General features: G+C 68.6%; 49 protein-coding genes and 3 pseudogenes (2 of these 52 running past the window's edge). 24 read left to right on the plus strand and 28 right to left on the minus strand.

Annotated elements, in window-relative coordinates; translation table 11 throughout:
• Both LXE91_RS31715 and LXE91_RS31720 read left to right on the plus strand, forming a co-directional pair.
• Nucleotides 1-471, plus strand: partial view of a c-type cytochrome gene (locus LXE91_RS31715; protein ID WP_278068146.1) — the end only. 942 nt of this gene lie to the left of the window's left edge; 471 of the gene's 1413 nt are visible here — the last part of the coding sequence; the start codon falls outside the window, past its left edge; its stop codon occupies nt 469-471.
• A gap of 209 nt (nt 472-680) precedes the next feature.
• Nucleotides 681-2399, plus strand: a complete 1719-nt coding sequence (locus tag LXE91_RS31720; protein WP_039356899.1) for a cation:proton antiporter domain-containing protein — start codon at nt 681-683, stop codon at nt 2397-2399.
• Between the two features lie 220 nt (nt 2400-2619).
• Here LXE91_RS31720 and LXE91_RS31725 read toward each other — a convergent pair whose 3' ends face one another.
• Together LXE91_RS31725 and LXE91_RS31730 are read right to left on the minus strand one after the other, a co-directional pair.
• Entirely contained in the window at nt 2620-4518 is a 1899-nt protein-coding gene (locus tag LXE91_RS31725) for a peptidoglycan D,D-transpeptidase FtsI family protein (RefSeq protein ID WP_039356892.1), read from the minus strand.
• Between the two features lie 422 nt (nt 4519-4940).
• Nucleotides 4941-5285: a DUF3564 family protein gene (locus tag LXE91_RS31730; protein WP_039356890.1), complete on the minus strand. Its 345-nt coding sequence runs from the start codon at nt 5283-5285 to the stop codon at nt 4941-4943.
• Nucleotides 5286-5938: 653 nt separating this feature from the next.
• Between LXE91_RS31730 and LXE91_RS31735 the strand changes: the two genes are divergently transcribed.
• Nucleotides 5939-7150 (plus strand): SDR family oxidoreductase, encoded by a 1212-nt coding sequence (locus tag LXE91_RS31735; protein ID WP_039356889.1) that lies wholly within the window; start codon nt 5939-5941, stop codon nt 7148-7150.
• 55 nt (nt 7151-7205) lie between these two features.
• On the opposite strand, the gene hpaR is transcribed toward LXE91_RS31735, so the two are convergent.
• The gene (hpaR, locus tag LXE91_RS31740) at nt 7206-7646 is read right to left on the minus strand and encodes a homoprotocatechuate degradation operon regulator HpaR (RefSeq protein ID WP_039356885.1); all 441 of its coding nucleotides are present in this window, start codon (nt 7644-7646) and stop codon (nt 7206-7208) included.
• A gap of 152 nt (nt 7647-7798) precedes the next feature.
• Here hpaR and LXE91_RS31745 point away from each other — a divergent pair, with 152 nt between their 5' ends.
• The 7 genes from LXE91_RS31745 to hpaI all read left to right on the plus strand — a co-directional run bounded on the left by LXE91_RS31745 (nt 7799) and on the right by hpaI (nt 13813).
• Entirely contained in the window at nt 7799-8488 is a 690-nt protein-coding gene (locus LXE91_RS31745; protein WP_039356879.1) for a fumarylacetoacetate hydrolase family protein, read from the plus strand.
• The gene (locus LXE91_RS31750; protein WP_039356878.1) at nt 8485-9249 is read left to right on the plus strand and encodes a fumarylacetoacetate hydrolase family protein; all 765 of its coding nucleotides are present in this window, start codon (nt 8485-8487) and stop codon (nt 9247-9249) included. The genes LXE91_RS31745 and LXE91_RS31750 overlap by 4 nt, the downstream gene beginning before the upstream one ends.
• 22 nt (nt 9250-9271) lie before the next feature.
• Nucleotides 9272-10735: a 5-carboxymethyl-2-hydroxymuconate semialdehyde dehydrogenase gene (gene hpaE, locus LXE91_RS31755; RefSeq protein WP_039356875.1), complete on the plus strand. Its 1464-nt coding sequence runs from the start codon at nt 9272-9274 to the stop codon at nt 10733-10735.
• 160 nt (nt 10736-10895) lie between these two features.
• Complete coding sequence (hpaD, locus tag LXE91_RS31760; RefSeq protein ID WP_039356872.1) at nt 10896-11744, plus strand: 3,4-dihydroxyphenylacetate 2,3-dioxygenase; 849 nt, start codon at nt 10896-10898, stop codon at nt 11742-11744.
• Nucleotides 11745-11777: 33 nt separating this feature from the next.
• Nucleotides 11778-12170, plus strand: a complete 393-nt coding sequence (locus tag LXE91_RS31765) for a 5-carboxymethyl-2-hydroxymuconate Delta-isomerase (RefSeq protein ID WP_039356869.1) — start codon at nt 11778-11780, stop codon at nt 12168-12170.
• A gap of 20 nt (nt 12171-12190) precedes the next feature.
• Nucleotides 12191-12994: a 2-oxo-hept-4-ene-1,7-dioate hydratase gene (gene hpaH / locus LXE91_RS31770; RefSeq protein WP_039356866.1), complete on the plus strand. Its 804-nt coding sequence runs from the start codon at nt 12191-12193 to the stop codon at nt 12992-12994.
• A 12-nt stretch (nt 12995-13006) separates the two neighbouring features.
• On the plus strand, nt 13007-13813 hold the full coding sequence (hpaI, locus tag LXE91_RS31775; protein ID WP_039356863.1) for a 4-hydroxy-2-oxoheptanedioate aldolase: 807 nt from the start codon (nt 13007-13009) through the stop codon (nt 13811-13813).
• An 81-nt stretch (nt 13814-13894) separates the two neighbouring features.
• Here hpaI and LXE91_RS31780 read toward each other — a convergent pair whose 3' ends face one another.
• Nucleotides 13895-14686 (minus strand): AraC family transcriptional regulator, encoded by a 792-nt coding sequence (locus LXE91_RS31780; RefSeq protein WP_039356859.1) that lies wholly within the window; start codon nt 14684-14686, stop codon nt 13895-13897.
• A 95-nt stretch (nt 14687-14781) separates the two neighbouring features.
• Here LXE91_RS31780 and LXE91_RS31785 point away from each other — a divergent pair, with 95 nt between their 5' ends.
• Both LXE91_RS31785 and LXE91_RS31790 read left to right on the plus strand, forming a co-directional pair.
• Nucleotides 14782-15033, plus strand: a complete 252-nt coding sequence (locus tag LXE91_RS31785; protein WP_039356856.1) for a hypothetical protein — start codon at nt 14782-14784, stop codon at nt 15031-15033.
• A 46-nt stretch (nt 15034-15079) separates the two neighbouring features.
• On the plus strand, nt 15080-16045 hold the full coding sequence (locus LXE91_RS31790) for a quinone oxidoreductase family protein (RefSeq protein ID WP_039356853.1): 966 nt from the start codon (nt 15080-15082) through the stop codon (nt 16043-16045).
• 180 nt (nt 16046-16225) lie between these two features.
• Here LXE91_RS31790 and LXE91_RS31795 read toward each other — a convergent pair whose 3' ends face one another.
• The 5 genes from LXE91_RS31795 to pdxR (LXE91_RS31815) all read right to left on the minus strand — a co-directional run bounded on the left by LXE91_RS31795 (nt 16226) and on the right by pdxR (LXE91_RS31815) (nt 23242).
• A complete protein-coding gene (locus tag LXE91_RS31795) occupies nt 16226-17317 on the minus strand; it encodes a porin (RefSeq protein ID WP_039356851.1) in 1092 nt (363 codons plus the stop codon).
• A gap of 157 nt (nt 17318-17474) precedes the next feature.
• Entirely contained in the window at nt 17475-18542 is a 1068-nt protein-coding gene (locus LXE91_RS31800; RefSeq protein ID WP_039356848.1) for an ABC transporter ATP-binding protein, read from the minus strand.
• The gene (locus LXE91_RS31805) at nt 18535-20307 is read right to left on the minus strand and encodes an ABC transporter permease (protein ID WP_039356845.1); all 1773 of its coding nucleotides are present in this window, start codon (nt 20305-20307) and stop codon (nt 18535-18537) included. Before LXE91_RS31805 ends, LXE91_RS31800 begins: the two co-directional genes overlap by 8 nt.
• A 128-nt stretch (nt 20308-20435) precedes the next feature.
• Nucleotides 20436-21536, minus strand: coding sequence for an ABC transporter substrate-binding protein (locus tag LXE91_RS31810; RefSeq protein ID WP_039356843.1), 1101 nt, complete (start codon nt 21534-21536; stop codon nt 20436-20438).
• Between the two features lie 215 nt (nt 21537-21751).
• Complete coding sequence (gene pdxR, locus LXE91_RS31815) at nt 21752-23242, minus strand: MocR-like pyridoxine biosynthesis transcription factor PdxR (protein WP_039356840.1); 1491 nt, start codon at nt 23240-23242, stop codon at nt 21752-21754.
• A 102-nt stretch (nt 23243-23344) separates the two neighbouring features.
• On the opposite strand from pdxR (LXE91_RS31815), the gene LXE91_RS31820 reads away from it, so the two are divergent.
• The 3 genes from LXE91_RS31820 (at nt 23345) to LXE91_RS31830 (ending at nt 26989) form a co-directional block, all read left to right on the plus strand.
• A complete protein-coding gene (locus tag LXE91_RS31820; protein WP_039356837.1) occupies nt 23345-24583 on the plus strand; it encodes a multidrug effflux MFS transporter in 1239 nt (412 codons plus the stop codon).
• Between the two features lie 125 nt (nt 24584-24708).
• A complete protein-coding gene (locus LXE91_RS31825) occupies nt 24709-25389 on the plus strand; it encodes a response regulator (RefSeq protein WP_039356833.1) in 681 nt (226 codons plus the stop codon).
• A gap of 181 nt (nt 25390-25570) precedes the next feature.
• A complete protein-coding gene (locus LXE91_RS31830) occupies nt 25571-26989 on the plus strand; it encodes a sensor histidine kinase (RefSeq protein ID WP_039356830.1) in 1419 nt (472 codons plus the stop codon).
• An 84-nt stretch (nt 26990-27073) separates the two neighbouring features.
• Here the strand turns inward: LXE91_RS31830 and LXE91_RS31835 are convergent, their stop codons facing one another.
• From LXE91_RS31835 to LXE91_RS31870, 8 genes and pseudogenes are all read right to left on the minus strand, one after another.
• Nucleotides 27074-27940, minus strand: a complete 867-nt coding sequence (locus LXE91_RS31835) for an MOSC domain-containing protein (protein WP_039356828.1) — start codon at nt 27938-27940, stop codon at nt 27074-27076.
• An 88-nt stretch (nt 27941-28028) separates the two neighbouring features.
• Nucleotides 28029-28982 (minus strand): ABC transporter substrate-binding protein, encoded by a 954-nt coding sequence (locus tag LXE91_RS31840; protein WP_039356826.1) that lies wholly within the window; start codon nt 28980-28982, stop codon nt 28029-28031.
• A 37-nt stretch (nt 28983-29019) separates the two neighbouring features.
• Nucleotides 29020-30203 (minus strand): annotated as a pseudogene (locus LXE91_RS31845) (c-type cytochrome).
• Nucleotides 30204-30253: 50 nt separating this feature from the next.
• Nucleotides 30254-31081: an ABC transporter ATP-binding protein gene (locus LXE91_RS31850; RefSeq protein ID WP_039356822.1), complete on the minus strand. Its 828-nt coding sequence runs from the start codon at nt 31079-31081 to the stop codon at nt 30254-30256.
• Nucleotides 31075-32173: pseudogene (locus LXE91_RS31855) on the minus strand (ABC transporter permease). Before LXE91_RS31855 ends, LXE91_RS31850 begins: the two are co-directional and overlap by 7 nt.
• A 4-nt stretch (nt 32174-32177) precedes the next feature.
• Nucleotides 32178-33212, minus strand: a complete 1035-nt coding sequence (locus LXE91_RS31860) for an ABC transporter substrate-binding protein (protein ID WP_039356819.1) — start codon at nt 33210-33212, stop codon at nt 32178-32180.
• 32 nt (nt 33213-33244) lie between these two features.
• Nucleotides 33245-34084, minus strand: a complete 840-nt coding sequence (locus tag LXE91_RS31865) for a class II aldolase/adducin family protein (protein WP_039356816.1) — start codon at nt 34082-34084, stop codon at nt 33245-33247.
• Nucleotides 34085-34116: 32 nt separating this feature from the next.
• Nucleotides 34117-35202, minus strand: a complete 1086-nt coding sequence (locus tag LXE91_RS31870; protein WP_039356814.1) for an LLM class flavin-dependent oxidoreductase — start codon at nt 35200-35202, stop codon at nt 34117-34119.
• A 308-nt stretch (nt 35203-35510) separates the two neighbouring features.
• Between LXE91_RS31870 and LXE91_RS31875 the strand changes: the two genes are divergently transcribed.
• Nucleotides 35511-36863: an acyl-CoA dehydrogenase family protein gene (locus tag LXE91_RS31875; protein WP_039356811.1), complete on the plus strand. Its 1353-nt coding sequence runs from the start codon at nt 35511-35513 to the stop codon at nt 36861-36863.
• On the opposite strand, the gene LXE91_RS31880 is transcribed toward LXE91_RS31875, so the two are convergent.
• Entirely contained in the window at nt 36829-37905 is a 1077-nt protein-coding gene (locus LXE91_RS31880; RefSeq protein WP_278068147.1) for a LysR family transcriptional regulator, read from the minus strand. The two genes, LXE91_RS31875 and LXE91_RS31880, sit on opposite strands and share 35 nt — an antisense overlap.
• Before the next feature lie 17 nt (nt 37906-37922).
• On the opposite strand from LXE91_RS31880, the gene LXE91_RS31885 reads away from it, so the two are divergent.
• Together LXE91_RS31885 and LXE91_RS31890 are read left to right on the plus strand one after the other, a co-directional pair.
• Complete coding sequence (locus LXE91_RS31885) at nt 37923-38489, plus strand: cysteine dioxygenase family protein (protein ID WP_039356805.1); 567 nt, start codon at nt 37923-37925, stop codon at nt 38487-38489.
• A 116-nt stretch (nt 38490-38605) separates the two neighbouring features.
• Nucleotides 38606-40234: a rhodanese-related sulfurtransferase gene (locus tag LXE91_RS31890; RefSeq protein WP_039357344.1), complete on the plus strand. Its 1629-nt coding sequence runs from the start codon at nt 38606-38608 to the stop codon at nt 40232-40234.
• 57 nt (nt 40235-40291) lie between these two features.
• On the opposite strand, the gene LXE91_RS31895 is transcribed toward LXE91_RS31890, so the two are convergent.
• Nucleotides 40292-41434 carry a glycerophosphodiester phosphodiesterase gene (locus LXE91_RS31895; protein WP_039356802.1) on the minus strand — a complete coding sequence of 381 codons (1143 nt, stop codon included), beginning with the start codon at nt 41432-41434 and terminating at the stop codon, nt 40292-40294.
• Nucleotides 41435-41809: 375 nt separating this feature from the next.
• Between LXE91_RS31895 and LXE91_RS31900 the strand changes: the two genes are divergently transcribed.
• Both LXE91_RS31900 and LXE91_RS31905 read left to right on the plus strand, forming a co-directional pair.
• Nucleotides 41810-42874: a phytoene/squalene synthase family protein gene (locus LXE91_RS31900; RefSeq protein WP_039356799.1), complete on the plus strand. Its 1065-nt coding sequence runs from the start codon at nt 41810-41812 to the stop codon at nt 42872-42874.
• Nucleotides 42875-43365: 491 nt separating this feature from the next.
• Nucleotides 43366-44580, plus strand: coding sequence for a porin (locus LXE91_RS31905; protein ID WP_039356795.1), 1215 nt, complete (start codon nt 43366-43368; stop codon nt 44578-44580).
• Between the two features lie 224 nt (nt 44581-44804).
• Here LXE91_RS31905 and LXE91_RS31910 read toward each other — a convergent pair whose 3' ends face one another.
• The 5 genes from LXE91_RS31910 to LXE91_RS31930 are packed head-to-tail and all read right to left on the minus strand — an operon-like array spanning nt 44805 to nt 50073.
• Nucleotides 44805-46295: an efflux transporter outer membrane subunit gene (locus LXE91_RS31910; protein ID WP_039356793.1), complete on the minus strand. Its 1491-nt coding sequence runs from the start codon at nt 46293-46295 to the stop codon at nt 44805-44807.
• 10 nt (nt 46296-46305) lie between these two features.
• Complete coding sequence (locus tag LXE91_RS31915) at nt 46306-47460, minus strand: ABC transporter permease (RefSeq protein WP_039356791.1); 1155 nt, start codon at nt 47458-47460, stop codon at nt 46306-46308.
• Complete coding sequence (locus LXE91_RS31920; RefSeq protein ID WP_039356789.1) at nt 47457-48416, minus strand: ABC transporter ATP-binding protein; 960 nt, start codon at nt 48414-48416, stop codon at nt 47457-47459. Before LXE91_RS31920 ends, LXE91_RS31915 begins: the two co-directional genes overlap by 4 nt.
• Nucleotides 48413-49378: an HlyD family secretion protein gene (locus tag LXE91_RS31925; protein WP_278068148.1), complete on the minus strand. Its 966-nt coding sequence runs from the start codon at nt 49376-49378 to the stop codon at nt 48413-48415. The genes LXE91_RS31920 and LXE91_RS31925 overlap by 4 nt, the downstream gene beginning before the upstream one ends.
• On the minus strand, nt 49375-50073 hold the full coding sequence (locus LXE91_RS31930; protein ID WP_039356784.1) for a TetR/AcrR family transcriptional regulator: 699 nt from the start codon (nt 50071-50073) through the stop codon (nt 49375-49377). Before LXE91_RS31930 ends, LXE91_RS31925 begins: the two co-directional genes overlap by 4 nt.
• Here LXE91_RS31930 and LXE91_RS31935 point away from each other — a divergent pair.
• Entirely contained in the window at nt 50072-50215 is a 144-nt protein-coding gene (locus LXE91_RS31935) for a hypothetical protein (protein WP_157644939.1), read from the plus strand. The two genes, LXE91_RS31930 and LXE91_RS31935, sit on opposite strands and share 2 nt — an antisense overlap.
• 50 nt (nt 50216-50265) lie before the next feature.
• Here LXE91_RS31935 and LXE91_RS31940 read toward each other — a convergent pair whose 3' ends face one another.
• On the minus strand, nt 50266-51336 hold the full coding sequence (locus tag LXE91_RS31940) for a helix-turn-helix domain-containing protein (RefSeq protein ID WP_052760187.1): 1071 nt from the start codon (nt 51334-51336) through the stop codon (nt 50266-50268).
• A 281-nt stretch (nt 51337-51617) separates the two neighbouring features.
• On the opposite strand from LXE91_RS31940, the gene LXE91_RS31945 reads away from it, so the two are divergent.
• Nucleotides 51618-52364, plus strand: a complete 747-nt coding sequence (locus LXE91_RS31945; RefSeq protein WP_046196509.1) for a hypothetical protein — start codon at nt 51618-51620, stop codon at nt 52362-52364.
• A gap of 70 nt (nt 52365-52434) precedes the next feature.
• Here the strand turns inward: LXE91_RS31945 and LXE91_RS31950 are convergent, their stop codons facing one another.
• From LXE91_RS31950 to pdxR (LXE91_RS31960), 3 genes are all read right to left on the minus strand, one after another.
• Nucleotides 52435-52857 carry a cupin domain-containing protein gene (locus LXE91_RS31950; protein ID WP_039356779.1) on the minus strand — a complete coding sequence of 141 codons (423 nt, stop codon included), beginning with the start codon at nt 52855-52857 and terminating at the stop codon, nt 52435-52437.
• Nucleotides 52858-52867: 10 nt separating this feature from the next.
• On the minus strand, nt 52868-53305 hold the full coding sequence (locus LXE91_RS31955) for a carboxymuconolactone decarboxylase family protein (RefSeq protein ID WP_006479143.1): 438 nt from the start codon (nt 53303-53305) through the stop codon (nt 52868-52870).
• A 94-nt stretch (nt 53306-53399) separates the two neighbouring features.
• A complete protein-coding gene (pdxR, locus tag LXE91_RS31960; protein WP_039357339.1) occupies nt 53400-54884 on the minus strand; it encodes a MocR-like pyridoxine biosynthesis transcription factor PdxR in 1485 nt (494 codons plus the stop codon).
• Between the two features lie 232 nt (nt 54885-55116).
• On the opposite strand from pdxR (LXE91_RS31960), the gene LXE91_RS31965 reads away from it, so the two are divergent.
• A complete protein-coding gene (locus tag LXE91_RS31965; protein ID WP_039356768.1) occupies nt 55117-56034 on the plus strand; it encodes a LysR family transcriptional regulator in 918 nt (305 codons plus the stop codon).
• Nucleotides 56035-56191: 157 nt separating this feature from the next.
• A pseudogene (locus LXE91_RS31970) lies at nt 56192-56679 on the plus strand (SDR family oxidoreductase); it runs 261 nt beyond the window's last position.

A 56679-nucleotide genomic window follows, 5' to 3' on the forward strand; every position in this document is an offset into this window, starting at 1 on the left:
TACCTGAAGACGCTGCCGCCGCGCGTGCAGGGCGAACAGCCGCACGTGTACGACGCGGCCGCCGCGAAGGCGTTGCAGATCGGCGACGCGAGCAAGCCGGGCGCGGCCGTCTATCGCGACAACTGCATGGCCTGCCACCGCAGCGACGGCCACGGCTACACGCGCGTGTTCCCGGCGCTTGCCGGCAACCCGGTCGTGCAGGGCGACGATCCGACCTCGCTGATCCACGTGGTGCTGGAAGGCAGCGCGCTGCAGGGCACGCGCACCGCGCCGTCGACGTTCACGATGCCGCCGTTCGGCTGGCGCCTGTCGGACCAGGAAGTCGCGGACGTGTCGAACTTCGTGCGCACGAGCTGGGGCAACACGGGGGCTGCCGTGACGGCCGCGCAGGTCGCGAAGGTGCGCAAGAGCGTGCCGTCGACCCGGCCCGAACCGCCGCCGGGTGCGCGGTTCCCGCAAGCGTCGCGCTGACGGGGCGGCGGGGCGCCAGTCCCGCCTGTCCGATGTACATCAAGGCGCCGCCGCATCCGCGCGGCGCCCTTTCAATTCACCGGGGTTGCACCCCGCAAAGGCGCGCCACCGCGTGAATTTTTCGCGGCGGCGCGCCATTTTTCCGCCTCATCCCTTATCCTTTCGTTCTTGAACCTTACTAAATAGTTACAAGAACTTCGGGAGGGGGGATGCCTCATGACGTCAGCCTGATTGCGTTGCTCGCGGCCGGTTTCGGTCTCGCGATGGTTTTCGGTTATTTCGCGTCGCTGTTGAAAATGCCGCCGCTCGTCGGCTATCTGCTCGCCGGGATCGTGATCGGCCCCGGCACGCCCGGCTTCGTCGGCGACCTGTCGCTCGCGCAGCAGCTCGCCGAAGTCGGCGTGATGCTGCTGATGTTCGGCGTCGGCCTGCATTTCTCGCTCGGCGATCTCCTCGCGGTGCGCAAGATCGCGCTGCCGGGCGCGATCGTCCAGATTACGGTGGCCACGCTGCTCGGCGGCGGGCTCGCGCTCACCTGGGGCTGGAGCGTCGGGGCGGCGCTCGTGTTCGGGCTCGCGCTGTCGGTCGCGAGCACGGTCGTGCTGCTGCGCGCGCTCGAAGGGCGCGGGCTCGTCGAGACGGTCAACGGGCGCATCGCGGTCGGCTGGCTCGTCGTCGAGGATCTCGTGATGGTGCTCGTGCTGGTGCTGCTGCCGCCCGTCGCGGGGCTGCTCGGCGGCACTCCGCCCGGCGACGCGCATGCGGCCGGCGGCAGCGTGTGGGGCACGCTCGGCGTCACGATGCTGAAGGTCGCGGCGTTCATCGCATTGATGCTGGTGGTCGGCAAGCGCGTGTTTCCGCGCATTCTGTGGCTCGTCGCGCGCACGGGCTCGCGCGAGCTGTTCACGCTGTGCATGATCGCGGCCGCGGTCGGTATCGCGTTCGGCGCGGCAAAGCTGTTCGACGTGTCGTTCGCGCTCGGCGCGTTCTTCGCCGGGATGATGATGCGCGAGTCGGAATTCAGCCGGCGCGCGGCCGACGAGACGCTGCCGCTGCGCGATGCGTTCTCGGTGCTGTTCTTCATTTCGGTCGGGATGCTCTTCGACCCGAAGATCCTGCTCGCGGAGCCGCTGCACGTGATCGAGGTCGCGGCGATCGTGGTGATCGGCAAGACGCTCGCGGCAGTCGCGCTCGTGATCGCGTTCCGCTATCCGCTGAATACCGCGCTGACGGTGGGTGCGGGTCTCGCGCAGATCGGCGAGTTCTCGTTCATCCTCGCCGGCCTCGGCCGTGCGCTTGGGCTGCTGTCGGCCGAGGGGCAGAGCCTGATTCTGGCCGTCGCGCTGATCTCGATCGCGATGAACACGCTGCTGTTCGCGATGATCGATCCGGCGCTCGCGTGGATCCGCAAGCATTCGGCGTTCGCGCGCAAGCTCGAGGCCCGCGACGATCCGCTCGCCGCGCTGCCGATGTCGACGCCGCAGACGCACCTGACCGGGCAGGTCGTGATCGTCGGCTACGGCAAGGTCGGTACGCGAATCGCGCACGCGCTGGACGAGCGCGGCATCGCGTATGTCGTCGTCGAGCAGAATCGCGAGCTCGTCGAGAAACTGCGTGCGGAAGGTGTCGCGGCCGTGTCGGGCGATGCGATCGAGCCGATCGTGCTCGTGCAGGCGCATATCGCCCGCGCCGGGATGCTGGTCGTCACGCTGCCCGACGTGTTCGACGTGCGGCAGATCGTCGAGATCTCTCGCACCTTGAACCCGGCGCTCGAGGTCGTGCTGTGCACGAACAGCGGCGACGAGGCCGCGCTATTGTCGAGCGAGGGTATCGGCACCGTGTTCATGGGCGAGTCCGAACTGGCGCGCGGAATGACCGAGCACGTGCTCGGCAGGATGACGAAGCCGGCTGCGACGGCTGCGCATTGACGGCGCGCGGCATCGCGCCGCGCGCCGGGCAGGGCGCGGCGGCTCGGGCGGGCCGCCGCGCGAAAAATGGCAGGAGGCGGCGGCGGGAACGCTCAAATGATGCGCGGCGTTCCTGAGAAGAGTGACGGTGCCCGATGACGGGGAAGTCTGAGGCGGCGACGAGGCCGTTGGAGCGTGACGCGCGCGCCGGGACGGCGGCGCGTCGCGCGGGCTGAGCCGATCACCCCGCCGCCGTGTTTGCCTGCGCCGTCGCTCTTGACGGCGCGGCAGTCTTCAGCGGTACAGTGCTTTTCGGCGCAGCGGCCGTTTTTGCCGGCGTCGCCGCCGCTTTCGGTGCAGCCACCGTCCTTTGCGGCGCAACGGCCTTTGCCGGCGGTGTCTTCTCGGGCTCGACCGGCGCGTCGGGCGGCACGCCGAGCAACTGCAGCGAGCCGCTGGTGACCGACGCGAATACCGGGCCGGCCACGGTGCCGCCGTAATAGCCCTTGCCGCGCGGCTCGTCGATCATCACCGCGACGATCAGGCGCGGGTTGCTCATCGGCGCCATCCCGGCGAACAGCGCGCGGTACTTGCCCTTCGCGTAGGTCGCGCCGACCTGCTTGCGCGCGGTACCCGTCTTGCCGCCGATCCGGTAGCCGTCGACGCGCGCGCGGCGCCCCGTGCCGCCTTCGCCGACCGCCATCTCGAGCATCGAGCGGATCGCCGCGGCCGTTTGCGGCGACGTCACGCGGTGGCCGCGATGCGCGTCGATCGTCTGCTGGTCGGTGCCGTTCTTCAGCAGCGACACCGGGTGCAGCGTGCCGTCGCCGGCATAGGCCGTGTAGGTCTGCGCGATCTGCAGCAGCGACATCGACAGGCCGTAGCCGTACGCCATCGTCGCCTGCTCGATCGGCCGCCAGCGCTTGTAGCCGCGCAGCCGGCCCGACGCGACGCCCGGGAACGTCAGTTCCGGCGCACGGCCGATCCCGTATTCCTGGTATTTGTTCCAGATCGTTTCGGCGGGCAGGTTCAAGGCGAGCTTCGCGAGCGCGACGTTGCTCGACTTCTGCAGCGCCTGCGACACCGTCAGCGACCCGTGATTCGACGTGTCGTGGATCACGGCCGGGCCGATCTTGTAGGTGCCCGGCGACGTGTTGATGATCGTGTTCGGCGTGACCTTGCGCTCGTCGATCGACAGCGCGACGACGAGCGGCTTGATCGTCGAGCCCGGCTCGAACGTGTCGATCACCGCGCGGTTGCGCAACTGCTGGCCGGTGAGGCGCGCGCGGTCGTTCGGGTCGAAGGTCGGGTAGTTCGCGAGCGCGAGGATCTCGCCGTTCTGCGCGTCGAGCACCACGACGCTGCCGGCCACCGCGTTGTTCTCGACCACGGCCGCCTTGAGCTGGCTGAACGCGAGCTGCTGGATGCGGCGGTCGATCGTCAGTTCGATCGTCGCGCCGTGCTGCGCCGGGACGAGCGGGCGCGTGTCCGACACGATGCGGCCGAGCCGGTCGCGGATCACCTCGCGCTGCCCGGACGTGCCCACCAGGCGCGCATTCGCCGCGAGCTCGACGCCTTCCTGCCCCTTGTCCTCGACGTTCGTGAATCCGACCACGTGCGCGGCCGATTCGCCTTCCGGGTAGAAACGCTTCGAATCGGCGATCTGCGTGATGCCGTCGATCGCGAGCTTGTCGAGCTTGCCCGCGGTGTCCGCGTCGACCTGCCGCTTGAGCAGCACGAACGTCTTGTCGTTGCCGAGGCGCCGCTTGACCTCGGCGAGCGGCATGTCGAGCAGCTTCGAGATCTGCGGGTAGTCGGTGTCGGCGACCTGTTTCGGGTTCGCCCAGATTTCATAGGTCGACAGGCTGACGGCAAGCATCGCGCCGTTACGATCGACGATGCGCCCGCGCGTCGCGTCGAGCTCGATCGTGCGCTGGTAGCGCTTCTGGCCCTGGCCGACGTAGAACTCCTTGTTCGCGACCTGCACCCAGAAGGCGCGGCCGATCAGCGCGGCGAACGCGAGGAACACGAGGATCACGATCAGCTTCGAGCGCCACATCGGCAGGCGCGATGCAAGCATCGGATTCTTGGTCGCGGCCGCGTACGGATCGGCGGGGTGGGTCTTCTTTTTCACGCTCATGCAATGGCCGGGTCGGGCCGCCCGAGGGCGGTGAGTCAGTCTGGATAATGCGATTGTAATAAATGAGTAAACGCCGTGTGGGGAAAGTATGTTCCGGCCCCGAGAAAAAGCGGGTATCGGCGCGCTGACACGGGGTGGAAAACGGGAAGGGAATGGTGCGGCGGAAGCGACATTTCGCCGAAGCAGCAGACGATGAGACTCGGGGATTCGTGACGTGCAGATCGGGGGGGCGCACGATTTCAGGTACGGATCGATACTGATCCTTCCCGGTGTGCGATCAATTGACCGGCACGCGATTATTTCTTTAAACCGGAAAATGAAAAACGCCCCGCATTGGGGCGTCGTTAATGCTGAATATCGAAATGAATATCATTGAAACCGGAATAAACCCGAAAACCGCAGACGAATTACATCGGTAATTTCTATCGGGCGACGGAAATGAATTCCCGGTATTCCGGCTCGCTCGTGCAGCGATCGACAGCCTGCAGTCGCCACGCGCCGGGGTGATTGCCGGCGAGCACCGCAGGGCCCTGTTCGCGCTGGGTCGCACCGAACGACAGACCCTTCAACTGGCACACGGCATTCCCGCCGTCGGCCGCGCAGAGCGCCATTGCGCCCTCGACGTCGCGGACCTTGCCCCAGGTCGGAAGATCCAGGCCTTGATGTGCCTCGCGCGACCACAGGCCCTCGTCGGTATCGACCCACAGTACCGCGAAGGCTTGCCGGGTTGCCGACTCGCTGCCATTAATCCGAATGGTGAGGCGCATTGTGATCGTCTCCTAAAAAAATGACACATTCGACCGTTTTGACTTGATCAGTCTAGATAGACTGGTGTGAAACGCAAGTGATAATCCGCAATAAATCCGAATTGAGTTCATTGCGGTTTCAGATGGAACGACGTCTGACGATTCATGGTCATGCCGACGGAGCACCCGCAAACACGCGCGCAGCGGCGATCGCGGTGCCGATGAGAGGAGGGCCGATCATCGAGACATGGGACGACATGGCCGCGAGGCGCGTCGATCTGTCGCGCATGACCCACCGGGGGAAACCGGGGCGACCGGGGCGGGACCGCACCGTCGGAACGCGGGCCGACCGGATGCTGCGGCATGTTGACGGTGCGCCCGGTACGACACACTCCGACAATCCCATACAAATCGGCACACTTTCACGAAACTTTCGGGACAGACTTGCCTGCGGTCGGGCCCCACACTGGGATCTTCCCGATCCAGTGCCGCGGACGCCCGTCCTCGGCGGCTGCCGCCGCCTCGTGCCAGAGACGCGATCGACGCGATCGCGGGCCGCACGCCCGATCGGGACTGCCGGGGCGCGCGTCAGGCCCCGGCCCGGCCGGTGAGCCGTGCGCAGCCCGCAACCGCGGGCGTCGCGCCGCCCGGCCGACTCTTCGAAGGAGACTATCGTGCTGATCTGGAAAACCGCGTTGTCGCTCAACTGGCGGACGAGCCTCGTGTCGCCGGCCAGCGCACCGGTCGCGGCGGCGAACGTCGGGCGGCTGGTGCTGACCGGCGCAACCGGCTTCATCGGCAGTACCGTACTGACGGCGCTCGTCAATGCGGGGCTGCTCGACCGCATCGTCTGTGTCGTGCGCGCGCAGGATCGCGGCCACGCCGTCGCGCGGCTGCGCGAAGCGGCGCTGCGCGCGGGGCTGGCGCCGTACTGGGCATCGCGCCTGACCGATGCGAACGTGATCGTCGGTGCGCTCGGCGACGTGTGGCAGGGCGCCGACGCGCCGCGCCTCGCCGCCGCGACGCACGTGATTCATTGCGCAGGCCATGCGTCGCCGGCCGACGGCGCGCACCTGCGGGCCGACATCGCCGATGCGGTGCGCTTCGCCGAACGATTCGCCCGGGCGCCGCGCCTGCAACGCTTCGTGTACGTCGGCACGGCCTATGCGCATGCAGGCCGCGGCGGGATCGTGCAGGAGCAAGCCGCGGCCGACGCGGCGAACGACGTCGCGCGCGACGACGAAGGCTTGCCGGGTGCGGTGCTCGCGGCGGACTACCTGCATGCGAAGGCCGAGACCGAGCAGCGGCTGCGGGCGCTCGGGTTGCCGCTCGTCGTGGTGCGGCCGTCGCATGTGGTCGGCCACACGGTGCTCGGCACGCGGCCCGCGCCGAATTCGTTCTGGATGTTCCGGCTCGCGCATGCCGCGCGCCGCTTCACCGCGCGGCCGATGACGCGCATCGACATCGTGTCGGTGGACGACGTGGCGCGTGCGACGATGCTGCTGGCCGTCAAGCCGACGCTCGCGCACGACCTGTATCACGTGTCGGCCGGCGACGAGGCGCCGCAGGTCGCGCAGATCGTGCGGGCGATGGACGAGGCGGCGGGGATGACGGGCGCGCCGCGCTACGCCGCGTGTGCGCCGGCCGAGTTGCCGCTCGTGGTGCGCGATGTGCTCGGGCGGACCGATCCGGCACTCGAACGCGTGATCGGCCGGGCACTGCAGCGCTGCGGGGAATTCGCGACGGTCGATCGCGTGTTCGACAACCGCCGCGTGCGCGACGAAATCGATTTCGAGCCGTTGCCGTTCATCGATTACGTGGAGGAGTGCATGCGCACGTCGCGTGGCGTGGCCGTGACCGAACTGATGCGCGGCGCGGTGCACTGATCGCCCGCACTGCACCGGCGCCCGTTCCCGCAGCTGGCAGGAATGGGCGCCGTTTTCACGTGTTGCCGCCGAGCTCGATGAGCCGGTCGAGCGCGCGATAGATGTCTTCGAGGCCGTCCTGGCCGAATCGCGATTCGAGCTGCCGGTACTGCTCGTCGATCCGCGGACCGATTTCCGTGACCAGTTTCCTGCTTTGCGGCGTCAGGCTGACCAACAGCCGGCGCTGATCTTCCTGCGCGCGCGTGCGCGTGATCAGGCCGTCGCGCTCCATCCGTTCCAGCACACCCGTGAGGCTCGGGCTCAGGATGCAGCAGCGCCGTGCGATCTGTCCCGCCTCGAGCGCCTGCGCCGGTTCGCCGTCGAGCACGCGGATGATCCGCCATTGCTGTTCGGTCAGCGCGAATTCCTTGAGAATGGGACGAAACAGACCCATCAGCGTTTCGCGGGCCTCGAGCAGCAGCATGGCCAGGTTGCGGTGGTCGAGCGTACGGTTCATCGGGGAGAGCAGAGGACGGGGACGCATCAATCTTAACAGCCGCGGGTAGTGAATTTCGCCTATCAGGGTAATCGAGGTTGCCAGCGTTCGATTGTTTACTTAAGATATTAACTATTGACGATGCGCCGCGACGCGCGGCAGGGGAATGACGCATGGAGCTGTCTTGCACGACCGCCGCGGCGCCGCCGTTGCCGGTCGCCATCGGCACCGTCTACGGTGCGCTGCTCAACGAGCGCGCGGCGCTCGACGCGCTCGGCGATGCCGTGAACGCACCGCCTTACGGCCGCCCGCCGCAGGCGCCGATCCTGTACATCAAGCCCGCCAACACGCACGCGAGCGACGGCGCGGCCGTCGTCGTGCCGGCCGGCGTCGACGCGCTGGAGATCGGCGCGTCGGTGGCCGTCGTGTTCGCCCGCCGCGCGACGCGCGTACCGGCCGAACGGGCGCTCGACCATGTGCACGGCTTCACGCTCGCAAGCGATGTGTCGGTACCGCATCCCGACTACTACCGCCCGGCCGTGCGCTTCAAGTGCCGCGACGGTTTCTGCCCGTTGGGCCCGGCCATCGTGCCGGTTGCCGCGCTCGACGACGTCGACGCGATCGGCCTGACCGTGCGGATCGACGGCGAGGTGGCCGTGTCCGCTTCGACGGCCACGCTGATTCGCCCGGTGCGCGAGCTGATCGCCGACGTGACGGCCTTCATGTCGTTCGACGCGGGCGATGTCCTGCTGCTCGGCGTTGCCGGCGGCGCGCCGCGCGCCCGCGCGGGCAGCACGATCGAGATCGCCGCGGCGGGCATCGGCACGCTGCGGCACACGCTGATGGCGGAGGAGGCACGATGAAGACGGCGCGCGTGATCTACAACGGCGCATTGCATGCGGCCGAACCGGCCGGCGACGGTGCGATCCGCCTCGATACGGGGCGCGTCGTCGCGGAAGAGGGCGTCGAATGGCTGCCGCCCGTCGCGCCGCGCACGACGTTCGCGCTCGGGCTCAACTACGCCGACCACGCGAAGGAACTCGCGTTCAAGGCACCGAGCGAGCCGCTGATCTTCCTGAAGGGGCCGAACACGTTCATCGGCCACCGGTCGCGCACGGTGCGCCCGGCGGATGCCACCCACATGCATTACGAGTGCGAGCTGGCCGTCGTGATCGGCCGGCCCGCGCGCAACGTGAGCCGCGCGCAGGCGCTCGACTACGTGGCCGGCTATACGGTCGCGAACGACTACGCGATCCGCGACTATCTCGAGAACTACTACCGCCCGAACCTGCGCGTGAAGAACCGCGACACCTGCACGCCGCTCGGGCCGTGGTTCGTGAGCCGCGACGAGATCGGCGATGCGGGCGACCTGACACTGCGCACGACGGTGAACGGCCAGGAGACGCAGCGCGGCAGCACGCGCGACATGATCTTCGACGTGCCGGCGTTGATCGAACACATCAGCGGCTTCATGACGCTCTCGCCGGGCGACCTGATCCTGACCGGCACGCCCGAGGGGCTGGCGGACACGAAGCCGGGCGACGAGGTCGTGACCGAGATCGAAGGGATTGGCCGGCTCGTGAACACGATCGTCGGCGAAGCAGACTACTATCGCGCCGGCTGAGCCCGTCGCCCAAGGAGAGAGCATGACCATCAAGCACTGGATCGACGGCCGGGAAGTCGAGAGCCGCGAGAGGTTCACGACGCTGAATCCCGCGACGGGCGAAGTCATCACCGACGTCGCATCGGGCGGCGAGGCCGAAGTCGATGCGGCCGTGCGCGCCGCGAAGGAAGCGTTCCCGAAATGGGCGGGCACGCCCGCCAAGGAGCGCGCGAAGCTGATGCGCAAGCTCGGCGAGCTGATCGAGAAGAACGTGCCGATGCTCGCGGCGCTGGAGACGCAGGACACCGGTCTGCCGATCGCGCAGACGAGCAAGCAGCTGATTCCGCGCGCGTCCGAGAACTTCAACTTCTTCGCGGAAGTGTGCGTGCAGATGAACGGCCGCACCTATCCGGTCGACGACCAGATGCTGAACTACACGCTGTACCAGCCGGTTGGCGTGTGTGCGCTGGTGTCGCCGTGGAACGTGCCGTTCATGACCGCGACCTGGAAGACGGCGCCGTGTCTCGCGCTCGGCAACACGGCCGTGCTGAAGATGTCGGAACTGTCGCCGCTGACGGCCGACCAGCTCGGCCGCCTCGCGCTCGAAGCCGGCATTCCGCCGGGCGTGCTCAACGTGGTGCAGGGCTATGGCGCGACGGCCGGCGATGCCCTCGTGCGCCATCCGGACGTGCGTGCGGTGTCGTTCACGGGCGGCACGGTGACCGGCAAGCGGATCATGGAGCGTGCCGGTCTCAAGAAGTATTCGATGGAGCTTGGCGGCAAGTCGCCGGTGCTGATCTTCGACGATGCCGATTTCGACCGCGCGCTCGATGCGTCGCTGTTCACGATTTTCTCGATCAACGGCGAACGCTGCACGGCCGGCTCGCGGATCTTCGTGCAGCGCACGATCTACGACCGTTTCGTGCAGGAATTCGCGCGCCGCGCGAACAATCTGGTGGTCGGCGATCCGTCCGATCCGGCCACGAACCTCGGCGCGATGATCACGCGCCAGCACTGGGAGAAGGTGACGGGCTATATCCGCATCGGCGAGCAGGAAGGCGCGCGCGTGGTCGCGGGCGGCGCGGACAAGCCGGCGGGCCTGCCCGACCATCTGCGCAACGGCAACTTCGTGCGGCCGACCGTGCTGGCCGACGTCGACAACCGGATGCGCGTCGCGCAGGAAGAGATCTTCGGGCCGGTCGCGTGCCTGATTCCGTTCGAAGACGAGGAAGAAGGGCTGCGGCTCGCGAACGACACGTCGTACGGGCTGGCTTCGTACATCTGGACGCAGGATGTCGGCAAGGTGCATCGTCTCGCGCGCGGCATCGAGGCCGGGATGGTGTTCGTGAACAGCCAGAACGTGCGCGACCTGCGCCAGCCGTTCGGCGGCGTGAAGGAATCGGGTACCGGGCGCGAGGGCGGCGAGTACAGTTTCGAGGTGTTCGCGGAGATCAAGAACGTGTGCATCTCGATGGGTTCGCACCACATTCCGCGCTGGGGCGTGTGACGGGCGCGGGGCGTCCGGCAGCGCGAATGATTCTTTGGCCGGCACGCCGGCCGAGCATGGGGTTGGAGTAAGCGCTAAAGCGCTAACTCCAACCGACCGCGAAGCATGGGGTTGGAGTAAGCGCTAAAGCGCTAACTCCAACCGACAGGAGACTTGAACGATGGGCAAACTGTCCCTCGCCGCGAAGATCACGCACGTGCCGTCGATGTACCTGTCGGAATTGCCCGGCAGGCATCACGGCTGCCGCGAAGCGGCGATCCGCGGCCATCGACTGATCGGCGAGCGCTGCCGCGCGCTCGGCGTCGACACGATCGTCGTGTCGGACGTGCACTGGCTCGTCAACGCCGGCTATCACGTGAACTGCAATGCGCAATTCTCGGGCACGTATACGAGCAACGAGCTGCCGCATTTCATCCGCGACATGCAGTACGCCTATCCGGGCAACCCGGCGCTCGGCCGGCTGATCGCCGAGACGGCCACCGAGCGCGGGATCGCGACCCGCGCGCACGAGATCGACAGCCTCGAACTCGAATACGGCACGCTCGTGCCGATGCGCTACATGAACGCCGACCAGCACTTCAAGGTCGTGTCGATCGCCGGCTGGTGCATGTGGCATCAGCTCGACGAAAGCCGGCGCTTCGGCGAGGCGCTGCTCGAAGCGATCGAGAAGAGCGATTCGAACGTCGCGTTTCTCGCGAGCGGTTCGTTGTCGCATCGTTTCAACGACAACGGCAGCCCCGAGGAATCGATTCACGAGATCAGCCGCGAATTCTTCCGGCAGGTCGACCTGCGCGTGGTCGAGCTGTGGAAGCAGGGCGATTTCAAGACCTTCTGCGCGATGCTGCCCGAGTACAACACGCATTGCCACGGCGAAGGCGGGATGCACGACACGGCGATGCTGCTCGGCTTGCTCGGCTGGGATCGCTACGACAAGCCTGTCGAGATCGTCACCGACTACTTTGCAAGTTCGGGCACCGGGCAGATCAATGCGATCTTTCCGTTGTCCTGAACGCTGCGCCACGCCTTCGACAGGAGACCAGCCATGCCCCATATCGTCGTCGAGTACACCGCGAACATTCGCGACGACGCGCGCATTCCCGCGCTGCTGCGCACGATCAATGCCACGCTGATCGCGCAGGGCGGCGTGTTCCCGACGGGCGGCATCCGCTCGCGCGCGATCGAGCTGCAGGACTATTGCGTGGCCGACGGCACGGAGGACGACGCGTTCGTCCACGTGACGCTCAAGATCGGCTCGGGCCGTACCGACGAGCAGAAAAAGGCCGCGTGCGACGCACTGTTCGACGCAATCAAGGCGCATTTCGCGGCACTTTATGCGAAACGCTACCTGGCGCTGTCGATGGAACTGACCGAGTTCAGCGAAAGCGGCTCGTACAAGCACAACAACATCCATGCCCGCTACAAGCGGGCAGGCTGAACCCCATTCCCGATCCGACCATGCTCGAACCCGCCATCATCGACCAGCTTGCGCGGCGTCTGCACGACGCCGAGCGCGAGCGCACGCAGATCCGCCAGATCTCGCTCGACCACCCCGACATCACGATCGACGACGCGTATGCGATCCAGCGCACGTGGGTCGCCCTCAAGCTCGCGGAAGGCCGCACGCTGAAGGGCCACAAGATCGGCCTGACGTCGAAGGCGATGCAGAACACGTCGCAGATCGACGAGCCCGACTACGGCGCACTGCTCGACGACATGTTCTTCGCCGACGGCGGCACGATTCCCACCGGCCGCTTCATCGTGCCGCGCGTCGAGGTTGAGCTCGCGTTCGTGCTCGGCAAGCGGTTGACCGGCCCGGACTGCACGATCTTCGACGTGTACGACGCGGTCGACTACGTGGTGCCGGCGCTCGAGATCATCGACGCGCGCAGCCAGTCGATCGACCCCGACACGAAACGGCCGCGCAAGGTGTTCGACACGATCGCCGACAATGCGGCGAACGCGGGCGTCGTGATCGGCGGGCGGCCCGTGAAGCCGCAGGACGTCGACCTGCGCTGGGTCGCGGCGATCATGTCGCGCAACGGCGTGGTCGAGGAAACGGGCGTCGCGGCCGGTGTGTTGAACCATCCGGCGAACGGCGTCGCGTGGCTCGCGAACCGGCTGGCGCGCTTCGATGTCGCACTGGAGCCCGGGCAGATCGTGCTCGGCGGCTCGTTCACGCGGCCGTGCGCGGCACGCCCGGGCGATACGTTCAGCGTCGACTACGGCCCGCTCGGGACGATCCAGTGCTACTTCGAATGAGGTAAGCGAACGATGCAGATTCCTTCGAATGTCTTCAAGACCGCGCTCGCGCGTGGCGACGCGCAGGTCGGGCTGTGGCTCGGGCTCGCGAATCCGTACAGCGCAGAGGTGGTCGCGGGCGCCGGTTTCGACTGGCTGCTGATCGACGGCGAGCATGCGCCGAACACGGTGCCGACGATCCTCGCGCAACTGCAGGCGATCGCGCCGTATCCGTCGCATCCGGTCGTGCGCGTGCCGTGGAACGATCCGGTGATCGTCAAGCAGGTGCTCGACCTCGGCGCGCAGACGTTGCTGGTGCCGATGGTGCAGAGCGCCGACGAGGCGCGCGCGGCGGTGGCGGCGACGCGTTATCCGCCGCATGGGATTCGTGGCGTGGGCAGTGCGCTCGCGCGTGCGTCGCGGTGGAATCGCGTCGGTGACTACCTGCATCGTGCGAACGACGAAATGGCCGTGCTCGTGCAGGTCGAGACGCGGGCGGGGCTCGAGGCGATCGATGCGATTGCGCGGGTCGAAGGGGTGGACGGCGTGTTCATCGGGCCGGCGGATCTCGCTGCTGATCTCGGGCATCTCGGCAATCCGGGGCATCCGGACGTGCAGGCCGCGATCGACGGCGCGATTCGGTCGATCAAGGCGGCCGGCAAGGCGCCGGGCATTCTGAGCGCAGACGAGGCGGCCGCGCGTCGCTATCTGGAAGCGGGGGCGTTGTTCGTCGCGGTCGGTGTCGATACGACGCTGCTGGCGAGGAGTGCGGAGCGGTTGGCCGCGCAGTTCAAGGGGAACGGTGGCACGGCCTTGAAGAAGGGCGACGGGACGTATTGACCCAATGGCGGCGGCTGGCGTTTTCCGTCTACCGGGCGCCAGCCTTCCGCACGACGGTTTCACCTCTGCAGGTCGCCTCGCTTATTCTTCTCCACGGCGCCCTGTTTCCATATACCTCCCCGGCGTCGTCCCCAACGCGCGCCGGAACATGTCGATGAACGCGCTCACGTTGTCGTACCCGAGATCGAGCGCGATCGTCGTCACCGGCACGCCGTCGGCAATGCGCTCCAGGGCGCGCAGCAGCCTGGCCTGCTGACGCCACTGCGCGAACGTCAGCCCCGTTTCCGCGACGAAGCGGCGGCTCATCGTCCGCGCGCTGATGCCCGCCCATTCGGCCCATTCCTCCAGCCGCCGGTTGTCCGCGAGGTCCGCGGCAAGTGCATCGGTAATCCTCATCAGCCGCGGGTCCTGCGGCCGTACCAGCCCAAGCGCCTCGACTTCCGACGACGCAATTTCATCGAGAATCACATCGGCGATCCGCGCCTGCGCGGCATCCAGTGCCGCACCATCCCAACTCGCCGCGCGCTGCACGGCCTCGCGCAGCAGCGGCGTCGTGCGGATCGCACGCGGCGTATCCGGCAGCGCCGCGCAGCGTGCTTCGGCGACGAACGCCGACCAGCCGGAAATCGGCCCGAACGAGTGCAGCGAATGCCGGCAATGCGGCGGAATCCAGATCGCGTGGATCGCCGGCACGACCCAGTCCTGGTCGTCGAGACCGATCGTCAGCAGCCCGCTCAGCGCGCCGACGAGCTGGCCACGCGCATGCGAGTGGGGTGGCGTCACGCGTGGGTCGCGTTGCGACAGGACGGCTGCGACGACGAACGGGCCGTCGTCGGACGTGACGAATCGGGCGGGCAGGAGCGGATCGGACATGGCCGGATATCGGTATCGAATGGCTGTTATACCGGAGATCGGCCGGATTCGCATGCCTACACTGCGTCCATCGATGACAACCGGAGTACGACACGATGCGAGCCGAACAGATGCTTCCCGACCATGCCGACCGGATCGAAACCGACGGAACGACGATCCGCAAGGGGACCGTCGGCGCGTTCCTGGTCAATGCGCGGGTGCTGACCGACCCGAACGCCGCGCCCGCCGACCGGGCGCGCGCGGAAGCCGACACGATCGATGCATTGCCCGCGTTGCGTGCCCTAGGCCTGTTCGACGTGCTGGACGTACGCGATCCCGCGCTGCGTGCATGGCTCGATGCGCGATGACGCGCGTCGCGATCGTCGACCGAGACCCCCGATTCAAGGAGTCACCATGAAAGCAGCAGTCGTGACGGGCGCCGGCGCGCGTCCCGTCCATATGGAATTCGACGCGCCGCGCGCGATGCCGGGCCACCGCCTGATCGACGTGACGGCGTCCGCGCTGAGCCGGATCGCGCAGGGGCGGGCGTCCGGCACGCATTACTCGTCGGACGGGCGTTATCCGTTCGTCGTCGGCGTCGACGGCGTCGGCCGCTTCGACGACGGGCAGCGCGTCTATTTCTTCGGCGCACCCGCACCGTTCGGTGCGATGGCCGAGCGCACGATCGTGCCCGATACGCGGTGCGTGCCGCTGCCCGACGGGCTCGACGACGTGACGGCCGCGGCGATCGCGATTCCCGGGATGTCGTCGTGGGCCGCGCTGACGGAGCGTGCGCGGCTCGTCGCGGGCGAGACGGTGCTCGTCAACGGCGCGACGGGTACGTCGGGGCGGCTGGCGGTTCGGATCGCGAAGCATCTCGGTGCCGCGATAGTGATCGCGACGGGCCGCAACGCGGCGGCGCTGCAGGCGCTGCTGAGCGCGGGCGCGGATGCCGTCGTGTCGTTGCAGCAGGACGATGTGCATCTGGCGCGTGCGCTCGAGCCGCATTTCCGCGCCGGCGTGGATGTCGTGCTCGACTATCTGTGGGGGAGCAGCGCGCAGACGCTACTGGTTGCCGCCGCGAAGGCGACCCCCGATGGCCGGCGGCTGCGTTTCGTGCAGATCGGCTCGATCGGCGGTGCGGACGTGCTGCTGCCGGGCGCGGTGTTGCGGGCGACCGCGATCGAGCTGATGGGTAGCGGCCTCGGCAGTGTGTCGATGCCGCGCCTGCTGGCCTCGGTGCGAGGCGTATTCGACGCGGCCGGGGAGGCTGGCCTCACGATCGACACGCGCACGGTGCCGCTGTCGGCGGTCGGTGAACATTGGGGCGATGCGAACAGCGTCGTGCGGTTGGTGTTCACGATGGGCGAGGGCAGATGAGGAAGCGGCGGCGCACCGCGTGGCCGAACGCACGGCGGGCACCGTTTGCGCAAGCGTTTCTCTTCAGGATTCCGATGGGCCGGCGAGCACGCTTCGTGCAACAACCCAGTGCAGGGCGGCCCGTCGCGAGCGAGCCGGAGACGCGGCACGCAACGCGTGCGCCGCCGCCCTTCGTCAGCCTCAGAACCGCTGCTGAATCCCCGCCGTCACCCCGACCTGCGTGGTGCCGTATCCATTGACGTCGCGCGACACACCGACCTTCTGCCCATGCTTTCCGATCGCGAATGCGCCGGCTGCGTACAGCACCGTGCGCTTCGACAGCGCGTATTGCGCGCGCATCGACACGAGCGTCGGATCGGCATCCGTGCCGCCCTTGATGTTCTGGTGATACACGGCGCCGATCAACGAGAACGTCGGCGTGAACTGGTATGAGCCGCCGACCCAATACATGTCGCTCAACTGGTTCGCGGCGCTCGTACGATGCGTGCGCTTGTAGTTGCGGTAGCCGGCCATCGTCTTCAGGTTGCCGAAGTCGTAGCTCAGGCCGGCATGGATGCCCTGGATATAGTTGACGGTATCGGCCGGCGTGACGCTGTCGGCGGCGCCGTTCTGCCGGTCGAACGTGACGACGGCGGCGAACGGGCCGGTTTCGTAGCCGAGCGCGAAATCATACTTGGAACTGGTCTTCACGCTGCCGGGCACGTTGCCGAAGCCGTACAGCGCGCCGAACTTGAAGCCGCTGAATTCGCCGTCGTAGCGTACGGCGTTGGATGAACGCGAGAAGATGCCGTCCTTGCGCCCGCCGGTCGCCATCGACGACGATGCCCATGAATAGTTTTGCGAATAACCCATCGGGTCGAACGGCATCATGTAGTCGTACGTGACGGTGAAGTTGCGGCCGAGCGTCACTTCGCCCCATTTGCCTTTCAGGCCGACCGTCGCGCGGCGCGCGAAGATCGAGTCCGGGCCGTCGTCGGACGCGCCGTTCGCGAGGTCGATCCCGCTTTCGAGCCGGAACACGGCCTTCAGCCCGCCGCCGAGATCCTCGACGCCGCGCAAGCCCCAGCGCGACGTGTTCTTGTTGCCCGACTTGAGCTTGACGGAATTGCCGCCCTCCGGCGCCGCATGGTTCGCGAATTCGATGCCGGCGTCCATGATCCCGTAGATCGTGACCGACGACTGCGCGTGTGCGACAGGCGCGGCGAGGCAGGCGGCCGCAGCCGAACCGGTGAGGACTACTGTTCGAATGGAACGTTCTGCGCGTGACTTCATTTTGACGGTGTCTCCGTGGTTGTTTTAGGCGGGGTGAAGCAGAAAACGTGTATGTGGCGCGCCATCGGCGGGCGCCATGAAGCGTCCGCCGATGCGAGTTGCAAACGGATGCGCGCCTGACTGCCTGCGCGGCGGCGCGCGAGCCGCCGCGATCGGGTCAGCCCGCTTTCGCGAACGCCCAGCAGTCGTTGGCCGGGAATTCGATCCAGTGCTTGCCGGCCGTGCGCGGCACATGGCCGAACGCGCGCAGGCGCATTTCGCCGCAATGGAACAGGTATTCCCAGCGGTCGCCGAGATACATCGACGTGACGAGATCGGCCTGCAGCCGGTTCGCGCCCGGGCCGTCGGCGACCTGCACGCGCTCGAGGCGGATCACGGCCTGCGCGTCCTGGCCCGGCGCGAAGGTGTCGCGGGCGAGCGCCTGCAGTTCCCAGCCGTCGCCGGCGAGCGTGACGCGCTCGCCGTGTACGGCTGCGACGCGAGCATCGATCCGGTTGTTGCTGCCCATGAATTCGGCCGTGTACAGCGAGCGCGGCGCGCCGTACAGTTCGGCCGGCGTGCCTTCCTGTTCGATGCGGCCGTTGCGCAGCAGCAGGATGCGGTCGGACATCGCCATCGCCTCGGTCTGGTCGTGCGTCACGCACAGGGCCGACAGCCCGAGCGACACGATCAGCTCGCGCAGCCATGCCCGCGCTTCCTCGCGCAGCTTCGCGTCGAGGTTCGACAGCGGCTCGTCGAGCAGGATCACCGGCGGGTTGTAGACGAGCGCGCGCGCAATCGCGACGCGCTGCTGCTGGCCGCCCGACAGCTGGTGCGGAAAGCGCTCCGCGAGATGGCCGAGGCCGAGCTGGTCGAGCGCACTCTGCACGCGGCGCTTCTGCTCGGCCGGTGCGACGCGGCGCAGCTTCAGCCCGTAACCGACGTTGTCGGCGACGGTGCGGTGCGGCCACAGCGCGTACGACTGGAACACGAGCCCGAGCGAGCGCTGCTCGACGGGCAGGTCGACGCGGTTCGCGCCGTCGAAGAACACGCGGTCGTCGAGCTGGATGCGGCCGTCGGACGGCTGTTCGAGTCCGGCCACCGCGCGCAGCAGCGTGGTCTTGCCGCTGCCCGACGCACCGAGCAGGCACACGACTTCGCCGGCCTTCAGTTCGAACGACACGCCCTTGAGGATCGGATTGGCGCCGTAGCTGAGGTGCAGATCGTCGACGATGAGCTTATCCATGAAGTTTCACTCCGAAGCGCAGGGCCACGCCGAGACCGGCGCCGACCATCGCGATGTTGATGACAGAAAGCGCGGCAACCTGGTCGACGGCGCCGGTCGCCCACAGCGACACGAGCAGCGCGCCGATCACTTCGGTGCCGGGCGACAGCAGGTAGACGGCCGTCGAGTATTCGCGCTCGAAGATCATGAAGATCAGCAGCCACGCGGCAAGCAGGCCGAAGCGCACGAGCGGCAGCGTCACGTCGAGCGACACGCGGCTGCGCGTGGCGCCGACGCTGCGGCCGGCTTCCTCGAGCTCGGGGCCGACCTGCAGCAGCGCGCTCTGGATGAGCCGCATCCCGTATGCGAGCCACACGACCGTGTACGCGATCCAGATGCTCCACATCGAGTTCTTCAACTCGCGCAGGCCCGGGACGAACAGGAAGATCCACAGGAACGCGAGGCCGGCGAGCAGGCCGGGCACCGCGCGCGGCAGCAGCACGAGGTAGTCGAGCAGCTTCGTCGCCCAGTCGGGGCGGCGGTGGCCGGCGAACGCGACGAGCGAGTAGAAGCCGATCGCGAGCGCGCCGCCGATCACGCCGATGCCGAGCGTGTTGACGATCGCGCGCACCAGGTTGTCCTGCTCGAACAGCTCGATGAAGTTCGCCAGCGTCAGCACTTCGGCGAGCGCGACGCCTTCGCCCCAGTTGGTCACGAACGCGCGCAGCACGATGCCGGAGATCGGCACGATCACGGTCAGCATCAGCCACAGTGCGACGATCGCGAGCGCCACCCAGCGCCACACGCCGAGCGGCAGCACCGTCGCGCGGCCGGCCTTGCCCTTCACGGTGACGAAGCGGTTGGCCGTCTTCAGCAGGCGGCGCTGCAGCAGCACGAGCGGGAACGTGATCGCGACGATGCACACGGCGACCGCGGCCATCAAGTGATACGACGGCACGCCGAGCTTGTTCGTCAGCTTGTACAGGTAGGTCGCGAGCACGAGGTGGCCTTCCGGGTCGCCGAGCACGAGCGGCAGCCCGAACACCTCGAAGCCGAGGAAGAACACCAGCACGCCGGCGAACAGCAGCGCGGGCATGGTCATCGGCAGGCTCACGTCGAGCGCGACGCGGAACGGGCGGGCGCCCGTCACGCGCGCGGCTTCCTCGACGTCCGAGCCGAGGTTGCGCAGCGCGGCCGACGAGTACAGGTACACGTGCGGCACGTGCGTGAGGCCGACGATCACCGTGATCGCGAAGACCGAGTACACGTTCCATGGTACGTTCTGCACCCCGAACAGTTCCCTGAACCACACCGAGTAGAAGCCGACCGGGCCGGCCGCGACCACGTAGCCGAACGCGAGCACCATCGGCGACACGAACACCGGCGTGAGCAGCAGCGGTTCGAGCCAGCGGCGGCCGGGCAGGTCGGTGCGCACCATCAGGAACGCGAGGATGCCGCCGAGCGGGATCGAGATGAACAGCATCCCGCCGGCGATGATGAACGAGTTCTTCACGGCCGACCAGAAATCGGGATCGCTGAAGACGAAACGGAAGCCCTCGATGCCGAGCGTCTTGTTCGCATCGAAGAACGGCGCGGACAGCAGGCTCTGGAACAGGATGAAGCCGAGCGGCAGCGCGACCGCGATGGTCAGTACCGCGACGACGATCCAGCGCAGCATGCCGGCGAGCGGCTGCAGGCTGCTGACCGGCAGCGCGGGAATCGCGCCGCGCGGGCCGGTGGCGGGCGGAACGGCCGGTGCCGTGCCGCGTGTGCTGGTTGAAAGCATGAGTTCGCCCCTGCGGCCATCCGGATGGCCGCCTCTAGGAAGTCGGTATGGGGAAGGGGCCGCCCGCGCGACGTGGCGGGCGGCCATTGGCCGGCCGAAGCCGATCAGCGGATCAGCGATTCAGCGAATCAGCCCTTGATCGCCTGCTGCCATTGCTTCAGGAACGCGAGCCGCTTCGACTGGTCCAGATAGACGAGCAGGCCGGTGCCGATCTGGATCGGCTTCAGCGAATCTCCGAGTTCCTTCGTGAGGCCCGCAGCCGACGTTTCGCCGGTCACGTCCGTGCGGATCGCATACAGGTTGGCCTGGTTCGCGATCAGCGTCTGGCCGCGTTTCGACAGCAGGTAGTCGACCCACAGCTTCGCGGCATTCGGATTCTTCGCCTTCTTCGAGATGGTGGCGAGGCGGCTCACGACCTGCGTGTAGTCCCTCGGAAACACGTAGCCGATCGACTTGTCCTTCTTGGCCTTCGCGTACGCGTACGATCCGAAGATGTTGTAGCCGATCAGGTTCTCGCCCGACGAGATGCGCTCCATCATCGCGCCCGTGCTCGACTGCAGCTTCGGGCCGGTCGCGCCGATCGCCTTCACGAGTTCCCACGTGACCTTCTCGTTCAGGTGCGCGTCCTGCGTCAGCGCGTTGAAGCCGACGCCGGATTTCTCGACGTCGTACGTCGTGAGCTTGCCCTTGAACTTGTCCGGTTGCGACGCGAGCAGCTTGATCAGCTCGGCGCGCGTCTTCGGCACTTCGTTCTCGGGGATCAGGCGCTTGTTGTAGACGATCGCGAGCGGCTCGAACGTCGTGCCGTACGCCTGCTTCTGGTATTGCGCCCATTGCGGCAGGTTCGCGCTTTCGGGGGAATCGTACGACGCCATCAGGCCGTCGTTGACGAGCTTGACCTGCAGGTCCATCGCCGAGCTCCACAGCACGTCGGCGCTGGTGCTGCTCGCCGCGTTCTCGCTGATGTAGCGGTTGTACAGCTCGGTGCTGTTCATGTCGTTGTACTCGACCTTCACGCCGTACAGGCTTTCGAAGTCCTTGATCAGCGGGCGCACGAGGCCCGTGTCGGTCGTCGAGTAGACGATCAGCTTGCCTTCCTTCTTCGCGGCGTCGATCACGCCCTGGTAGCTCCCCGGATACCCGGCCGGAACCTGCGCGGCGGCGCTGCCGGCGGCAGTGCCCAGAACGACCGCCAGCGCGGCGGCGAGGTGCTTCGGTGCAAACGGCATGTCTTCCTCCAGTTACGTCTAGGTGTTGTTCGAGTGGAGCGGATGTTAATTGCGGGGAACTTTCAACCCGCTTTCATTTGTGTTCACAATCGTGTCGTTCGTGTCATGGATTTCCCGAGGTCGAAGCGGCGGCCGCGCGCTTTGCAGCGCTCGGCGCGATCCGGAAAGGGCGGGAAGCGGGGTTGCCGGCGGGCGCGGCAAGCGTGCGGGGGCGGTCAGGCGGGTTGCGCGAGCAGCTTGCCGAGCAGCCGGCCGCCGAGGCGCGCGTGCGCGGCCGTCAGCGCCGAATACCCGACGACGACACCCGCTTCGCACCGGGCGCTTCGACAGAATCCGCGGATCGGCTGCAATTCGATACCGTCCGCCCGGGCCCTCGCGACATAAGTCGCGTCGTCCATCCCGGGCGGCAGCCACAGCACGAAATGAAAGCCCGCGTGCTCACCGGACACCGTGTACCGTCCGCCCGCGTGTTTCGCCAACTGATCGAGCACGATGTCGCGCCGCTGGCGGTACGCGTGACGCGCGGCGCGCAGGTGCTTCGCGAAATCGCCGTGGCCGATGAAGCGGGCCAGCGCCAGCTGGGGCGCCACGCCGACCGAGCGCGCGGTCGCATGCCACACGGCCGACAGCGCCGGCCGCAATTCCGCCGGCACGACCATGAAGCCGATGCGCAGCCCCGAGAACAGCGTCTTGTTGAACGAGCCGCAGTAGATCACGCGGTCGCACGCATCGAGCGATTTCAGCGCGGGCAGCGGGGCGGTCTGGTAGCTGAATTCGCCGTCGTAGTCGTCCTCGATGATCCATGCGCCGGTGCGCTGCGCCCAGTCGAGCAGTTCGAGCCGTCGCGACACCGACATCGTCACACCCAGCGGCGCCTGATGGGCCGGCGTCACGTAGGCCGCGCGTGCATCGGGATGCGGCTCCAGCGACGCCGTGTCGATGCCTTCGCGATCGACCGGCACGTCGAGCACGGTCGCGCCCGCGATCGTGAAGATCTGCCATGCCGACACATAGCCGGGATCCTCCATCAGCACCGTCGAGCCGGGCGTGAGCAGCGTGCGCGCGACGAGATCGATCGAATGCCGGATGCCGGTCGTGATGAAGATGTCGCCGGCGTCGCACGGGATGCCGCGGTATTCCCGCAGGTACGCGGCGATTTCATTGCGCAGGCTCTCGACGCCTTGCGCCGGCGTGGCCCCGAGGTCGTTCGCGGTCGCGGCCAGCAGGCTGGCTCCGAGCGCCTTCTTCCATTGCTGCATCGGCAGCAGGCCGGGATCGGCAAGCCGCGCGACGAACGGGACGCCCGGACGCACGCCCTGTTCCGGCACGGCGTCGTCGGTCGGGCGTACCGGCGCGGGGCGTGCGCCGGAAGGGGGAAGGCCGTTGGTGTCGCGCGATTGCGTGGCCGCGCGCAGATAGCTGTCCGGCACCACCGCGCATACCCTCGATCCGGACCCTTGCGTGCGGGCGATGTAGCCCTCGGAGCACAGCCGGTCGTACGCCGCTTCGACGGTCCCCCGGGCGACGCCCCAGCGCGCGGCGAGCGTGCGGCTGGACGGCAACGGGCTGTCGCCGGGCAGCAGGCGCTTCAGGATCGCGTCGCGCAGCGCGTCGGCGATGCACTCCTGTTTCGATTGCGGACTGCCCATGGACAGCCCCGCCGGGCACGGCAGGTCAAGCGGAATCGCGGTTTTGCCTCGCGGCATAGTGGTCTAGTCGATTATGGATTTAATGGCGCTTCAGCTTATATCACTTTGATCCTAGATTGCTGTCGACCACATCAATCCGACCGGAGACGGGCTCACCGCATGAAAACGCGTTCATTACCCCAGTGGGGCTGGCTGTTCCTGTTGATGCTCGTCGTGTGCCTGCCGCGCGTCACGATCGATGCGTACCTGCCGTCGCTGCCGGCGATGGCGGACGCGCTGCACGGCACCGACGCCCAGTTGCAACTCACGCTGACGCTCTACATGGTCGGCTACGCGCTGTCGATGCTGGTGTCGGGGCCGTTGTCCGACCGTTACGGCCGCCGTCCCGTCCTGCTCGGCGGCCTGTGCCTCTACGTGGTCGCGAGCGTTGCGTGCGCGTGGTCGACCAGCGTGACGGCGATCGTCGCCGCGCGCATCTTCCAGGCGTTGGGCGGCTGCAGCGGAACGGTGATCGGGCGGGTAATCGTGCGCGAGCGTTTCCCGACCGCGATGCAGGCCACGATGCTCGGCCGGATCTCGGCCGGCATGGCGCTGTCGCCGGTGCTTGCGCCGCTGGCCGGCAGCGCGGTGGCCGAGGGGCTCGGCTGGCGCGGCGTGTTCGGTTTGCTGGCGGCGGGAGGTCTGGTCGCCACGGCGATGGTGCTGCGCTACCTGCCGGAGACCCGCGAACGCGACGCACGGCCGGCGCGGGGCAGGGGCCTCCTGCGTACGTACGCTGGCCTGCTGCGCGAACGCAGTTTCCTGCGCTACTCGCTCGCCATCAGTTTCGCGTACTGCACGTATTACCCGTTCATCGCGGAATCGTCGACGCTGTTCCAGCGGCAACGCGGTGTATCGGGCCCGGTGTATGCGGCCATCTTCGGCCTGACCGTGCTCGGCTACCTGATCGGCTCGAACCTGTTCGCACGGACGGGCACCCGCTGGAAGGCCGATTCGGTCATCGCTGCGGCGGCGGGCGTCAATCTGGCCAGCGCCATCGTGTTGTGGATCGGCGGCGCGATCGCGCCGACGTCGGTGGCGGCGCTGGTCGTCCCGATGTTCTTCGTGATGATCGCCGTCGGGATCGCCATTCCGGCCTGCCAGTTCGCGGTGATGCAGCCGTACACGACGATCGCCGGGACGGCGTCCGGGCTGTTCTTCTTTATCCAGATGGCGATCACGGCCGCGTGCGGCGGCGTGCTGGCGTGGCTGTCGGACGGCACTGCGCGCCCGATGATCGTCGTCACGGCCGGTGCGAGCGTCGCGTTCCTGGTGGTGGCGGTCGGCCTGCGCGAGCGGCGGCGCACAGGCGACGGTTCGCGCTTCGCGACGCCGAACCGGCCTGCCGCCGAGCGTTGAGCGATCGGTCGACGGCCCGGCCGACGCGCGCCTGCGCGGGCGGCGCAACCCGTGTTTCCGCGAGGCGTCGCGATGGAAAGGATCATGTAATGTAGCGGCCTGTCGCTGACCTTACCGGAATCCCCATGCGTGTGCTGCTCGTCGAAGACAATCCGAACCTCGCCCAGTCGCTGAACGACGCGCTGAGCGCGGCGCGCTTCGCGGTCGATCACATGGCGGACGGTGAGGCGGCCGATCACGTGCTGCGCACACAGGATTACGCGCTGGTGATCCTCGATCTCGGGCTGCCGAAGCTCGACGGCCTGGAGGTGCTGCGGCGGCTGCGCGCGCGCCGCAATCCGGTGCCGGTGCTGATCCTGACCGCGCACGGATCGGTCGATGATCGCGTGAAAGGGCTCGATCTCGGCGCCGACGACTATCTGGCGAAGCCGTTCGAACTGACCGAACTGGAGGCGCGCGCCCGCGCGCTGATCCGCCGCAGCCTCGGCCACGAGCATTCGCGGGTCGAGTGCGGGCCGCTTTCGTACGACAGTATCGACCGCAGCTTCCATCTCGCGGGCGAGCCGCTGTCGCTCACGCCGCGTGAGCGCTCGGTGCTCGAGGTGCTGATCCTGCGCAACGGCCGCGCGATCAACAAGGAAACGCTGTCGGAGAAGATCTTCGGGCTCGACGAGTCGGTCAATGCCGATGCGATCGAGATCTACGTGTACCGGCTGCGCAAGAAGCTCGAGAACACGGGCGTCGCGATCGTCACGCTGCGCGGGCTCGGTTATCTGCTGGAAGCGAAGGCGGAGACGGCGGAATGAGCCGCCGCTGCGCTCACGAGCTCTGCACGGAACCGGTGTACGCGTTGACGCGCTACGCTGGATCGACACGGTCGCGGCCCGCCGACGACACGCATGCCGTTCACGGCCGACCGCGCGGGCGCGGAGAGGCGCGCGGTGCATGCGCCGCGGTGTCCCGTCGGGCGGCCTGGCGGGGGGCCGAGTGACCCGCCCGAACCTGCGCGCCCAGGTCGCGTTGTGGCTGCTGCTGCCGCTGCTCGGCCTGCTGGCGCTCGACTCGTGGCTCACGTACCAGCGCGCGATGAGCGCCGCGCACGTCGCGTTCGACCGCACGCTGTCGTCGTCGCTGAAGTCGATCCGCGAAGGCGTGCGGCTCAACGACGGCGAGATCGAGGTCGACCTGCCGTATCTCGCGCTCGAAATGCTCGAGTCGAGCGACGGCGGCAAGATCTACTACCTGATCCGCGAGGACAACGCCCACACGATCACCGGCTACCCGGACCTGCCGCTGCCGCAAGGGCGCGACGCGGGCGACGGCGCGCTGTTCGTCACGCGTTACTACGACGTCGTCTATCGCGGCGAGCAGTTGCGGATGGCCGCGCTGCGCATCCCGGTGCACGACGTGCCGACCGCGCAGTCGCGCATCGTGTGGGTGATGGTCGGCGAGACGATCGAGGCGCGCCAGGCGCTCGCGCGCGAGATCCTGGTGGGCTCGCTGCTGCAGGAAGGATTGCTCGTCGTGCTGGCGCTCGGCATCGTGTGGCTCGGCGTCGGGCGCGGGCTGCGGCCGCTGAGCCGGCTGTCGGCGACGGTCGCTGCGCGCAGCGAGGACGATACGACGCCGCTCGATACCGGCGCGGTGCCGAGCGAACTCGCGCCGCTCGTCGAGTCGATCAACCAGTACATCGGCCGCACGCAGCGGATGCAGGTCGCGCGGCGCCGCTTCTTCGCCGATGCGGCCCATCAACTGAAGACGCCGCTCGCGGCCGTGCAGGCCGGCGTCGAGCTCGCGTTGCGGCCCGACGAGCAGCCACGCGCGAACGGGCACCTGCGGCGTGCGAACGGTGCGGTGCGGCAGGCTGCGAAGATCGTCCAACAACTGCTGTCGCTGTCGCGGCTCGATTCGGACAGCGGCCATGCGGTCGCGCACAAGCCGGTCGCGCTGCATCGTCTCGCGCGCAGCGTGACGCTCGACTGGTCGCCGGTCGCCCGCGCGCGCGACATCGATCTCGGTTTCGAGCATGAGGCCGATATCGACGTGCACGGGCAGTCCGACCTGCTCGGCGAGATGATCGGCAACCTGATCGACAACGCGATCCGTTATGCGGGCGATCGCGCGGTGATTACCGTGCGCGTGTCGCGCGATGGCGAGCACGCGCGGCTCGACGTCATCGACAACGGGCCGGGCATTCCGGCGGACGAACGGGATGCGGTGTTCGAGCGCTTCCATCGCGGCAGCAAGACGCAGACGGTCGAAGGGACCGGGCTCGGGCTGTCGATCGTGCGCGAGATCGCGCGCGTGCATCAGGGCAGCGTGACGCTTTCGGATGCGGCCGGTGGCGGGCTGGTCGTGACGATCCGGCTGTCGGCGGCGAACGACGCAGCGCCGCGCGCCGCGTGATGGCAATCAGCGATGCGGGAAGCGGCTGGCCGTGAGTAGCGGCTTCCCGCGAGTGAAGGGGGAGAGCGGTTCCGCGCGCCCGGCTCAATCGCCGAACCCGATCTCCGCTTCCAGCCACTGGCCGACTTCGAGCCACGTGCCCGCGCCTTCGACAACGATCGCATTGATGCCGAACGTCAGCGCACCGCCGTAGTTCGGGTTCGCGCGATAGGTCTGCATCGTGTCGGTCGGCTCGTGCGGCCATTGCGGATTCGGCGCGCCGCTCACCTGGTCGATCGTCGGCATCGGGCAGCGCGTGCACAGCTTCACGAGGCGCAGCCGCACCGGCGTCTCACCGCGGGCGTCGAGGTGCTCGACGAAATCCTCTTCGTACGCGTCGAGATCCGACACGACGATGTTCGGCCGGAAGCGGTTCATCGGAATCGCCGGCGCGCCTTTCGCCGTGAGCCGCACGTTCAGGTCGTCGAGCGACGCCTGGCCGATCACGAGCAGCGGATACGCATCCGCGAACTGCGTATGCGTATCGATGTCGCTGGTCCAATCGCGGTCGCAGCCGCGGCGGGCGTCGGCGCCGAAGCGCGCGAGCTTCGTCGGCAAGCCGAGGAATTCGGTGAACCATGCGGCCGTTTCAGCGCCCGTGTCGATCGCGTCGACGGTGTCGCGCCATACGGTCGCGGCCATCTTCGGGTTGGCGGGCGTCGCATCGCCGTCGAGCGGCGTGCGGATTTCCGGCATGCCCGGCGCGTTCAGCACGAGCGCATCGTGCTCGAGCGTCGGGCGGATCAGCGCGAGACGCGGATGCGTGCGCTGCGTGAGCATCTGTCCTTGCGGATCCGTGATCAGCCAGTGGCGGTCGTACGCGAGGCCCGTTTCGAGCAGTTGCGCGCGCGACAGCGCGATGCCGGCACAGGATTTGATCGGATAGACGAAGAGTTCGGCGATGGCTGGCATGACGCTGGCTGAAGGCGAATGGCGAGACTGCGATTGTGCCAGATCATGCCGAAACCGTTTGGGCGGCTGCGCGCCGTCGCGCGGCCGGTCAGGCGAGCGGGAAGCCGGAGTCGAACGTTGTGCGCACGTCGAGCGGCTGGCGCAACAGTCCCGCTTTCAGATAGAAATCGGCCGTGCGCTGTTGTTCGGCGATGACCGTCGCGTCGATCGGCAGCCAGCGCGTGTTGCGGCGCTCGAACTGCAGCTTCGCGGCCGCCGGCGGAATGCCGATGATGCGCGCGAGCGCAGCGGAATACGCATCGGCATGCTGGTACGACCATGCCTGAGCACGCACGACACGCCGCAGGAAATCGTGCAGGACGTCGCGCTTGGACGCGATTGCCGCGTCGGTTGCCGCGAGGTAGCTGAGGCCCGACCACAGCCCGCGGCCATTGACGAGCACGCGCGCGCGGCCGCTCGTTTCGGCGAGCGCGGTATAGGGTTCCCAGGTCGCCCACGCGTCGATCGAACCGGTTGCGAGCGCAAGCATCGTGTCGGCCGGCGGCAGGAAGCGGAACGACACGGCGTCGGGCGGCAGGCCGGCCGCATCGAGCGCCTTCAGCGTGACGAAATGGCCGATCGAGCCGCGCGTGGTGCCGATGCGCTTGCCCTTCAGGTCGGTCGCGCTCTTCAGCACCGCATCGGGCCGCACGAGCACGGCCGTGCCGTACGGGTCGGAACGGTTCACGCCGATCACCTTGATGCGTGCGCCCGATGCGAGCGCGAAGATCACCGGTGCATCGCCGATCGGCCCGCAGTCGACGGCGGCCGCGTTCAGCGCTTCGGCGAGCGGCGCGGCGGCCGGGAACTCGGTCCACGCGATGTCGTACGCAAGGCCGTTCAGCTCACCGGCCGCTTCGAGCAGCGCGCGCAGGCCGCCTTTCTGGTCGCCGGCGCGCAGCAGCGGCCGCGTGCCCGATTGCGCGCGCAGGGCAGCCGGGGCCGTGGCGATCGTGGCGAGGGCGCTCGCTTGTGCGAGGAAATGGCGTCGGGTCGGATTCATCGTGAAGCTCGGTTGGAAGAGAAGTTCAGGGATTCATTCAATGCGCAAGCCCGGCCTGCACATCGCGCACGGGTTCGGTGTCGACCCGCAGCAGCAGCGCGGTCAGCGGATCGCCGGTCGCTGCCGGTGCGGCCGGTCGTGCGGTGGTGTCCGAGCGGCACAGCAGGTCGGCCTCCGACCACCCGCCGCTGCCCGGCAACGCGCGCGCCCGCAGCCAGCCGCGCCGATCGGCGAGGAGCTGCGTGCCGCCGAGCGCGTCGGGCGCCACGCCCGCGATCGTCGCGAATGCGCGCCACGCATCGGGCGTCGATGCGACGCAATCGGCTCGCGCGGTGCCGGCAAGCTGTGCAACAGGCGCGCCGCGTGCCGTGACGAGCAAGGTTTGCCAGCGCGGATCCTCCGGCGGCGGCGTCGCGCCCGGCGCGAGTGCGACGATGCGCACACGCTGGCCTTCGCGCCAGCGCTCGAGCGGCTCGGGCGCGGCTGCGCCGCAGCGCACGTCGAGCGCCGGCAGCGGGACGGGCACGGGCCACGCGCCTTCCGCCTGCGCGCCGCTGCCCGCGGCGAGCGCTTTCAGGTAGTCGAGCACGGCCCATGTGTCCCGGGGCCGAGTGCTGCGGCGAAGCCGGGCATCGTCGGCGCGCCGTGTTCGTCGCGCGTGCCGTGGCGCACGCGCCAGAACAGTTCGCCGTCGAGACGTCGGGCGAGCAGCGCGCCGGCGAAGGTCGGCGGCCAGCGCGGTAGTGTGGCCGCGAGCGGCCCTTCGCCGCGTCCGTCCGCGCCGTGGCACGCCGCGCAGTGTTGCGCATACAGGTGTGCGCCGCGCATCACGTTCGACACCGAAAACGGCGCGGGGTCGCGCTGGAAACTCGTCGGCACGGCGGGCGAGAGCCACAGCGAAGACGGTGGCCACGGTGCGAACCACGCAACGGCCAGCGCGGCGAGCGCGGATGCGACACGCCATTTGCGCGAAGCGAGCGCGACGCACGCGAGCACGACGGCCAGCGCCGTCGCCGCCACGGCGAACGCGAGCTGCCGCGTGAGTGCCGCGTCGATGCGCAGCGTTTCGAGCGCGATGCGATGCGCCCACGGCCACGCGGCTTGACCATCGGCGTCGCCCGTCAGCCCGATCGCATGCAGCACGCGCGCCAGCGCGATTTGCGCGCGGTACAGCCCCTGCAGAAACACGAGTGCCCAGTCGGCGAACGTCGGCGCGTTCATCGGTTATGTTCCGGCCGCCTGGCGGCCGTTCGTCGAACGGCACCGCGCATCTACCAGCTCGCATCGAGCCCGAGGTGCCGCAACGCGTCGTGACGCAGTTCGGCGAGGCGCGGGTCGCCGCGATGGCGCGGGTAGGGCAGGTCGACGTGCAATTCGGCGATGATCCGTGCGGGGCGCGGCCCGAACACGATCACGCGCTGCGCGAGGAACAGCGCTTCCTCGACATCGTGCGTGACGAGCAGCGCGGAGAAGCCATCGCGTTGCCACAGTGCGGTGAGCTCGGCCTGCATCGTGAGCCGCGTGAGCGAATCGAGCTTGCCGAGCGGCTCGTCGAGAATCAGCAGGCGCGGATCGTTGACGAGCGCGCGGGCGAGCGCGACACGCTGCGCCATCCCGCCGGACAACTGATGCGGGAACACGTTCGCGAATTCCTGCAGCCCGACGCGCGCGAGCGCATCGTCGACGCGATGCTGCGCGGTGCGCGCCACGCCGCACGCCTCGAGGCCGAGCGCGACGTTCGCACGCACGCGTCGCCACGGGTACAGCGTCGGGTCCTGGAACACGACGATGCGCGACGGATCCGGTTGCTCGATCGGCACGCCGTCCTGCGCGATCGTGCCGTGCCGCGCGGCGTCGAGGCCCGCGACGAGGCGCAGCAGCGTCGACTTCCCGCAGCCGCTCGGGCCGAGCAGCGCGACGAATTCGCCGGCCGCGACCGACAGCGTGACGTCGTCGAGCACCGGCAGCGCGCCGCCGGGGCCGTCGAACGCATGGCTCACGCGGCGGATGTCGATGCGCGCGCCGCGCGGCGCCGTGACGGCGGGCGCAGCGGCAACGGACGATGCAACGGACGATTCGAGTACGGCGGCGCTCACCATTTGACGGTTCCTTTCTGCCAGGCGAGCACGCGGTCGCGCACCGCGAACAGCAGCGCGATCAGCCCGGAAAACAGCAGCGCCATCACGATCAGCGCCGCATACATGTTCACGTACGATGCCCAGCCCTGCGCCCAGCTCAGGTACCAGCCGAGCCCCGACTTGACGCCCATCATCTCGGCGACGACCAGCACCGTGAACGATGCGCTCAGCCCCATGAAGATGCCGACGAACACGTGCGGCAGCGCGGCCGGAATCGCGACGCGCAGCACGAGGAAGCGCGCGTTCGCGCCGAGCGTGCGCGCGACGTCGTAATACTGCTTGTTGACGCTCGCGACGCCCGACCACGTGAGCACCGCGACCGGGAAGCCGGTAGCGAGCGCGATCAGGAACGCGGCCGCCGAATAGCTCGACGGGAAGAAGTAGAACGTGAGCGGCAGCAGCGCGGTGGCGGGCACGGGGCCGAGCACGCGCAGCACCGGATGCACCCAGTAGCCGATCCGGCGCGACCAGCCGATCGACACGCCGACCGCGAAACCGACCGCGACGCCGTACGCAAAGCCGAGCGCGAGCAGCTTCAGCGTGTTGCCGGCGCTGCCGAGCAAGCGCGGCCAGTCGTCGACGTAGACCTCGATCAGCGCCTGCGGCGGCGCGAAGAACGGGGTCGGCAGCCAGCCGGTTTTCGCGGTGACGATTTCCCACGCGGCGAGCACGAGCGGCAGCGCGACGAGCCACGGGCCGGCCGGGCGCACGCGCGCGAGCCGCTTACGCGTCGCGGGAGCGAGATGGCCGAGCGTCGCGGCGACGAGCAACAGCGCGGCGATCGTCCACGCGCCGACGGCGAATTCGCCGGTGTACGCCCAGTCGCTGAAGCCGACGACGCGGTTCGGCCACAGTTGCGTGAGGGCGCCGAGCGCGCCCCAGGCGAGCGCGGCGGCGATGCCGATCGGCGGTGCGTGCGCGGCGGGCTTCGGCGGCCAACGTGGCCTCGCAGGCGACGCACGCGACGCGCGACGCGGGCGCGGATGCGGCGGCACTGCCGCCGGAAGGGGCGGACGCGGAGCGTGCGGCGGGCGCGTGTTCGATCGTCGACATCACGTCACCCCAGCACGTTCGCATAGACCTGCTGCGCGAAGCGCTGCGGGTCGGTGCTCTTCTTCAGCACGCTGATGCGGCGGAAGTCGTCCGCGTAGAACGCGATTTCCTGCTGCAGGTCGACGTTGGTCGGGTGGTGGTTGTAGGTGAGCGTCGCGTAAAGCTTGCGCAGGTCCTCGGGGTTGATCTTCGGCGAATACTTCGCGAACACCTTCGCGGCTTCGTTCGGGTTGTCGTGCGTGAACTCGGTGGCCTGCACGATCGAGCGCGCGAGTGCGGCGGCCGACGGCCGGTCGTTGCGCACGAGGTCGCCGCGTGCGCCGATCACGCAGCACACCTTGCGCGCGTATTCGCCGGACAGGTTCGTCGCCAGTTCGGTGTACGCACCGTTGCTGCGTTTTTCGAGCAGATAGAGATTCGGGTCGCCGTCGGCAATCGCGTGGATCTCGCCCTTGTCGACCGCCACGCCGAGCAGGTCGGCCGGATACTGCCGCCATGTGATGTCGCGCTCGGGATCGATCCCGTTCTTCGCGAGCAAGATCGAGAAGAAATGCTTGCCGGGCGCGGCCAGGTCGCTGACGCCGACCGTCTTGCCCTTCAGCGCCTGCAACGTCGTCACGCCGGCCGCCTTCGCGCCGACGAGCCGCACGCAGCCGCCATGCGAGCTGCCGATGATCTTTACGTCGAAGCCGGCTTCGAGCGGCTTCAGCCAGCGGTGGATCATCCCGACCGCCGCATCGGCCTTGCCGGTCGCGATCGATTCGAGCAACTGGTCGGTCGAGCCGCTGTAGTTGATCAGATCGACCTTCAGGCCGTTCTTCTCGAAGAAGCCGCGCTCCTGTGCGACGACGATCGGCGTCAGGCAGAACGCGTTCTGGTTCCACGCGAACGTGAGCTTCTTCAGCGGCGGCGCGGACCAGGCCTTGCGGCCCAGCGTGATCGCGGGCGCGGCGAGCGCAACGGCGCCGGCGGCGCGCAGCAGCTTGCGGCGTTTTTTGTCGTGCGCGTCAGTGGGCGCGGGTGCGGTGGTTAGGGTCATGGGGGCTGGTCTCCGGTCGTGCGGAAAGGCGCTCAGTCGAGCAGGTCGGGTTCGTCGGCGACGACGCGTGCGAACAGGCTGTCGAATGCGTGCAACGCGCCCTCGGGGCCGCCGATCTGGCCGTGCGTGTGGCGTGCGGTCGCGTGATCGATCGGTTGCGGCGTGCCGGCCGCCTCGGCCAGCAACTGCGTGTGCGCGGCGTTGTCTAGCGCGATGTACCACCATGCGGCGGCTTCGACCGTCGGGCCGGCGCTCAGGATTCCGTGGTTCTTCAGGATCGCGCCCTTGTGCGTGGTGCCGTCCGGCTTCGCGAGCGCCTCCGCGATCCGCGCGCCTTCGCTCGTGTCGACGACCATCCCCGTGAAGTCGTCGAACAGCGCGTGGTCTTCGTAGAACACGCAGGCGTCCTGCGTGAGCGGATCGAGCAGGCGGCCGAGCGTCGACCACGCCTTGCCGTACGTCGAATGCGTATGCGCGGCGGCGACGATGTGCGGATGCGCTTCGTGGATCGCCGCGTGGATCGCGAACGCGGCCTTGTTCAGCGGCCGCGTGCCGATCGCGGTCTCGCCGCGCGCGTTGACGAGCAGCAGGTCGGACACCTTGATCTGCGAGAAATGCACGCCGAGCGGATTCACCCAGAAGTGGTCGGGCAGCTCGGGGTCGCGTGCGGTGATGTGGCCGGCGAGCCCCTGCGAGAAGCCGAAGCGGGCGAACAGGCGGAATGCGCCCGCGAGCCGTTCCTGACGGTGACGGCGCTCGGCGGCGACGTCGGTGCGCGGTGCCGGCGGATCGAACCAGAAATGCTGGCGCGGCGCTTCGGCGAGTTCGAGGCCCGATGCGGTAGGGACGGGCGAAGCAAGGACGGCGGACATGATGGTGGATGACTCCGTTAGGTCCGTTGGGCTCAGGCCGCGCGGCGGGCCGCGTCGCGGGCGGCGACGGCGCTGCGCACGCGCGGAATCAGTTCGCGGCCGTAGTCGATCGCGTCTTCCAGCGGATCGAAGCCGCGGATCAGGAACGTCGTGACGCCGAGGTCGTAGTAGTCGAGCAGTGCGTCGGCGACCTGTTCGGGCGTGCCGACGAGCGCCGTCGAATTCGAGCGCGCGCCGGTGAGCTTCGCGATCTCGGTCCACAGCCGCTTGTCGACCCGCGAGCCGCGTTCGGCCGCGGCGAGCAGGCGGCGCGCGCCTTCGCTCTGCTGCGGGCCGCCGGCGCCGAGGCCGGCCGCTTCGCGCAGCCGGCGCGTTTCGTCGAGGATGCGATGCGCGCGCGCCCACGCTTCGTCCTCGGTCGCGGCGAGGATCGGGCGGAACGACACGGAGAAGCGCACCTGGCGGCCGTGCTTCGCGGCTTCGGCGCGCACGCGTGTCGTCAGGTCGCGTACCTGGTCGAGCGATTCGCCCCACAGCGCGTAGACGTCCGCGTGCTTGCCGGCCACTTCGAGCGCCGCTTCCGATGCGCCGCCGAAATAGATCGGCACATGCGGCTGCTGGAACGGCTTCACTTCCGAAAAGCCCTGCTTGAACCGGTAGTGCGTGCCGTCGTGATCGAACGGCTGCGCTTCGGTCCAGATCCGTCGCAGGATGCCGAGGTATTCGTCGGTGCGCGCATAGCGCGCGTCGTGGTCGAGGAAGTCGCCGTCGCGCTGCTGTTCGCTGTCCGAGCCGCCGGAGATGAAGTGCACGGCGAGCCGGCCGCGGCTGAACTGGTCGAGCGTCGCGATCTGCCGCGCGGCGAGCGTCGGCGCGGTGAAGCCCGGGCGATGCGCGAGCATGAAATGGATGCGCTCGGTCGCGGCGGCCGCGAACGCGATCGTCAGCGTCGCCGACGGGCCGGTCGAGTGATGCGGCACGAGAATCCGGTCGAAGCCGGCCGTCTCGTGGGCGCGCGCAAAGTCGCGCACGTAGTCGGGATCGACCACGGGGCCGGATGCCGGATGGATCTCCGACTGCTTCTGGCTCTGGATCATGCCGATGAATTCGACGCTCATCTTGGTCTCCGGTGGCAGGGGCGACCCGGCGCGTGGCCGGGGCAGGAATGGAGCGCAGGTTAACGCCGGGATCATGCGAAACGGAAATAATCAATCCCGAATTGAATATCAGATTTGCATGGTTTGGGCGGGGGTGCGCTGCGCATACGCTGTGGGCTCACGAAAGATCGGGCGCGCGGGCGCCAGCGAATCCGGCGCCGTGCGTTCCGGATCGCCGGCTTCATCGGAAACCGCGCCGCGTGGCGATCGATTGCCGCTATTGCCGCCTGTCCGTATTACTTTGCGTATTGCCCAGGGAATCCGTCTCGATGTCCGCCAGCCTTGCCGCTACCTCGCCGTCGGCGCAGCCGCGTTCGCTGCGTCTCCTGTCCACCGACGATGCCGACGCCGACGGCGCCCGCATTGCCGCGCTGCTCGACCGCCTCGCGCCGGAGCTGGCCGCCGATGCGGCCCGCAACGACGTTGACGGCCGCTTTCCTCACGAGAACTTCGCGCGGCTGCATCGTGCCGGGCTGATCGCGCAGGTCGTGCCGCGCGAGCATGGCGGCGCCGGTGCGACGCTTGCGCAGGCAAGCCGGATCGTGGCCGCCGTCGCACGGGCCGATCCGGCGACCGCGCTGGTGCTGACGATGACGTACCTGCAACATCGCGCGCTCGGCCGCGCCGACAACCGCTGGCCGGCGCAGGTCCGGCGGGCGGTGTTCGACAGCGCGGTTACCCAAGGCGCGCTGATCAACGCGCTGCGCGTCGAGCCCGCGCTCGGTTCGCCGTCGCGCGGCGGCCTGCCGGAAACCATTGCACGGCGCGACGGCGACGGCTGGCGATTGTCCGGCCACAAGCTGTACAGCACCGGGATTCCGGCGCTGCGCTGGCTGGCCGTGTGGGCGCGCACCGATGAGCCGGCGCCGCGGGTCGGCGTGTTTCTCGTGCCGCGCGACCGCGATGCGGACGGCGATCGCATCCGCGTGATCGAAAGCTGGAATCACCTCGGCCTGCGTGCGTCAGGCAGCCATGAGGTCGTGTTCGACGACGTGCGGCTGCCGGCCGATCACGCGGTCGACGTGCGCGCGCCGGACGCATGGGCGGTGTCGGCGGCGACCCATGCGGATGCAGACGCGCAGGCCGACCAGCAGGCGTGGATGGTCGCGCTGCTCGGCAGCCTGTACGACGCGGTGGCGCGTGCGTCGCGCGACTGGCTGGTCGGGTTCGCCACGACGCGTGCGCCGAGCGGGCTGGGCGCGCCGCTTGCGACGCTGCCGCGCGTGCAGGAAGCGGTCGGCGAAATCGAGGGCTGGCTGCATGCGAACCGTGTGCTGCTCGACGATCACATCGCGCGCACCGACGCGGGCCATGCCCCGACGGTCACGACGAGCGGCCTCGTCAAGCGGACCGTGACCGAGCACGCGATCCGCGTGGTCGAACAGGCGTTGAAGCTGTCGGGCAATCACGGGCTGAGTCGCGCCAATCCGCTCGAACGCCACTATCGCGACGTGCTGTGCAGCCGCGTGCATACGCCGCAGGACGATGCGATCGCGGTGGCGGCGGGGCGTGCGGCACTGGAAGCGGCGAACCGGAGCGAGACGAAGCGCGCACCGGCGGGCGAGACGGAGACGAGCGGGGCGCCGGTCAACGAGACCGAACGCGGCCGCGGCGATGCGTGACGGGAGCAGGGCGGGCGCGGTCGCCGATCGGGCGGCGGGATGCCGGCGCCGCCCGATGGCCCGGTCGGGCAGCCGCCTTGCCGTGCGCCTGCTCCGGCAACGCGAACGCCGTGCGCGCATGCGCGGCAACGGCGGCGAGCGGCGCGTCGAAACGGGCCGCATCGTGCCGGCGCAGCAGCCACAGATCGATCTGCGGCTTGAAATCGGCGAGCGGCACGATGTCGAGCGCATCGCGCAGCGGGCTGCCTTCGACGAGCGGCAGCGGCATCAGCCCGATGCCGAAGCCGTTCGCGACGCTCTGCAACTGCAGGTCGCGGCCGTAGGTGTCGAGCGTGACCGGCATCGGCAGGCCCTGCGCGTCGAGCGCGCGCCGCAAGCCCGCGCGAAAACCACAGCCGTCCGGATTGAGCACCCAGCCATGCGCGTGGCAATCGGCGAGCCGGTAGCTGCGGCGCGGCCAGTCACCCTTGCGGCCGACCGCGACGAGCCGCGTGGCCAGCAGCCGTTCGCCTTCGACCTGCGCCGGCAGCACCATTTCGCGTGCGAGGAACACGAGCGCCGCATCGAGTTCGCGGCGGGCGACGCGCTCGACGAGCATGCCGCCCCACGCGGTCGTGACCTGCGTCGCGAGCGCGGGCCACTGCGCGGCGAGTTCGGCGATCAGCGCGGGCAGCATCAGCTCGCCGAGGCCCTGCGTGAGCCCGATCCGGAATTCGCCGGCAGGCGGCTGCTCGCCGGCCGTCAGCTCGCGCAGCGCATCGACTTCGCGCAGGATCGCGCGGCACTGCTCGAACACCCGCCGGCCGATATCGGTGGGGCGCGGCGGCTTGGTGTTGCGATCGAGCAGGGTCACGCCGAGCGCTTCCTCGAGATTCTGGACGCGCCGCGTGATCGCGGGCTGCGTCATCCCGAGCTCGGCCGCGGCCTGGCTCAGGGTCTGGCAGCGGACGACCGCTGCAAAAGCGTCGATATCGCTAATTTTCATGTTTGTTCTGCATGGTCTTTCGGGTGCATCATGACGATCCATCATATTCGGCATCATATTCGAGGAGTCAGCCGATGAGTACGCTTTCGTTGCATCAGACGCCGCTGCGGCCGTTCGTCGATGGCCTGGGTGCATTGCTCGCGTCCGGCGCGAACGAGGCGCGCATCCTCGACGAGGGCGGTGCGCTGCTCGCCGCGCTCGTCGAACACGACGACTGGTTGCCCGACGCGTTCGCGCAGCCCGACCCCGCGCGCTATCGGCAGTACCTGCTGCATCTCGACCCGGACGAGCGGTTCTCGGTCGTCAGCTTCGTGTGGGGGCCGGGCCAGACGACGCCGATCCACAACCACACGGTGTGGGGGCTGATCGGGATGCTGCGCGGCGGCGAGTTCTCGCAGCCGTACGGGTTCGACGCAGCGGGCAGGCCGGTGCCGTCTGGAGAAGCCGTGCGGCTGCAGCCCGGCGAAATCGAGGCGGTGTCGCCGCGCATCGGCGACGTCCATCGCGTGACCAACGCGTTCGACGATCAGGTATCGATCAGCATCCACGTGTACGGCGCGAACATCGGCAAGGTGGAGCGCGCGGTGTTCCTCGACGACGGTACCGTGAAGCCGTTCGTGTCGGGTTATTCGAATGCCTGATGCCTGATGCAACGCCCGCAGGCGCGGCCGGTCGCCGGCACGCGCCGGCAGGCCCACGATTCATCCGTTCCGCTTTCTTCACCGACTTCAACGCATTCAATCAACACAGAGACACCGTGACGCAATCCGCCGAATCCACTTCCCGCTTTCCCGTCGCGTCGTACCAGGACGTGCGCGCCCGCCTGCTTGCCCGCGACGAGATCGCGCTGATCGACGTACGCGAGGAAGATCCGTACGCGCAGGGCCACCCGCTGTGGGCCGCCAATTTTCCGCTGTCCAAACTCGAACTCGACGCGTGGACGCGCATTCCGCGCCGCGACACGCCGATCGTCGTGTTCGGCGAAGCGGGCGGCGAGGATCTCGCGCCGCGCGCGGCCGCCAGGCTCGCGCAGCTCGGCTACACCGATGTGCGGCTGCTCGACGGCGGCCTGGCGGGCTGGCTCGCCGCGGGCGGCGAACTGTTCATCGACGTGAACGTGCCGAGCAAGTCGTTCGGCGAATGGGTCGAGGCCGAGCGGCATACGCCGTCGCTGTCCGCGCAGGAAGTGCAGGCGCTGATCGATGCGAAGGCCGATGTCGTGATCGTCGACGCGCGCCGTTTCGACGAATACCAGACGATGAACATCCCGACGTCGACGAGCGTGCCGGGCGCGGAGCTCGTGCTGCGCGTCCGCGCGCTCGCGCCGAACCCGGCGACGCAGGTGATCGTCAACTGCGCGGGCCGCACGCGCAGCATCATCGGCACGCAGTCGCTCGTCAACGCGGGGCTGCCGAATCCGGTTGCCGCGCTGCGCAACGGCACGATCGGCTGGACGCTCGCGGGCCAGACGCTCGAACGCGGCGCCGCGCGGAGCTTTCCGGACGACATCGACGCGACGCAGCGTGCCGACGCACGCCGGGCGGCGCGCGCGGTGGCCGAGCGTGCGGGCGTGCCGCGCATCGCGCTCGCGGACGTCGCGGCGCTCGACGAGCCGGGCCGCACGCTGTACCGCTTCGACGTGCGCACGCCGGAGGAGTACGAAGCCGGCCACTTGCCGGGTTTTTTGAGCACGCCGGGTGGCCAGCTCGTGCAGGAGACCGACCATCACGTGGCCGTGCGCGGCGCGCGGATCGTGCTCGCCGACGATGACGGCGTGCGCGCCGACATGACCGCGTCGTGGCTCGCGCAGATGGGCTGGGACGTGCGGGTGGTCGAGCCGGAGGACGGCACGGCGCGGTTCGACGAGCGCGGCCAGCCGCCGCGCGACGTACCGGCGACCCCGAGCGTGACGGACATCTCGCCCGCGACGCTCGCAGGCTGGCTGAAGGAGGCCGCGCCCGGCGAGCTGGCGATCGTCGACGTGACGGCCAGCGCGAACTACGTGAAACGGCATATCCCGGGTGCGTGGTTCGCCGTGCGTGCGCAGCTGCGTGATGCGCTCGCGGCGATTCCGCCCGCCAAGCGCTATGTGTTCACGTGCGGGTCGAGCCTGCTGGCGCGGTTCGCGGCGGACGACGCCCGCGCGCTGCTGCCGGCTCCGGCCGACATCTCGGTGCTCACCGGCGGCACGGCCGCGTGGATCGACGCCGGGCTGCCGCTCGAAAGCGGCGAGACGCATCTGGCCTCACCGCGCGTCGACCGCTACCGCCGCCCATACGAAGGCACCGACAACGCGGCGGCCGCGATGCAGGCGTATCTCGACTGGGAGTACGGACTGGTCGATCAGTTGAAGCGGGACGGCACGCATCACTTCAACGTGATCTGACCGATACGGTGCAACCGGGCGCGTCGCGTCGTGCGTCGCGCCCGGTCAGCGCGCCTGTCAGCGCTTGAACGTATCGACGGCCGTGCGGCCGACGGCCGGATCGTCCGTGAAGAAGCCGTCGATGCCCGCGCGCAGGTACGCCTGGATCTCGCGCACCGAGCCGGCCGTGTTGCGCGTGGCCGGCGTGCCGCCATCCTTCAGCGACGCGGGCAGGAAGTTGTTTTCCGGGCGGAACGTGTACGGATGCACGACGAGGCCGGCCTCGTGCGCATAGCGCACGTACGGCGTCGGCTGCTGCAGCGTGCCGTCCGCGGCGACCGCGATGATCGACGTCTTGTACGGGCCGACGCCGTTCGCATAGGTCGCGATCTCGCGCATGCCGTCGCGCGTCGACAGGTCGCCGTAGGTGCGCTTGTCGTTCGCCTTCACGAAGTCGTACGGGCGCTGGCCGGCTTCGTCCATCAGCTGCACGAGCTTCCAGTTCGGCTGGCTCGACTTGATCCGGTTGCGGATCGTCTTCAGGTTCGCGACCTCGAACGACTGGATGTAGACGGTCGCCGTGCGCGCCGTGTACGCGTCCTTCAGCAGCGCATCGACGAGACGGTCCTCGAGCGGCAGGCCGATCGACTGGAAGTAGGTCGGATGCTTGGTTTCCGGATACAGGTGGATCGTGCGGCCGGTCTGCGCGGACATCTGCTTCGCGAGCGCGACGATCTCGTCGAACGTCGGGATCTCGAACTGGTCGTTGTACGCGGTGTTCGCGGGGCGCACCTGCGGAATGCGCTCGCGGGCGCGCAGCGTCTTCAGCTCGGCGAGCGTGAAATCCTCGGTGAACCAGCCCGTCAGCTCCGCGCCGTCGATCGTCTTGGTCGCCTTGCGGCTCGCGAACTGCGGCAGCGTCGACACGTTCGTGGTGCCCGAGATCTCGTTCTCGTGACGCGCGACGAGCACGCCATCGCGGGTCGACACGAGGTCGGGCTCGATCACGTCCGCGCCGTCCTCGACCGCCTTGCGATACGACGCGAGCGTGTGTTCGGGGCGCAGTGCGCTCGCGCCGCGATGGCCGACCACCTGGACCTTCGCGGAAATCGGCTGGGTGGGATCGGACGCGACGTCGTCGCCGCCGCACGCGGCGAGCAGGAACGCGGCGGCACAGGCGAACGGTACGCAGCGCAGGGAGGTCGGGCGCTTGAAGAGCATGTCGATGAACCTTCGAAACGAGAGTCGGAAAGGGGCGATCGATCCGGCGGCGCGGCTGTCGTGGCGTGTCGCACGGAGTCGAATGGGACGCGATCGTCGCATCGAATAATTACATATGTATTACTTACACCTTTCCGTTCAATATTTTTAGGGCGCAATGGGTGTGGCAGGGCGGTTGAATGCGGCCTGACGGAACGCGCCTTCCAGCCGTCTCGGGCAGGCCGGCCGCCGGATGCACTAAACTTGCGGGAATTTTGCATCGCCGCGCCGGGGCCGACGCCCGTCTGGCGCGACGATGCGGCGACTCGCGGGCCGGCGCGGGTGCCCGGTGCCCGTGTGCGTCCGGGGCCCGCGCCGGCCGATTTTTCCCGACCCATGACGACTCGAACCGATTCCGCTTTCCTGCTCGGCGACCTGCTGAAGAACGTTTCCCGCTCCTTCTACCTGACGCTGCGCGTGCTGCCCGACGGCATGCGCGACCCGGTCGGCCTCGCGTACCTGCTCGCGCGCGCGGCCGACACGATCGCCGACACGGCGCTCGTCGCACCGGATCGCCGGGCGGCGTTGCTGACCGACCTGCGCGACGAGGTCGAGCGGCTCGGCGACGGCGTTGCGCTGTCGCGGGCGCTCGAGGACGTGACGCGGATGCAGGCCGATTCGCACGAGCACGTGCTGCTCGGCTCGATGGAGCCGATGCTCGCGCTGCTGCGCACGCAGCCGGAAGCCGACCGCGCGTCGATCCGCAAGGTCGTCGCGACGCTGACGGCGGGGATGGTATTCGACCTGCGCACGTTCCCCGACGAACAGTCGGGGCGCGTCGTGTCGTTGCCGACGCGCGGCGAACTCGACCGCTACACGTATCTCGTGGCCGGCTGCGTGGGCGAGTTCTGGACCGACATGACGGGCATGCACACGCCGGCCGCGCGCGGCTGGAACCTGCCGGACATGTGCGAGAAGGGCATCCGTTTCGGCAAGGCGCTGCAGATGACCAACATCCTGCGCGACTGCGGGAAGGACCTGCGCATCGGCCGATGCTATCTGCCGGACGACGTGCTGGGCGCGCATGGGCTCGGTGTTGCCGACCTGATGGCGCCCGATGCGTCGGCGCGCGCGCGCGGCGTGCTCGTCGACCTGCTGCGCGTGACGCTCGACCAGTATCGCGACGCGGGCCTGTATACGCTTGCGATCCCGCGCCGCTTCGTGCGGCTGCGGCTCGCGTGCCTGTGGCCGATCATGATCGGCCTCGAAACGCTCGAGCTGCTGGCCGGCCATGCGGCGTGGCTCGATCCGGCGAAGCCGGCCAAGGTGCCGAGAAAGCGCGTCTACCGGATCATGGCGTCGTCGCTCGCGCTGGTCGGGTCGAACGCCGCGATTCGCGCGCGCCTGACCGCGCTCGCCGATGCCGTGAACGCGCATCTCGTGCAGCCGGCCACGCGCTGACTCGTACTGCACGATGCCGGCGCGACAGGTGCCGGCATCGCCCTTCGGCCCGCGTTCGCCGGGCCATCATCGTCCGCCTCTTCACGCGTCGACTAAAAACGTTTTCATTTTTTCGTGTCGCGAAACGTGGGTGTCATGAACGTCAGCGATCCTTCGCGGCGGCGTGAGTCGTGGCGTCAGCTACGGCCGCGTTTTTTGTAAGACGATATTTCGCCGAAGGCATCTGACAACATCCGACGGAAGCGTTGCACCCGTAAAAATGTAAAGCTAGGGTTTTCACCGGGAAATGCCGGAAAGGCCCACCGCGTAAGCGTTTTCAGGTGTTATGTAACCGCTTGGTGAACCCGTGCGTTGCGTCGATCATACGACGACCGACTGCGCGTGTTGGGAAATATTCGGTAATCCGTCAGAATCGCGTCGGCATGTACTCGCACATGTGTCAGTCACAAAACCACACCAGAAAAGAAACATTCTTTGAGGACGGAGAATCAATGAAAAAGCGCGTCGCTTTCGCCATGACGGCAGTTGGCCTTGCAGCCGCTACCGCCGCCCACGCTCAAAGCAGCGTGACCCTGTACGGTATCGTCGACAACGGTCTGGCTTGGCAGAACAACTCGTCGGCAGTCGGTGCTACCACGGGTGGTCACTCGAAGGTGCAAATGTCCACCGGCGTGTGGGCAGGCAGCCGCTTCGGCCTGAAGGGCAGCGAAGATCTCGGCGGCGGCACGAAGGCGATTTTCCAGTTGGAAGCCGGCGTCAACACGGCTAACGGCTCGTCGCAGTGGACCAACGGCATCTTCACGCGTCAGGCGTGGGTTGGCCTGACCAACAGCACGTACGGTACGCTGACGGCTGGCCGCCAGTACACCGCGTACTACACGCTGCTGTCGCCGTACAGCCCGACGACCTGGCTGACCGGCTACTACGGCGCGCACCCGGGCGATATCGACTCGCTGGATACGAGCTACCGTGCGAATAACTCGCTCGTCTACATGTCGCCGAAGTTCTACGGCTTCACGGTCGGCGGTTCGTACTCGTTCGGCGGCGTCGCAGGCGCGACGAACCGTGGCTCGACGTGGAGCGCGGCGATCCAGTACCTGAACGGCCCGGCAGGCATCGCCGTCGGCTACCAGAAGGTCAACAACGCGACGCTCGGCGGCGGCGTGTGGGGCGCGAACTCGACGGTCCAGAACGGCCTGACGGCAACGGGCGACGGCAACCAGCCGGCCGTTTCGTCGATCAACAACGGCTATGCCACGGCGCAATCGCAACAGCGTATCGCTGTGACGGCGGGCTACCAGTTCACGCCGGCATGGGACATTTCGGCATCGTACTCGAACGTCCAGTACACGCCGGGCACGGGTTCGGCGTTCCGCAACACGGCCATCTTCAACACGGCAGGCGCCGTGCTGCACTGGAAGGCAGCCGCTCAGTGGGACTTCGCAGCGGGCTACTCGTACACGGCAGCCACGCAATCGAACGGCATCACCAGCTCGGCCAAGTACCACCAGGTCACGCTGTCGCAGTACTACAGCCTGTCGAAGCGTACGGGCCTGTACGCAGTTGAGGCTTACCAGCACGCCAGCGGCAACACGCTCGGCAAGAGCGGCATCATCGCCGCAACGACGTCGATCGGCGACGGCGTGGGCGCAGGTTCGAAGCAGAACCAGATCGGCGTCGGCGTCGGCCTGATCCACCGCTTCTAAATGTCGCGCGGCGCGCGAGCGCCGCTTGTGGCATGCGGTTGAAGAACCGGCCTTCGGGCCGGTTTTTTCATGTGCGGTACGTATTGCGCATACTCCGGTTCCGTTACCGGCCGGCATCGACCGGATGCGGAGGGCGACGAAAGCCGCGCCTGACAAGCGCATCGCTCACGCGGCGCCGGCCTGCAGACGGCAGCATCCGGCCCGTGCGAATGTCGTCCAGCCGATCACTCCGTCGCGCCATCCGTCCAGCTTCCCGCCAGCGCCTGAAACAGCGCCGCCGTATCGGCGAGTCGATCTGCCTGCGCGCGCGTACGATCGAGCGCCGTCTGCAACGTCTGCCGCTGCGCGTCGAGCAGGTCGAACGTGCTGATCCCGCCCGCCGCGTAACGGTCGCCGGCAATCCGGTTGCTGGCTGCCGCTTCCTCGGCGGCGGTGTCTCTCGCCTGCAGTGCAGCCGCATCGTGCTCGACGGCACGCATGGCATCGGCCACCTGTTGCAGCGCCTCGAGCACGGTTTCCCGGTAGCTCGCGAACGCTGCGTCGTATGCCGCTTCGGCCGCACGTTTCTTCGCGCGCAGTTCACCGCCGTGAAAGAGCGGTTGCGTCAGCCCGAGGCCGACATTCCACACATTGAGCCCGCTCACGAGATCCGCGATGCGCGTGCGCTCCGAGCCGATTCCCGCCGAAATCGAAAAGCGCGGATACAGGTTCGCGGTGGCCACGCCGACGTTCGCGCTGGCCTGGTGCAGCACGGCTTCGGCGGCGCGGATGTCGGGGCGTTCGCGTGCGAGCGTCGACGGCAGCGCGACGGGCAGCGTGCGCGGCAGCACGAGCGTATCGAGTGTGAGGTCGGGCAGCGCGGCATCGGACGGCGGCACGCCGAGCAGGATCGCGAGCCGATGGCCGGCTTGTGCGAGGCGGGCCTCGAGCGGCGGCAGCGACGCCCGCGTCTGCGCGAGCAGCGCGCGTTGCGCATGCACGTCGGCCTGCGAAACGCCGCCCGCCGCGAAACGCGCTTCGACGATGCGCAACTGCCGCGCCTGCGCATCGATCAGTTGCCGCGTGAGCACGACCTGCTGCGCGAGCGACGCGCGCAGGATCGCGGTCGCGACGACATTGCCCGCGAGCGTCAGGCGCGCGGCGTCGAGCGTGTACGCCTGGTAGTCGACCTGTGCGCGTAGCGCTTCGAGCGCACGCCGGTTGCCGCCGAATACGTCGAGCACATACGACACGCTCACCGACGCGTCATAAAGCGTGAACGGCCCCGGGCTGGGCACGTTGGCGGGCAGGCCGAACGCGGTCGTGTCGACCTGCTCGCGCGTGGCGGACAGGCTCGCATCGACTTTCGGCAACATCGTCGCGCCGGCTTCGGCCGCGTGGTTCTGCCGCGCTTCGTCGAGCCGCGCACGGGCTTCGGCAAGCGTCGGGCTGTTGTGCCACGCGGTATCGACGAGCCGGTTCAGCGGTTCCGAGCCGAACTGCGTCCACCAGTGCTGCGGAGTATGCGCGGCCGATGCGAACGTCTGCGCATCGCCGGCCGGTCCGGCGGCGGAGGCCGTCGTCGCGGGCGGCTCGCCGCGCGTGTAGCGCTGCGTGGCGGGCGCATCCGGCGCGTGGAAATCCGGCCCGACCGCGCATCCGGCGACGAGCAGTGCAGCGGCGATCGGCATGCAACCGCGGGCGGCGTGGAAGGGGCGACGCGAAGCCGGTTTCATCGTGCGGCACCTAGTCGAGCGTACGCCGGTAGAACCGCAGCGCGACGCCCATCACGACGACGGTGAACAGCGCGACCGGCCACACGGACGGCCACAGGTCGCTCCAGCCGTTGCCTTTCAGCAGGATGCCGCGCACGAGGCGGTTGAAGTAGGTGAGCGGCAGCAGGTTGCCGATGAACTGCGCCCACTTCGGCATCCCGGCGAACGGGAACATGAAGCCCGACAGCAGGATGTTCGGCAGGAAATAGAACACCGCGAGCTGCATCGACTGCAACTGGTTCTGCGCGAGCGACGACAGCGTGATGCCGACCGTCAGGTTCGCGGCGATGAACAGCAGCGCGGACAGGTAGATGGCGAACAAGCCGCCGACGAACGGCACCGCGAACACGAAGCGGGCAGCCGCGAGAATGATCGACACCTGGATCAGCCCGATCAGCACGTACGGGACGATCTTGCCCGTCATGACCTCGAGCGGCCGCACGGGCGTCGCGAGCAGGTTCTCCATCGTGCCGCGCTCGCGCTCGCGGGTGATCGCGAGGCCCGTCATCATCACCATCGTCATCGTCAGGATCACGCCCATCAGGCCCGGCACGACGTTGTACTGGGTGATGCCCTCGGGGTTGTACAGCCGGTGCAGCACGACGTTGAACGCGGCCGGGCGGCCGTTCAGGTGGGCGAGCGGGCCGGTCAGGTCCTTGTCCGCGACCGGCTGCACCAGGCCGGACAGCGCGCCGATCGCCGACGCGGTCGCGACGGGATCGGTGGCGTCCGCCTCGACGAGCAGCGACGGACGCTCGCCGCGCAGCAGCCGGCGCGAGAAATCGGCCGGCACGTTCAAGACGAACAGCACGTCGCCGCGTGCGAGCGCACGGCGGCCGGCCGCTTCGTCGGGCAGCGTCTCGACGACGTCGAAGTACGCGGAATTGCGCATCGCGGCGACGAAGCTGCGCGCGAACGGGCTCGCATCGGCGACGATCACCGCGGTGGGCAGGTGTTTCGGATCGGTGTTGATCGCGAAGCCGAACAGCGCGAGCTGGATGATCGGCACGCCGACGATCATCGCGAACGTCACGCGGTCGCGCCGCAGCTGCAGGAATTCCTTCAGCACGATGCTCCACCAGCGGGCGACCGAGAACGCGTCGCGCAGGTGCGCCCACGCGTTCACGACGATGCTCCGCCGGGCGGCCCGGATGCGCGGCCCATCATGTAGATGAAGACGTCCTCGAGCCCGGTGTCGATCGGCGCGACCTGCAGCGCGGCAGGCCCGTCGGCTTGCGCCGCGACCTGCGCGAGCGTCGCGTCGAGCTGCGCGCGATCGCGGCCGCTCACGTGCAGCGCCGAGCCGAACACGACCGTCTGGTCGACGCCCGGCATCGTGCGCAGCCGCGCGGACAGTTCGCTCAGATGCGCACCGGTGATCGCGCGGGTCGCGAGCCCCTGCGACGCGACGATCTCCGCCGATGTGCCCTGCGCGAGCAGCTCGCCGTACGCGATGTACGCAAGCTTGTGGCAGCGCTCGGCCTCGTCCATGTAGTGCGTGCTGACGAGCACCGAGATCCCTTGCGCGGCCAGCCGGTGCAGTTCTTCCCAGAAGTCGCGGCGCGCGGCCGGATCGACGCCGGCCGTCGGCTCGTCGAGCAGCAATAGCGCCGGCTCGTGCAGCATGCAGGCGGCCAGCGCGAGGCGCTGCTTCCAGCCGCCCGACAGCGCGCCCGTGAGCTGGTCCGCGCGGCTCGCGAGGCCGAGCCCGTCGAGTGCGCGCGCGACGGCCGCCTTGCGGTCGGGCATCCCGTACACGCGCGCGACGAAATCGAGGTTCTCGCGGATCGACAGGTCTTCCCAGTACGAGAAGCGCTGCGTCATGTAGCCGACGCGCCGCTTGATCTGCGCGCTGTCGCGCACGATGTCGTAGCCGAGGCAGGTGCCGCTGCCCGAGTCGGGCGTGAGCAGCCCGCACATCATCCGGATCGACGTGGTCTTGCCGCTGCCGTTCGGCCCGAGAAAGCCGAAGATCTCGCCGCGCGCAACGCGCAGCGACACGTCCTTCACGACGTGCTTGTCGCCGAAATGCTTGTTCAGGCGATCGACGTCGATCGCGTACGGTGCGGGCGGCGCGTTCACGGCACCCTCACGGCGACGGGCTGGCCCGGATGGAGCTTCGGCGCGTCGGCGACGGCCGGGCGCGCCTCGATCATGAACACGAGCTTGGTCCGGCTCTCGTTGCTGTAGATCACGGGCGGCGTGTATTCGGCTTCGCTCGATACGTAGGTGATGCGCGCGGTCACGTCGACCGCACAGCCGTCGCAGTGGATCGCGACCGTGCGCCCCGGCGCGAGCGATGCGATGGCGGCCTCCGGCACGAAGAAGCGCACCTTCAGGTTTTGCGGCGGCAGCATCTGCACGACCGGATTGCCGGCCTGCACCCATTCGCCGACGCGGTACAGCGTGTCGTACACGCGCCCGGCCGCGGGTGCGGCGACGCGCTTCTGGTCGAGCTTCCATTGCGCCTCGGCGACGGCCGCCTGCGCGGCGTCGACCTGCGCGGCCTGCGCGGCGACCTGCTGCGCGCGGCCGGGCAGACGCGCGACGTCGACCTGCTTCTGGAGTTCGCGCATCTGCGCGGCGGTCGTTTGCGCGGACGTGCGCGAATCGTCGAGCTGCTGTTTCGACAGGCCGCCAGCGGCGTACTGGCTTTCGTCGCGCACGAGCTGCGCGGCGGCCCGCGCGGCTTGCGCGGCGGACTGCGCGAGCTGCGCCTGCGTAACCGCGATTTCCGGCGGGCGCTTGCCCGTCTGCAGGTCGGCAAGCTGCGCGCGGGCGGCCGCGAGCTGGTGCTGCGCCTGCAGCAGCGCGGCCGTTTCGCTGACGGCTTCGAGCGAGAAGGCCGGCGCGCCGGCAGCGAGGGCCCGGCCGCGCGCGACCGACAACTGCGTGAGCGTGCCCGATTGCGACGACGACAGGTACACGAATTCGCCTTCGACGTAGCCCTGGTAGGTCGTGCCGTTGCGCGCTGGCCGTTCGCAACCGGCGAGCAGCGCGACGGCGGCGGCCAGCACGAGCGGCAGCGCGCGGGCCGGGTTCACGACCGCCTCCGTGGCGAGCGGACCGGCGCGCGAGGCGGCGCGGCCGGCGGCTGCAGGCCCGAACCGAGCAGTGCGCGGACATGGCGATGCAGCACGTCGCGGTCGATCGGCGGCAGGCCGCGCGCGCTTTGCCACAGTTTCGCGGTCGCGAGCGGCAGCATCACCAGCGCGATGATCGAATGGAACAGGAACGCGGGCTCGAGCGCGGGGTTCAGCGTGCCGGCCTGCTGCGCGCCGCGGATCCGTTCGGCGAAGCGCCCGATATGTTCGAGCGGAATGCGCCGGACCATCCGCTCGCGCAGCAGCCCGCCCTCATGGATGATCTCGCGCAACCAGATCGACGGCAGCCACGGCATGCGGTGCGTGACGTCGAAGAAGCGGTCGACGAGTTCGGCGACGAGCGCGAACGGGTCGTTTTCGATCTGCGGCTTGGTCGGCCGCCACACGAACGCGATGACCTGCACGAGCCGCTCCTCGACGATCGCGTCGAGCAGTTGCTCGCGATTCGTGAAGTAGTAGTGGACCATCGCCGACGTGACGCCGGCGGCGGCGGCGATCTGCGCGACGGTCGTCGCGGCGATGCCGCGCTCGGCGAACAACTGCATCGCGACGTCGAGCATGTGGTCGCGCAGGTCGAAATCGTCGACCGACGGGCGGCGCCCGCGCGGCCTGGCGACGGTGGATTTCGCGTTCATGAAATCGACGCTAATTGATGAGTTAGTTAATTTCAAGGAAGGGTTTTCGCTGCGGTTGATCGGGATCAGCCGCGGTGTGAATCGCGGCACGGACGGGCGTGGTGCCGCGTCGGTCGGGCGGCGTCAAGCGGCCTTCGAATGAAGAAAGCGGCTACAGAAGAAGCGAGGCGCGCGAACGCAGGTATCGCGCGCTCAGGCCGCGCGCCGGTTGCCCTTGACGATCCAGTCGCTGAACGTCGCGTCCGCCAGCGCGGGGCGCGCTGCGGCCGCCAGCGATGCCGACGCAGCGTCGCCGCGGTGCCGGGGCGGCTGCTCGATCGTTTCACGCGGGCTGTGCCCGAATTCGGCCTTGAAAGACCGGCTGAAATGCTTGTCGCTGGCGAATCCGTAGCGCCACGCGAGATCCGCGATGCGGCTTCGGGGACGGGTCGGGTCCGCGAGCATGTTCCGGATCCGCAGGAGCCGGGTGCGCTGCACGAGCTTCATCACGCCGCCGTCCGGCTGGAACAGCCGGTACAGCTTCGGACGCGAAACGCCGATCGCCTTGCAGATCGCGTCCGGACACAGGTCGGGGTCGGTCAGGTGCTGCTCGATGTAGCTCCGGGCACGCTCGCGCAGCGCAGCGTCGATCTCCGTGCCGGCCTGCATCAGCGTGTCGGCGCAGGGCTGTACGCACGCGTGCAGCAGGTTCGTCGTCGCCTGCGTCAGATAGGGCACCTGCGCGGCGGACACGCCCGACAGATTGTCGTGGAAAGCGAGCAGGTAGTCGGCCAGGATGCCGCCCATCGCCGGCGCCATCGCACAGCCGTGCAGCTTCGCGGTATCGGGATGAAACAGGTCGCGCGGCAGGGTCACGATGACCGTGTCCCCGGTCCTGACGATGCAGTCGAACGCGTGGACGGTGTCGATCAGGTACAGGCCGCCGGGGCGCATATCGACCGTCCGCTTGCCGAATTGCCAGGTGATGCTGCCGCCGAGATGCAGCAGCAGGTAGTAATGATCCAGTCCGTCGGCGCGGATCTGCCGCGCGGTGCGCGTCATACCGTAGGCGACGTTGCGGTCGGGATTCAGCCAGGTGCGCCGGCCCATCGTGAACGGCCCGACGCGTGTCGCGTCGAACCGGCAGTCGAACGGCACCGTGCGTTCGTCGGGGGCGACGAACGACCAGCTGCCGCTGGTGGCGACCCATGCGTCGAACCGCTCGGCGGGCGGCGCATCGAGGGTGGAAAAGCGATAGGTGTCCAGTACGGACGGGCTATCCATTGCTTGCCCTTCGGGTAGGGAAGACGCCGTTCCGTTCGTTCCCGGAAGCAGGAAAACGGCAAATGCGGTAACGGTCGATCGGAATCGGCCGATACCGGCACGTTGGACGGAAATGCACCAAATAGAGACGCACAGGCACCTCTAGCCGCGCGGGCCATCATATCATCGGCCCGAAACACGCTTGAACCACGACAAACAAACATAAAACGCAGTACCGAGGGCCGTGCAAAAAGAACAGGCGGAGACCGGCCGTTGATTCAAGGCGGGATCCGGGGGCAGCGATGACGAAAAAACGATGGGCCGGGGTGTCGATGGCGGCGCTGGCCAGTCTGCTCCTGCCCGCGTGCGGCGGGCCGGACCGGCCGGCGCCGGATGCGACGGGCAGCCGCGCGAACGCGGCCGATGTATCCAGTGCGGAATGCGATCCGGTTTATCGGGAAGGCGATACCGTCAGCCTGCATGTCTATGTGCGCGCGTCGGCGCGCAGCCCGATGGCCGACGGCGGCGTCGTGACGCGGACGGTTTTGTCTGCGACCTTTCAAGGCATGCCGCTGACGCGGGAAACCGAAACCGCGGCCGATTCGATCGTGCAGACGCATCGCTACTATCACGTCGGCAATGGCGCACGCACGTTCTATGGCGAGGATCAGACGATCGCCGGCAAATTGATGTTGCGCGACATCTATACGCCGCCCTATGCCGAGGCGATCAGCCTCGAAGGAACCGAATCGACGCAATATCGCGATACGGTCGTCGTACCGGCTGACGGTCAGCAAACGGCTGTATCGGTGCGGCGTGCCTATGCCGGGCGCGACACCGTACGCCTTCGGAACGGCAAGACGTTCGCCGGCGCGTGCCATTACCGCATCACGCAGGTCGCGGTCGATTCGGACGGCCAGGTGACGACCGTCGCCGACGAATGGCGCGCACCCGGCGTCGGCGTGGTCAAAACGGTGGCCGCCGTCGGCGGAATCGACACTGTGACGCAGGAACTGGAATCGGCCACGGTCGGCGGCCGGGTGTATTGACGCCGGCCCCTGCGCGGGCCGGCCGACAGCCCGGTTCGCGGGCTGTTCGGCGCGTCGCCGCCCGCGACGTTCACTGACCGATCGGCGACGTCAGCGGCACGTGTTCGCCGGTCAGCCCGAACACGACGAGCTGCGCTGGCTCGGTCGCGCTCGCGTTGCGCGACACCTGGTGGCGCGAGCCGGGCGCCTCGTACCAGCCCTCACCGGCGCGGTAGCGGTGCAGCGGGCCGCCGTTCACCTGCGACAGCACCTCGCCTTTCGACACGACCGCGAACACCGAGCCGAGGTGCCGGTGGGCTTCGGAGGCCTGCCCGGGCGCATAGTCGACGGTCGCGACGACCGCGAGCTTGCCGGGCGCTTCGGGCACGGCCTGCTGCATGACCGTGTGCACGTTGTCGCCGGCATCGTGCGCCCGGCCAGCGGCCGGCAGCAGTGCGACGCCGGCCGCGAGCGATGCGCACAGGGCGGCGCGACGGAGCGTAGCGTCCATCATCGTCGGCTCCTTACTCGGGCATCTTGCGGAACGCGATCGCGAAGCGGTTCCACGAGTTGATCGTCGCGATCAGCATCGACAGGTCGAACAGCTCCTCATCGGTGAAGTGCGGCTTCACGGCTTCCCAGACGGCGTCGGGCACGTGGTTGCTGGCGACCAGCGTCAGCGCCTCGGTCCATTCCAGCGCCGCGCGTTCGCGCTCGGTGAAGAACGGCGTCTCGCGCCACGTGACGACGGTGGCCAGGCGGCGATCGGTTTCGCCGCCCTTGCGCGCGTCGGTCGTATGCATGTCGACGCAGAACGCGCAGCCGTTGATCTGCGACGCGCGCAGCCGAACGAGTTCGGCGAGCGGCTTCTCGATCGAGCTCTTCGCGAGGAATTCCTCGGCATTGCGCATCACCTTGATCGCATTCGGGCTGGCGGCGTAGAAGTTCAGGCGGGGTTGCATGGCAGGTCCTTTTTCGGTTGGAGCGCGCGGTGGCGCGACAGGACCCACTTTAAGACGCACACTGGCCTGCTTGAATGGCCAATTTCAGGAAAATTCAGGTAACCAGTGACGCGCTGCCCGCGGCGTCCGAATCCAGCAGGCCGGCCAGCGTCGCGAGCGCCGTGTCGATGCGCAGCGTGTCGATCCCGCCATAGCCGAATAGCAGCCCCGCACGGACCGGCACGCCGACGTGGAACGCCGAGATGCCGTACAGGCCGATGTCCTGCGCGCGGGCCGCGCGGATCAGCGCCGCTTCGTCGAGCCCCGGCTTCAGGTAGGCAGCGAGGTGGATGCCGGCGGTCGGCACGATCGCGTCGAACCAGGGCGCGAGTTCGCCGCGCAGATGCGCGATCAGCATCTTGCGGCGCGCATCGTAGTGCTTCTGCACGCGCTTCAGGTGCCGCGCGAAATCGCCTTCGAGCATGAAACGCGCAAGCGCCGCCTGCGTCAGCGTGCAGGTGTGCCAGTCGACGATCTGCTTCGCCTTGGTCAGCGCACCGCGCAGCGCGCGCGGCGGAATCGCGTAGCCGATCCGCAGTTCCGGAAAGATCGTCTTCGAAAAGGTGCCGACATACGCGACGAGGCCCGTGCGGTCGAGGCTCTTCAGCGATTCCACCGGCCGGCCCTCGAAGCGGAACTCGCCGTCGTAGTCGTCCTCGATGATCACCGCGCGGCGGCGCTGCGCCCATTCGAGCAGCGCGACGCGCCGCTCCAGCGTCATCGGCATCCCGAGCGGGAACTGATGCGACGGCGTCACGTAGACGAGGCGTGCGTCGTCGGGAAGCCGTTCCGTCACCAGCCCTTGCGCGTCGACCGGCACGCCGATCACCGTCGCGCCGAGCGACGCGAACGCGGCGCGCGCGGGCGGATAGCCGGGATCCTCGACCGCGACCACGTCGCCGGGCCGCACGACGACGCGGGCGATCAGGTCGAGCGCCTGTTGCGCGCCTTGCGTGACGAGCACGTCGTCCCAGCCGCACGCGACCGCGCGGCTGAACGCGACGTAGCGCGCGATCGCGCCGCGCAACTGCGGATCGCCGGCCGGATCGTGGTACCGGGCGGGGCCGCGCATCTGCTGGCGCAGCGCGTGATGCAGGCAGCGCCGCCACGCGTCGAACGGGAACAGCGCCTTGTCGGTCACGCCGCCGCGGAAGTCGAAGCCCGGCGTATCCTGCGGCGCGGGCATCGCGAGCGCGTCGGGCAACTCGTCCCACAGCGCGCGCGCATCGACCGCGTCGATGCGCGGCGTGTATTCGACGAGGGAGGGCGCCGACATGGCCGCGGCGTGCGGCACGCGCGCGAGGCCGTCGGCGACGAACGTGCCGTCGCCCGCGCGCGTCGTCAGGTAACCCTCGGCGACGAGACGCTCGAACGCGTCGAGCGTCGTCTTGCGCGATACGCCGAGCTGTTTCGCGAGGTCGCGCGTCGACGGCAGCCGCGCGCCGCCGGCGAGCCGCCCGTCGACGATCGCGGTGCGCAGTTGCCGGAAGATCTGCCCCGTCAGGTCGTGACGGCCTTCGATACGGATCGCGATGTCCATCGCAGTGGTTACCTCGATTGCGTTGAATTCGGGCCGATCAGCATACCGGAAGTCGGCTGCGGTGTTGGCTTCGCGGCACGCCTGCATCGATCGCCAGGCCGCCAGGAACCGGGGAGGCGGGCCGAACCGGCCGGACAGCCCCGTAACCGGCATCCGCTGCCCGCATCCTCCGATTGGACCTCGGCCCGCCGCTGCCTTACGATCCACGACAACCTCACACCGGAGCGTGCCCATGCTGTCCGAAGACGAACTTGCGCTGCTCGACGCGATCCGCGCCACCGGCAGCCTGTCGCGCGCGGCCGCGCGGCTCGGCAAGGCGCCGTCGACGGTGTCGCACGCGGCGCGCCAGCTCGAAACGCGCTTTGACGCACTGCTGTTCGACCGCCGCGGCTACCGGCTGCAGCTCACGCCGGCCGGCCAGTTGCTGACCGACGAAGCCGCGCGGCTGGCGCTGGACGTCGCACGGCTGACGCAGCGGGTGCGGCAGGTCGCGAGCGGCTGGGAGGACCGGCTGTGGATCGTCAGCGACGAGGTGCTGGAGTTCGACACGCTGCTGCCGGTCGTCCGTGCGTTCGATGCGCTCGACTCGGGCGTGTCGCTGCGTTTCACGCACGAAGTGCTCGGCGGGACCTGGGAAGCGCTGCGCGACGGGCGTGCGGACCTGGTGATCGGCGCGACCAACGAGCCGCCGGCGATTCCCGGTTTCAAATGGTTCGAGCTGGGCGCGATGGAGTGGGTGTTCGCGGTGTCGCCGCGCCATCCGCTGGCCGCCGTGAGCGGCGCGCTGACGCGGGACGCGATCGGTGCGCACCGGGCCGTCGTCGTCGCCGATTCGTCGCGGCGCGCGGCCGGCCGCGCATATGGCCTGCTCGGCGGGCAGGCCGTGCTGGCGGTGCCGTCGATGCGCGCGAAGATCCTCGCGCAGCGCGACGGGCTCGGCGTCGGCTGGGTGCCGCGCCGGCGCGTGGCGTCGCTGCTCGCGCGCGGCGAACTCGTGGAAAGGCAGACGGCCGATCCGCGCGAGCCGAACCTGCTGTTTGTCGCATGGCACGGCGACCGGGACGGCCGCGCGCTGCAATGGTGGCTCGAGCAATTGCGCGAACCGCGGCTCGCGCAGCGCCTGCTCGACGGCATCGACGTGGCCGGCTGACGCAGCACGGAACAGGAACAGGACCGGGCAAGCGAACCCGCCAGCCCAAACACGTTCGAAGATTTCGAACATGTTCGTCACGCCCGTCGTACGGCACGACCGGGCGCCGCGCGCATCCTGTGTTCACGGTCAACTCACCGGTTCACAGGAGAACATCATGCAACGCTTCGAAGGAAAGACGGTCCTCGTCACGGGTGGCAACAGCGGTATCGGCCTGGCGGCCGCCAAGGCATTCGCGGCAGAAGGCGCGCGCGTCATCATCACCGGGCGCGATGCGCAGACGCTCGAGGCCGCGCGGCAAACGCTCGGCGAAGGCGCGCTGGCGATCCGCAACGAGGCAGGCAGCGTCGCGTCGGCCCGCGCGCTGGCCGATGCGATCGCGTCGGCGGGGCGCGGCTCGACGCCGTGTTCATCAACGCGGGCGTCGCGAAGCTCGCGCCGTTCGCCGACAGCGACGAGGCCATGTGGGATCTCGTGTTCAACACCAACGTGAAGGGCGCGTATTTCCAGATCCAGTCGCTGGTGCCGCTGCTGAACCGCGGCGCGTCGATCGTGATCAACGGCTCGATCAACGCGCACATCGGGATGCCCGGCTCGTCGGTGTATGCGGCGAGCAAGGCGGCCGTCAATTCGTTCGCGAAGACG

It is taken from the genome of Burkholderia contaminans, from assembly GCF_029633825.1.
In the GTDB taxonomy this organism is placed as follows: domain Bacteria; phylum Pseudomonadota; class Gammaproteobacteria; order Burkholderiales; family Burkholderiaceae; genus Burkholderia; species Burkholderia contaminans.

Coding starts and splice junctions, on each gene's coding strand:
- LXE91_RS31720 (WP_039356899.1), top strand. CDS start 681: ATGCCTCATGACGTCAGCCTGATTGCGTTGCTCGCGGCCGGTTTCGGT.
- LXE91_RS31725 (WP_039356892.1), bottom strand. CDS start 4,518: ATGAGCGTGAAAAAGAAGACCCACCCCGCCGATCCGTACGCGGCCGCG.
- LXE91_RS31730 (WP_039356890.1), bottom strand. CDS start 5,285: ATGCGCCTCACCATTCGGATTAATGGCAGCGAGTCGGCAACCCGGCAA.
- hpaR (WP_039356885.1), bottom strand. CDS start 7,646: ATGAACCGTACGCTCGACCACCGCAACCTGGCCATGCTGCTGCTCGAG.
- LXE91_RS31745 (WP_039356879.1), top strand. CDS start 7,799: ATGGAGCTGTCTTGCACGACCGCCGCGGCGCCGCCGTTGCCGGTCGCC.
- LXE91_RS31750 (WP_039356878.1), top strand. CDS start 8,485: ATGAAGACGGCGCGCGTGATCTACAACGGCGCATTGCATGCGGCCGAA.
- hpaE (WP_039356875.1), top strand. CDS start 9,272: ATGACCATCAAGCACTGGATCGACGGCCGGGAAGTCGAGAGCCGCGAG.
- hpaD (WP_039356872.1), top strand. CDS start 10,896: ATGGGCAAACTGTCCCTCGCCGCGAAGATCACGCACGTGCCGTCGATG.
- LXE91_RS31765 (WP_039356869.1), top strand. CDS start 11,778: ATGCCCCATATCGTCGTCGAGTACACCGCGAACATTCGCGACGACGCG.
- hpaH (WP_039356866.1), top strand. CDS start 12,191: ATGCTCGAACCCGCCATCATCGACCAGCTTGCGCGGCGTCTGCACGAC.
- hpaI (WP_039356863.1), top strand. CDS start 13,007: ATGCAGATTCCTTCGAATGTCTTCAAGACCGCGCTCGCGCGTGGCGAC.
- LXE91_RS31780 (WP_039356859.1), bottom strand. CDS start 14,686: ATGTCCGATCCGCTCCTGCCCGCCCGATTCGTCACGTCCGACGACGGC.
- LXE91_RS31785 (WP_039356856.1), top strand. CDS start 14,782: ATGCGAGCCGAACAGATGCTTCCCGACCATGCCGACCGGATCGAAACC.
- LXE91_RS31790 (WP_039356853.1), top strand. CDS start 15,080: ATGAAAGCAGCAGTCGTGACGGGCGCCGGCGCGCGTCCCGTCCATATG.
- LXE91_RS31795 (WP_039356851.1), bottom strand. CDS start 17,317: ATGAAGTCACGCGCAGAACGTTCCATTCGAACAGTAGTCCTCACCGGT.
- LXE91_RS31800 (WP_039356848.1), bottom strand. CDS start 18,542: ATGGATAAGCTCATCGTCGACGATCTGCACCTCAGCTACGGCGCCAAT.
- LXE91_RS31805 (WP_039356845.1), bottom strand. CDS start 20,307: ATGCTTTCAACCAGCACACGCGGCACGGCACCGGCCGTTCCGCCCGCC.
- LXE91_RS31810 (WP_039356843.1), bottom strand. CDS start 21,536: ATGCCGTTTGCACCGAAGCACCTCGCCGCCGCGCTGGCGGTCGTTCTG.
- pdxR (WP_039356840.1), bottom strand. CDS start 23,242: ATGCCGCGAGGCAAAACCGCGATTCCGCTTGACCTGCCGTGCCCGGCG.
- LXE91_RS31820 (WP_039356837.1), top strand. CDS start 23,345: ATGAAAACGCGTTCATTACCCCAGTGGGGCTGGCTGTTCCTGTTGATG.
- LXE91_RS31825 (WP_039356833.1), top strand. CDS start 24,709: ATGCGTGTGCTGCTCGTCGAAGACAATCCGAACCTCGCCCAGTCGCTG.
- LXE91_RS31835 (WP_039356828.1), bottom strand. CDS start 27,940: ATGCCAGCCATCGCCGAACTCTTCGTCTATCCGATCAAATCCTGTGCC.
- LXE91_RS31840 (WP_039356826.1), bottom strand. CDS start 28,982: ATGAATCCGACCCGACGCCATTTCCTCGCACAAGCGAGCGCCCTCGCC.
- LXE91_RS31850 (WP_039356822.1), bottom strand. CDS start 31,081: ATGGTGAGCGCCGCCGTACTCGAATCGTCCGTTGCATCGTCCGTTGCC.
- LXE91_RS31860 (WP_039356819.1), bottom strand. CDS start 33,212: ATGACCCTAACCACCGCACCCGCGCCCACTGACGCGCACGACAAAAAA.
- LXE91_RS31865 (WP_039356816.1), bottom strand. CDS start 34,084: ATGTCCGCCGTCCTTGCTTCGCCCGTCCCTACCGCATCGGGCCTCGAA.
- LXE91_RS31870 (WP_039356814.1), bottom strand. CDS start 35,202: ATGAGCGTCGAATTCATCGGCATGATCCAGAGCCAGAAGCAGTCGGAG.
- LXE91_RS31875 (WP_039356811.1), top strand. CDS start 35,511: ATGTCCGCCAGCCTTGCCGCTACCTCGCCGTCGGCGCAGCCGCGTTCG.
- LXE91_RS31880 (WP_278068147.1), bottom strand. CDS start 37,905: ATGATGCCGAATATGATGGATCGTCATGATGCACCCGAAAGACCATGC.
- LXE91_RS31885 (WP_039356805.1), top strand. CDS start 37,923: ATGAGTACGCTTTCGTTGCATCAGACGCCGCTGCGGCCGTTCGTCGAT.
- LXE91_RS31895 (WP_039356802.1), bottom strand. CDS start 41,434: ATGCTCTTCAAGCGCCCGACCTCCCTGCGCTGCGTACCGTTCGCCTGT.
- LXE91_RS31900 (WP_039356799.1), top strand. CDS start 41,810: ATGACGACTCGAACCGATTCCGCTTTCCTGCTCGGCGACCTGCTGAAG.
- LXE91_RS31905 (WP_039356795.1), top strand. CDS start 43,366: ATGAAAAAGCGCGTCGCTTTCGCCATGACGGCAGTTGGCCTTGCAGCC.
- LXE91_RS31910 (WP_039356793.1), bottom strand. CDS start 46,295: ATGAAACCGGCTTCGCGTCGCCCCTTCCACGCCGCCCGCGGTTGCATG.
- LXE91_RS31935 (WP_157644939.1), top strand. CDS start 50,072: ATGAAATCGACGCTAATTGATGAGTTAGTTAATTTCAAGGAAGGGTTT.
- LXE91_RS31930 (WP_039356784.1), bottom strand. CDS start 50,073: ATGAACGCGAAATCCACCGTCGCCAGGCCGCGCGGGCGCCGCCCGTCG.
- LXE91_RS31940 (WP_052760187.1), bottom strand. CDS start 51,336: ATGGATAGCCCGTCCGTACTGGACACCTATCGCTTTTCCACCCTCGAT.
- LXE91_RS31945 (WP_046196509.1), top strand. CDS start 51,618: ATGACGAAAAAACGATGGGCCGGGGTGTCGATGGCGGCGCTGGCCAGT.
- LXE91_RS31950 (WP_039356779.1), bottom strand. CDS start 52,857: ATGATGGACGCTACGCTCCGTCGCGCCGCCCTGTGCGCATCGCTCGCG.
- LXE91_RS31955 (WP_006479143.1), bottom strand. CDS start 53,305: ATGCAACCCCGCCTGAACTTCTACGCCGCCAGCCCGAATGCGATCAAG.
- pdxR (WP_039357339.1), bottom strand. CDS start 54,884: ATGGACATCGCGATCCGTATCGAAGGCCGTCACGACCTGACGGGGCAG.
- LXE91_RS31965 (WP_039356768.1), top strand. CDS start 55,117: ATGCTGTCCGAAGACGAACTTGCGCTGCTCGACGCGATCCGCGCCACC.